Origin of the sequence: Brachyspira suanatina, assembly GCF_001049755.1 — a bacterium.
GTDB classification, from domain to species: domain Bacteria; phylum Spirochaetota; class Brachyspiria; order Brachyspirales; family Brachyspiraceae; genus Brachyspira; species Brachyspira suanatina.
Window position 1 is genome coordinate 57,672 of record NZ_CVLB01000001.1, and the last position, 57,671, is coordinate 115,342.

Sequence of the window (57,671 nt, forward strand, 5' to 3'; positions counted from 1 at the left end):
AAAAGTTGTAACAGTGGAATCTCCTCTTACTGGAAAGAATGTTGTAATAACAGGTTCAATAGAAGGCTTTACAAGGAATTCGGCAAAAGAAGCTGCTGAAAGATTAGGAGCAACTGTTCAATCTGCTGTATCAAAAAATACAAACATTTTGATTGTAGGTGAGAAAGCAGGAAGCAAACTTAAAAAAGCTCAGGATTTGGGTGTAGAGATAATGGAAGCTGATGAGTTTATAAAGCTTGCTAATAGCTAATACTTAAAATAAAAATAATAAATTGATTATTGACTTTTTTATCAATAGTGTTATAATTTACAGTAACTATGTGCAGGGCTTCAGTTGCAAGACAGCTTACTCTGCACTTATTATAAAACCATATAATAAACCTCCATTATCAATAGATGAACAATTATCCTTGCTCAAAAAAAGATGATTAATAATAGATAATTATGAATTTGCTAAAAATGTATTATCAAATTTAAATTATTATAGTTTGAGTGGATATTTATATGTATTCGAAAAACACTCTAATAATAGAACCCATATCTTTGAAAATGTTACATTTGAAGAAGTTATAAGATTTTTTAATACAGATGTAAAAATAATACAACTTATCCTGTCATGTGTTTCTTATGTAGAAGTATATATGAAAAATATTATAGCTAGAACTTTTGTTGAAACTTACAATGATCCATTTTATAATTACAAAACTAATATTTATGATAATATTAACCCAGAAATAAATTCTCTAGCTGAAAATTCTAAAGAAATTTTCATAAAGCATTATAAAAATGAATATTCAAATTTTCCATAACTTCCTATATGGATAAGTGTAGAAATTATGAGTTTAGGAACTTTATCTAAGTTTTATTCTTATTCTGAAAATATTTACAAGGAAAATATTGTAAGTAAAATGAATTTAAATCATCATGAGTATCTAAAAAAATTTATGCATTTTTTAATTCTTATAAGAAATAAATCTGCTCATCATTCAAGAATTTTATGCATAAATTTAGATAATAAGATTAAACTTCCAAAACAATTACTTTTAAATAGTAATTATGATATACGATTATTAAATTCCAATACACTTTTTAATTTTATAGTAAATTTGGAATATATAGTAAAAGTATCATAAATATTTCCATCTTCAACATTATATTTTATATGCAAAATATACGAGCAGTTATATAAACTAATAAATAATAAATCTATAAAAGTAAAATATTTATACATGAAAATATAGTAATTATTGATAATTGGAAAGGGACAATTTTTTTAATTATTAATTATAATTAAAAAAATATTTACAGTTTCTTTGTTTTATTATAATTCCCGCCCTTTATGCTTTATAATAAATTTAAAATTTTTTTATTCTAATTTTCTTTATAGTAAAAAATATAAAAAGCATACCCGCCCAAGTTGTTGTTAGATTTAGAATTTCTTTAACGCACGGTTAATGTATTTTTATTTATCATGAGAATTGTATTATTGATTGATTTATATTTTTTATTTTATTCAGCGTGCGGATAAGAATATAAATCGGGAGGAATTTTTAAAAAAAACCTCCCGCACGGTGTTAATAAAACTCTACTGAATTAATAGAATTAGCTATATTTTCCATTGAGGTGTATTCATTATGGGTAGGGAAAGTATAGCTAAGTACTAGATAATTTGAATCTTTTGTATCGAATATAGTATAAAATAAAATTGTATTTTCTAATTGTATTTTATACTGTATATTCTTTCTACCATTAATATAGAAATAGTTTTTTAATATATTGTTATCTCTTTCCATCTTGTTTATATAGTTTATAAGTTTTTCTAAAGAATTATTATTTTTTTTCATATAACCTACTAAACAAGTAGTCTGCGTTTTTTCTTCCCAAAATATACTTTCTATATGATATAGATCTTTAACATAACCTGTATTTTTTAATATGTGATTTTTATCTTCATCAGTTAGTCTTACAGAATTATTTAAAGGCATAAGTTTTACTTTAATATCTGATATATCGTATTTGTTTTGATATGATATATCATTATCTAAACTTAGCTTTTTAAAATTTATATCTCTATTAGAAAATATATCTTTGTACGAATTAGTTGTGCATGATATTAAAAATAGTGTTATTATAAAATATAGTGTTTTCATTTTTATTTTTTATTTTATTATTTTCTTACAGTTACAGTTCTGCTTGTAAAACCAATTATTCCTGTAAATAGATTAATGAAGAAATCTCCAGCATTGCTTCTAGTATATATTTCATAATTTTCACTTCCACCTGCTAGTCTTTCAACATCAACATCGTTTACAGGCACTAATCCCCATAAAGCATACCATTGCTTTCTTGTCAAAGTAACTCCGGTTTGAGGACCATCTCCAACCAAATGCCTATGCTGATAAGAGCATGAAAGGGCAAATATAGAAATGATTGAGAGTAAAATTATCACTTTTACCATAAAAACTCCTTAAAATTTGTTGAATTTTTCACATATAGTGAACAATGTTCAGTTTAACATAATAAAGCTGTTTGTCAATGAAAAAAGCTAAAATAAAAACATGAATACTAAATTGTTCATTTTGCTTATAAGAAATAGTTTTCAATAGCAAAACAATATCTTTAAATTATAATATTATATAGTGTATTTATATATTTTTGATTTAACTTAAATGAATAATTTTTGTTATAATATTAAAAATGAAACAAAATAAAAAAATATTCTTATTATCGTATTTAGTATTTATATCAGCAATAATTCTATTTATTGTAATTTTTTCTATTCTTGGAAGTATAGAGAGAGTAGGATATTTATCAAATTTCAATCATATATTGGAGAATAAATATTATTTCACATTAAAATTCAATAGCAGTATTTTCAAGAATAATAAAATATATAGAGTATATCCAAACACAAATGAAATGCCTGATAATGTTACAAATATAAGATGGAGCGGAAGCTATTATGGAAATTTAGTTTTAGGCGATTCAAGCATACAATTAAAAGAAAATGATAAAATAGAAAATATTAAATATACAGTTAAAATACAAAAAAATGTATTTTTATTTTTATTGTTTATTATAATAGTTTTTCCAGCAATTTATTTTTATGTAATACCTAATATATATTATCATCATAAACCATATATTTTCTTTTTTGTTCTTAATTCTTTTTTTTATTTGATAACATCAAATTTATTAATGCCTTTATTCTCTATGATGAAGCTTGATTTTAATATATATGATTTTTTATATACTTATCTATTTGTAATGACAGCTTATAATTTGCTTGTATACTATCCTTTTAATTTAGGCAATATAAAAAATATTAGGATAATATTAACGTCTTTATTTTGTGTAGTTTCAATATTCTCATTTTTTGCTATAGAGTCAATAAGTTTAACAGTACTTAATATGGTGATATTATTTTCAGATATGCCTAATCTTTATTCATCGCTTATTACAGTTCTTCCAATGCATTTAAAAATTATTACTATAACAGTGAGCATAATATACTTTACTTCTTTAGTAGCTTTTGTAATATTATTTATTTTTAATATATATAAAATATTTATAGAGAGAAGTAAAATAGCATCTTTAGTGATGACAGCTTTTATAATATTTAGCGTATTTTATTTATTTTTTAAGCCTAAGAATATAGATATATGGAGTATAGATTTTGTAAGAAATGCTAAAAGAAATGGTATAATAAATACACTTAATTATAGAATAAATTATGACAGATTAAATAATATAAAGCCAAGTAAAGAATTAGTATCAGATTCAATAAAATTATTAAAAGAATATGAATCAAAAAGAGATGTATCAAAACTTTATTTAAAATCCACAAAGAATATTTTAGATAATATAAAAAAATTAGAAGATGATATGCATTCTATATTGATTGAGGCTTCATCTAAAAACAGTAATTTTGTTTATAATAATGAAAATATAAATTATGAATATATAGAACAATTAAAAAACAATTATTATGATATATATACTAATATAGAAGCATCGATTACAAATGATTTATCAAAAATAGAGGAATTAAAAAAAGGTTTAAAAAGAGATGTATATTTAATATTCTTAGAATCTTTTTATGATTATTCACATTTTAGAAAATTATTTAATAAAGATCCTTTCCCTAAAGAGTACAGGAAATGGGCTGACTTATCAAGAAAAATAGCCCCTAATGTTAATAACGGAAGTTTTTATGCAAGGCTTTCAGGACTTACAGGATCATCTCCTCTTTATCCAAAAACTCAGTCAGAAAAGATAGAAAATACTTTACCGTATATTCTTTCGAAAAACGGATATAATACAATAGCCTTGGAAGAAGCATTGAATACTTATAATTTAAAAACTTTCTATCCTTCAATAGGTTTTAAATCTCAGGTGTTCGGATTAGGAACTACAAATATTAATACATATTTAGGCACAAATATTGATAATTTGGGAAGTCCTGTATTTGCTGCAGGCTTTACTATTTTAGGACATACTGATTCGCATTTATCTAATGATTTAAACTTTGCCGAAAACAATAAAAAGTTTTTAGATAATTTTGAAGGTAATGATAAACTTCATATAATAGAAACCATTGATAATTCTGCAATGACAGCAATAAATATTCTAGAGATAAGAGATACCATTTTAAAACATTCACCTAATGCAATTATAATATTTAAACATGATCATCTTTATCCTTATTTGAAAGCTATAATAGAACGTTCCAGCATAGATGAAAAAATAAAAACTAATTTTCTAAATGATTATAAGCCTTCTCCTATACTCATTTGGGACGGTACTAACGGAGCATATAAAGCAAATGAAAATTTCGCTCCTGAAAATATACCTTTATTTATAGCTGCTAATTTGAATGTTGATTATACAAATAGTGTTATATCTCTTTTATACAAAGAAGAAATTGATGATACTATCAGCACTTATAATAAATTTTATCATACAACAAATGATTCCATTATAGATAATAGCGAAGTTTCAAATATGATGATATTTAAATATGAGAATGCTCAAAGAACATTATCGCAGGATATTTTTCAGGGTAAAAAACATTATTATAATTTGATAAAAGAATTAACTAATAATTAGAATTATTTAAATTGTATTATTATTGCTTTAATTATCGAATCTAACTTTTATATTAATTCTACTATCTTTTATTATTGTTAAGTAATAAACTTGCTAAAATATAGCTTACAACTAAAGTTATCAGCTGCTCGTTTATTGCTTTAATTATCAAATCCAACTTTTATGTTAATTCTACTATCTTCTTCTTGAATATTTCTTTTTAATTCTGCTTTCTCCAATCTTTTATTGTTTCTATTTTTTAAAATTTCAAAAAATACTATGATAGCTCTTTCGCTTGGAGGATTATATTTATTTATTATTTTTCTAGTTTTTGATTCTTTACCATCTTTATCAGTTTTTATTTCTCTTATTATTTCTTTACTATAATATCCTAATGCTTTTTTTATCAATGCATTTTCTATTTTTATTTTAACGTCTTTCAAATATTCTTCTTTTGCCTTTCTTATTTTTTTTATCAAACTCTTTTTATATTTTTTGCTTGATTTATTTATATATTCTTTTAAATCATCATAGTTTATATTTAGTTTTTTGCTTATTTCTTCAAATGTAGGATTATATTTTTTTATGATTTCGTATATTTGTTTTTCTGTTTCTTTATTATATTTTGTATTCATAACAATATCCTTAAAAAAATTTATGCTATAAAATAATCAAAAAATATAAGTGATTATAATTTTAAAAAAGATGTTGCTATAAATAATAATTATTATATAATAATACATATTAATAGATTGGAGCTTATATTATGGTTAAGAAAATAGCATTATTCCATTTATTTTTATTAGTTTTGGTATCCTGCAATGCTAATAGTGACGGCACCACATCTGCTTCAGCTGCAGCAAAAGAACCTCCAAGAGAAAGTAAGGGCTTAACTAATTTTACAGGTATTTGGCAGGCAAAATTTCCAAATAATGAATCAAGCATTGTAATAGAGAACAGAGAAAACATACTATATAATGATTTTAAAGCTTCATCTATAGAAGATTTAGGAAATGATAGATATAAAATGAGTATATCGGGAGATAAAACTTTTTCTATTACATTGAAATTTAAATCAGATACTGAAGGAACAGTAGAAGATGATAATTTAGGAATAGGTACTTTAACAAAATCAAAATGATAAATATTCAAATGTCATAATGTCTCTAAAAAGCCCCATTTTAATATGGGGTTTTTTTATTATTAAATTATTCCTCTGTATTATTTTCATCGTTTTCTTCATCATCATCTTCTTGCATACTGCTTGATACATAATCTCTATTTAAGAAGAATAATGTTGTAATAATCTGAAAATATGTATTGAATATATATAGAACTATCATAGCAATGAAATATGATAATAATCCTTCTCTATTTTCTAAGGATGATGGAAAAAGAGTCATTGAAAACACTTGCTGAAATAAGAATATAAATCCTAATAAAAATAATGTTTTAAAGAATTTAGGTTTTACTAAATAAAAAGAATATTTTAAAGCATCTATTCCCCAAGTATGTCTTAAAGCACAAATATTTTTAATAAATACAAAAAATACAATAAATGCAATGCCAGGAACTATAAAGAAACTAGATCCTAAAAGCACTAATACAAAATACATAAAAGTTGTAAATATAGTAGGCAATAAAAATTTAAAGCTTCTTATTATTGCCCAAGTAGCACTTTTTACACTTCTATAAATTAATCTTTCTACTAATAATGATACTGATATGATAGAAATGGTGTCCAAAAATAAAGAAAGAAATATATTTATATAAAAGCCTATAGTAACATCATTTTTAAACCAATTAATAAGATCCTCATAAGTTTTTAATTTTTCAGGATCAAATGTACTCATAGGAAAGTAAATTCCTGTTAATATTAAAGGCAGACAGCATATTAAAGAGAGTATAATAAAATTAATAAAGTTTTGTTTAAACAAAGAAAAAGCAAGAGTAAATAAATCTAAAGTTTCAAGATCTCTTTTTCTTAATTCATTTCTTAATGAAAACATATATTTCCTTATAAAATTAAAAATGTACTTTTTATTATCGTATAATTATATATAAATTAAAATTTATAATAATTTTAACCTATAGTAGTTTAAATTACAAATATATTTTTGTATATAAAGTAATGATTAAAATTATGAATTTTATTAAATTAAATGTTTTTATTAGCCCGCCCGCCCCTAAACTTATTTAAAAAAACATGCAAATAAAAAGACTAGGCTTCATTTAGAAAACCTAGCCTTAATTAACTAATATTAAAAGCACTAAATATTATTATCTTAAAGGAGCCTCTGATATAAGAACTTTTATATCATCTAATTTATTTTTATCAGTATTTTTTTCATGTAAAATTTTTCTTATATATTCAGCAAGCGATTCATTATTTTCAACTTTAGAACCTATTATGATTTCTTTTATATAATTTGTGTTTTGATCAAAAAGTTTTAAATAATCTATATAAAGTTTATTATTGATTTTATTTGCTTTTATTTCTTTAGATTTATAATCAGAAGTTACAAGCATTCTTAATTCCTGTTCTTCAAAAAATGCTTCATGCTTTATTATGTATTTTATATTTTCAAATAAATAATTATATAGTTTAGGATCAATATTTTTCTCTTTAATTTTTCTAGTATATTCAAATATTTTTGAAAATGCATATTTAATCTTATCTTCAAGCGTATCGTCTTCTTTTAATTTTTTTCTATACTTCTTTATTTCGTTTAAATCTATAATATTACTTGAATATTTTAAATCTTCTTTATTGAAAACAAGTTTATTTAATTTTTCATTATAATAAAGCACCCAATATAAATTTCTTTTATTTACATCTTTTTCTTTTTTTATATTCGACTTATATTCAATATTTATGTTACTTACATTTGAATCATAAGATGAAGTATATGAATCAGTAAAATATCCATCATTTTTAATACTTATATTATTTACATTAAAATCATAATAAGAAAAAGGCGAAGTATATGAATAAGTAAAATATTCATTGTCCAAAACTAAACATATACCAGTAGCTTCTTTATCTTCTTTTTTACCATATAATCTAAACATAGTAAGAGAATCTTTATTTCTTGAATATGATGTTTGCAATGTTACAATTTTTTCATCGCTTCCTATTTTTATATCTATATTATTTCTATTGAAAATACTTTCTAAAATATTTCCTTCTTTAGGATCATTGGCAGTTGATATATTATTTATTCTTATATTCCCTACTTCATCTGAATTTTCATTTTTACACCCTAATAATATTAATAAAATATCCAATGATGTATAATGAGATATTTCTATATTTTCATCATCAGTATCGAAAGATAATATTTTAAGTAAAAAATATTCATATAAAATTAAATATTTAATATTTTTTATAAGTTCATCATCAAATTTTTTGCTCTCTTTAAAATGAAAAATTAAATTAGTAATTGGTTCATTTTTCCATAATTCTTTATTTTCAGCTATAATTAATAGCTTAAAAAATTTATCAATATCATTATACTTATCAAACTTTTGAAGAATTTTTATTATAGTGATATCAGAAGAATTATTATTTTTTGAAAATATTTTAAAGTCATTAATAGCTTGCTTATATTTTTTTAAATTTATTTTTAATATAGCTCTATTAAAATATGTTTCTTCATTTTTAGGATTTAATTTTATAGCTTTATTGAAATCTTTTATGGCTTCTTCATATCTTGTTAAAATTATTTTTAATAGAGCTCTATTAAGATATGCACTTTCATAATGTTTATTTAATTCTATTGTATTATTAAAATCTTCTATGGCTTCTTCATATCTTTCTAATTTTATTTTTGCAATTCCTCTATTAAAGTAAGTATTTTCATTTTTAGGATTTAATTTTATAGCTTTATTGAAATCTTCTATAGCTTCTTCATATCTTTCTAATTTTATCTTTGCAATTCCTCTATTAAAGTAAGCATTTTCGTTTTTAGGATTTAATTCTATAGCTTTATTAAAATCTTCTATATCTTTTACATATTTTTCTGATTCTATTTTTGCAATTCCTCTATTAAAGTAAGCATTTTCGTTTTTAGGATTTAATTCTATAGCTTTATTAAAATCTTCTATAGCTTCTTCATACTTTTCTAATTTCGCTTTTGAGATACCTCTGTTAAAATATGATATTTCATCATTTGGATCTAATTCTATAGCTTTATTGAAATCTTCTATGGCTTCTTCATATAAATTCAGATTTGATTTTACAAGTCCTCTTGCAAAATATGATTCTCTATTATTTGTATTTAATTCTATAGACTTATCAAAATCTTCTATAGCTTCTCCATATAACTTTAACTCCGTTTTTGAAAGTCCTCTGAAAAAATATGCCTCTCTATTCTTTGGATTTAATTCTATAGCTTTATTAAAATATTTTATAGATTCTTCGTATAACTTTAACTCTATTTTTTCAAGTCCTATATAAAAATATGAATATTTATCATCATTATCTTTTTTTATGTAATCATAGTCTAATTTTTCTATTTTATTTTTTAATTCATCTGTCATATAATAATCCAAATATTTTTTATAATTATAAACTTCAAACTTATTTTATCAAATAAAATAAATATTACTTTTAAAAATTTTTAGTATATACTGAAAATTTTTAAGTTTGTCAATTTTTTTATTCAACTTTTTCCCACCGCACGCCACAGGCGGACTTCGTCAAAGTTGCTGCCGACACCACAGGTGGACTTCGTCGGCACACTTCGCGAAAGTGCAAATATAAAATTAGTATTAAATCATGCTAAAATTGTTTTACATGTAAGATAAGTTATTAATTTAATCTAAAATATAGCCCTTCGCAAAGTGTATCCGAGCCTGTAGAGGATATAGTTTCTCGCCGTAGGTGGGCTTCGCCTGGGGCACCAAAAGAAGTGGGGTTGCCGTAGGCACGCACAGCGGGGCAAAGCCCAATATATTAAAAACAAAATATAACTTTATTTTTTGACAAAGTATAGTTGTTTAGGTGTATAATAATATTTTTGTTTATTGCAAATAAAAAGACTAGGCTTCATTTAGAAAACCTAGCCTTAATTAACTAATTATATTTTTAAAAATTATTTAGCATTGATAGCATCAATTATTTCAGCACATTTCATGTACATTCTAGGAATATGGAAAGGTCCTTTATACATATTGCCTTTTAAGTCAGTAGAGATTCTTCCGTCTCTGTGAAGATATCCGTACCATTCGCCGTATTCTGTGTCAATAAATTTTTTAGTATATTCTTTTACCATGTCATGCTTTTCTAAATATTTATCATCTTTAGTGAAATAGTAGCAGTATAAAGCAGCAATAGCAGCTTCAGTTTGAGGCCACCAGAATTTCATGTCATGGTGATATTCGCTTTTAGGCTTTCCAAGTACGTCCATATATTGAATGATTCCGCCGTACTCTTTGTCCCAGCCCCATTCCCACATCCAGTCAAATATTTTAACTCCTAGGGCTTTTAATGTTTCATCATGTCCTCTTTCTATAGATTCTCTTAATATGAACCAAGATGATTCTATAGCATGTCCTGGGTTTAATAATCTTCCTTCAAAGTGATCTTGTAAAGTACCGTCAGGATTGCATTGTTCAAGTACTGCTTTTTTATCTTCGTATAGGAAGAGCTGTATGTTTTTAAGAAGATTATCAATATATTTGTTGTAATAATCTTTATTTTCAGGATCGGCTTTTCTTAATTCCTGAACAGTAGCAAGCATAATCATAGGAGGTCCGAAAGCGATAGTAGGTCTATTGCCTGCATCAAATTTTGGTATAAGAAGTCCTTCTTTTTGATAGCGGTCTATATTATCAAGTATTTCTCTAGCCTTTTTAACATAGCTTTTATCTCCGCTGGCTCTTGAATATGCAGCCATAGCAACTAAGCAGAATGTTTCTGAAAAGTAGTATCTCAATCTTTTTATGATAGGCTTTCCGTCTTCAGTAACTCTGAAATACATTCTTCCGTCGCCTGCTTTATCAAAACAATATTTTTCTAAAAAGTCTATTCCAGATTTTGCAGCATCAAGATATTCCTGTTTTTTCTCGAAATCAGCATAAAGAGTTGATAATACCCAAGCAAATCTTCCCTGAAACCATACAGATTTATCGGTTTCTATAAGTCCGCCTTTTCTGTCTAAGGCAGTGTAGTATCCGCCATGCTTTTTATCAAGTCCGTTTTTTAGCCAAAATGGAATGATATTGTCTTTTAACATGTGAAGATACTCGTTTTTTACTTCGTTTAAATTACTCATATAAAATTCCTTAAAATCAAAATTAGATTTTATTTAACATAATATAATAATATTAACAGATTGATATCATAAAAGCAATAATAAAAAATATTTTTTTGTTTTATTTAAATATTATTGATAGTTATTTTTATACTTTCAATATAATAACAATATTTAATTGACTATTAATGTATATACTATATAATTTGAAAAGTTGGAGTTTATTATTTTATGGAAGAAAAAAGTATTTTATCATTTATAAAGATGGTATCCAATATGCCTCTTGTAAAAATAGATAAGCATAAATATTTAGTGAATACATTTGCATCAGAATATCCTTCACTTCTTCAAAATATTTTAGAGAAAGGCGCTTATGATGCAGGAGTACCATTAAATATAATAGATACAAAATCAAGAGAAGCTATTAATTATGAAATAGCCAAATCATCAGCTATATCATTTGTTTCAGGACTTCCCGGAGGCATTGTTGGTATAGGAGCAGTTCCGGCAGATACCGCTCAATTTTTTGCTCATGCTCTAAGAATAGCACAAAAACTATGCTATATATCCGGACTTCCTAGTTTTACTTTAGGCGATTCGATGACAGATGATGAGGCTTGTCTTGCTGCTGTATATATTGGAGTAATGTTTGAAGATAAGGAAGCTATATTTGCTTTAAATAGTATATGGAAAGCTATAGCTGAAAAAAGTGCAAGAATAGGTTTTAGAGTAAGTTCTGTAGTAGGGTATGCAGTTATTTCAAGCATATTAAAATCTATAGGTATAAAAATAGGTTCTAAGAGTTTTATGAAATCTGTTTCAAAGGCTGTTCCTCTAATCGGCGGTGCAGTATCGGCAGGTTTTACATACACTAGTTTGAATAAAATGTCTAACAGACTTTATAATAGAATTAAGGAAAGCAAGTATTCAATAAGCTGATATTTTACGGATAATTATATGGCAAATGATAAAAAGAACAAAGAAGATTATGTAGAGATAAATGAAGATGATATTGAAATATTAGGCGAAGACGGAATATATAGAAAGTACGAAGTATATAAAAGATATCAAAATAGAAATAAGATGAAATTAAGATATTGGCTGCCTTTTATCACAGCAGTTATTTATACTTTATCGCCTATAGACTTGATTCCGGATAGAATACCAATAGGAAAATTAGATGATATACTTCTTTTGGTTATATCATTTATGTATGGTATTAAAAAGGCTAATTTCTCTTATAATCCTATAATAAATGTAATAGTTAGAAATATTATATTATCAATCACTATTACAGGATTTGTTATGATGATTATAATATATATACTTGCTGTATTATTATAATAATTTTTTATATTAAGGAGGAGTATTTTATGAATAGAATATCATCAAGCAATATAACAAAATTAGAGGATAATGAAGTATTTGTATTTGGAAGCAATACTCAAGGAGCACATGGGGGAGGGGCGGCAAGATTTGCTATGAATTTCGGTGCTGTATATGGTCAGGCATTCGGACTTCAGGGTAAAACATTTGCTATACCTACAGTTGATTATACAAAAAGCGGAAAGATGGCAGTATCAGAAATAAAAAAATATGTTGATAAGTTTTTAGCTTTTACTTTAGAGCATAAAGATTTAAAATTCTTAGTAACAGAGATAGGATGCGGTATAGCTGGTTTTAAAGTTGAGGAAATGGCAGAACTTTTCAGAGAGGCGTTAAAAGATGAATATGATAATGTTTACTTGCCTCAAAGATTTGCCGATTATTTAAAAAGATAGTTTTTATAATTAATTTGTTTTATTTATTATCAAGTGAGGTATTAAAAAATGAAGACAAAAATATTTTTATTAGCTTTGTTATTATTGGTATTAGTTTTTTCTTGTGCTAAAAGCAATCCAGTTAGTGCTAATAATACTACAGACAATAATATTGGAAGTGGTATAGAGAGTAACGGAGAAAATGACAATAATGGAGATAATAACAATAACGGGGAAAGTGACAATAATGGAGATAATAATAATAACGGAGAAAATGAAAATAACGGAGAGAATAATAAAGAAGAGAATATACTTTTTCATCCGGAACTGATATACGGAGAATATAATTCAGAATCTTATGAGAATCATGTTGGAAATGATTTTTTTGATCCCAATGAAAGTCCTTTCACAATTGTTAATAAACCTATGACTCTAACAATTAGTGAGGATTCAGGATCAATTTACGGCTTCACTATTGTTTATAATTTTGATGGTAAAAATGTGTATTATTCTAATTTATTTAAAAATTATTATGAAAATGGTTTTCAAATTTTGAAAGGTAACGGAGTTACTTCAGCAGGTGGTCCAGGTGGAGGTTATTATACGATTCTAAAGTTTGATAGTAACTTTAATTTAGTAGAAGCTAGTTTTTACACTATAAACAAATCAGGTGAAATAGTTTGTCACACAGCTCATAATATGAAAAAGACTCCTATAAAGTAAAACTATTAAAACTAAAAAAGCCAACTGTATTTAAATAGTATAGCATTTTTTTATATTTTATTGAGTGTTTTATATATAAATATTAATTTTTAAATATTAAAATAAAGCCTATAATTCTATAGGCTTTATTTATCAACAATCTTATTTCTTTAGTCTTTATTTCCGCTTTCTTTACTGTTCATCAATGCTTCTTTAGTTTTTAGTATTCCTTGAGTTTTCAGATTATTAGTTTAACAGCATCTTTCATATATACAAAGTCATTATTAACTTCATTTTAATTATTTTTATAGCAATGAAACGAAATATGATAAATGTTTTATATTATGGAGTATAGTGTTATCCATAGCTAATAAATTGAGAAAGACTGCCTATTAATTTACATGAAAACAATTAGAAATAAAAAATATAATGCTATATATAATAATATTTTTTATTAATAGAAATATATACAAATTATTTAAAAATCTAATTTTTATTAAAAAAAAGTACATTTTTATAATTAATTTGTTTTATTTTAACATATACAAAACATAAGGATATAAAAATGAAAACAAAAATATTTCTATTATTTACTTTTTTGATATTAGCTGTTTCATGTGCTAAAGACAACCCTTTAAACTCATCAAATAACAATAATAACAACAATAATAATCAAATTACAATTGCAAACTATGAAGGTACATATACTGGAAAAGCCCAATATAGAGTTATACCAAATGGAAGTCCTACAGAAGAAGATATCACTATAATAATAGATAATAAGGGTTCAGTTACGATTAAAACTCAATCTCAGTCTAAAGTTTTTGACAGTATTAGTAAGATTTCAGACAAAGAATATTCTTATAATAATTCTCCTTATATACTTAGCATAATATTTGATGAAGCAGGAAATGTAAGCATTGATTATACAATACAAAATGAAAATGGTACATCTGAAAAATATACGGCTAATAAATTAACAAAGACAGTTTCTTAATATAGAAAAAACTTTTTTATTGTAATAACTTCTAAAAATAAAAAAGCCCCTGTTTAAATACAGGAGCTTTTTTTATATTTGACATAATTTTTAAAATATACAAAAATAAAGCCCATAGAATATATTAAATATAATTCCATAGGCTTTAATTTATCAACAATTTTATTTCTTTAAATATTTTATTTCTTAATAATTTTATTTCCGCTTTCTTTGCTATTCATTAATGCTTCTTCTGCTTTAAGCATTCCTTGAGTTTTCTCAATTTTATTAAGATTAGCATTATCAGTTTTTGAAACTTCGCTTTGAGTAGCAGAATTTATTTCAGCTTCAATAGCAGCTCTCATATCTCCAAACTCATTATTGATTCCTTCGCCGTTATTCTCATCGCCTGAAGGTCTTATAATCTGAGCCTTATCAATCAAAGAAGATTCAAATACTTTAGCAGCCTCATCTTCGCTTTGTGCTTCTCTAACCTGAGAAACTGCAGCAGCCTCAGAAGCCATTAAATCACCGCTGGAATGTACTATCATAACATCTTCAGGACGAACAGTTATAAGTCCGTTGTCAGTTCTGACAGCAAGTGCCACTCCTGTATCATTTTCCATAACCATTTCAACAGGGCCTAAGAATCTGTTTCCAGCCTCGTCCATAACCTCAACACTCTTTCCAAGCATAGAATAACCTGTTTGGCTTGAGTAGAAAGTTTTCATAGAGTCAAGATTTTTATTAACCTCTGTCATTTGTTCAACAGATGAGAATTGTGCTAATTGTGCAATCATATCTCTGTTATCCATTGGAGAAAGAGGATCCTGATGGCTCATTTGTACTGTAAGGAGTTTCAAGAAAGCATCTTTACCCAAAGAATTTTGTGTAGGATCTCTTTCAAAATTATGCTGTAAGTTGAAAGCTCCTACCTCTTGTTTTAATATTTTTATCTCTCTATCTGACATTCTTAAAGCATCTGCTGATATCATTTATACACTCCTTCAAAGTTATTTCTTCATAATTTATATTTATGAACCTATTAAATAAGTAAATTCAATTTTCTTTCAGGTACTATATATGCTTTTATATCGGCTTTTACTTCTTCTACATTATTATTATTTTCAGAAGCGAATCTGTTTCCTATAGTTTCTAATTCCTCGCCGAAGCCTCCGTCATTAGGCATATCCTGTCTAAGCATTACATCAAAACCTTCTATATTAATGCCTATCTCGCTTAATGAAGTTATAACAGTATCTAAATTCTTAGTGAAAATATCTTTAACATCTGCATTATCTACAAATATTTTACCTATTAAATTGTCTCCGTCCATGCTGATTTTTAATCTTACTTTACCAAGATATTCAGGATTAAGACTCATTAATACTTCGCTTTTTCCATTATTAACAGCAACTTGAGCTTTCTCTACCAATTTACCCATTAAGTCTTGGAATTTTATCATATTATCAGTAAGGTTTGTGCTGTTATGAGTTTTGGATACATTATTGTTATAATGATTATATCCTTTCAAATTAGCACCATCTGCAGAGTCTTTCATATTTATTATAGTAAGCTCTGCACCTTTATCATCTGATATAGTATTATTCACAGTACTGTTATTATTTTTCATTTCAGCAGCGTCTTTTTTATCTGCATATTTATTTTCTATATTCATATCAATATTAGCATCTGCCATAGCATTATTATCAAGCTGCATAGCATTATCTTCAATACTAATATCATTAATATCTTTTGTTTCTATATTTTTGTCATTATCTTTATTGGAAGCAACTTTTATTTCTTTAGCTTCTGAATTATCAATATCTTTTACTTCGATATTTTCTTCAGTATTTTCAGCTAAAACTTCTTTTTTATCTTCGCTGCCGTCATTTTCTATCATTGCTTTTAAAGCTTCTAAAGATTCAATTAAATCTTCTAATTCTTTCTTATCTTCTTCGCTTAATTCTTCAGCATTCAAAGATTCTATTTGTTTTTTTATTTTTTCTATTTCTTCAGTATTTTTTGTATTTTCTTTTTTATCAGCTTTAGCTAAAATGTTTTCTTTAGTATCAGCTGTATTAACTTCTTTTGCATCAGCTTTTTTATCATTAGAAGTATTTTGTAAAAGGAGTTTTGCTTTTTCTTTTGTTAGAGCCAATTTTTCTTTAGCAGATACATTTTCTTCTTTATTACCTGAAGCTAATTTTGCTGCTTTTTCTTCTATATTATTATCTTTATTAGATGAAGCATTTAATTCTTCTGATTTATTTTCTGCTTGTTCTTCAGTATTGCTTACAGATTTAGCTTCTTCAGCATTATCTGAAGTTTCATCTGTTTTTTTAGCAGTATTTTCGCTAGATGAAGAAACCTTTTCTTCTATAGTATTTTCTTCAGCATCATATTGATTATAATCGTTATAGTAATCATCATAACTATTATAATTATTTTCTGTTTGATTTTCTTCAGTATTTAAGTGTCTTTCTATTTTATTAGAAACACTTGAAGGAGCAGAATAATCTGTCTGAGTTTTATTTAACATATTAGCAAAAGAATCATCATAGCTGTAATTATTCAAATTATAAGGGCTATTATTAGATGAAACATTAGTATCAACAAAAGATAATAAGTTGCCTAATCCATTTACCATAATTTACTTCCTAATTATTAGTTTTATTACTATATTAATATTCGGAAGTATTCAAATTTCCTTTATAAAAAATAACATAATATTTGAAAAATTATTTTTATGTTTTATAATGATAATATGCTTAATATAAATAGTAAATATTTTAATCTCATAACTAATAAAAACAATGCTCAAATCAAAGACGGCGATGTGGTAAGATATTCCATAATGAGGAAATTGGATAATGATAAGGCATTAATAAATGTTATGGGCAACAAATTAATAGCATTATTTAAAAACGGAATGACAGATAAAGGCTTTGCTTTAGTTAGTAAGAAAAACGGAGAAGTAACTTTAACTATACTAAAAAATGCAGAAAGTTTGAAAGAAGCAAGAGAAGGCATACAAAATAAGAATAATGCGAATGTTTTACTTAACATAACTGAGAATAATTCAGAAGTTTCAACTATGCTGTCTCAGAAAGGTATAAAGCCTAGTTATGAAAATATAAGATATTTTGAAACTATACTTAAATACCTTCCGGATTTGGACAGCGATAAAAAAAAGTTCATATTAAATGCAATGTCTAACGGTGTATATTTAACGGTAGAAGAAATAAACTCTTTAGGAAATATTTTTAAACAATTTAACGACATAATCAGACATATAAAAAACTCTAACAAAAATACTGAAATAACCGAAATATTAGTAATGCTTGCTAATAGTGTTATTCAGGGGAATGATAATGACTCCAATAATACTATTGCAGAAAATTTAAATAACTATATAAATACAAATGCTAATTTTAATATATGGTTTATGCTCTTTGATATGCTTCATGGTGAGTTATCTTCTGATAATTCTAATATGATGATGCTTATGCTGAAAATTTTATCTGCAAATAGGAAAAACAGAAATTTTAATGAAACTGCATTTATGATTCCTATACCATTTGTTATAGACGGCGAAATTAAAGATGTATTATTATATATTAGTAAAGATGAAAATAATAAAAACATATTAACATTTGTAGTTTATGATAATGATAAAGATCTATGTAAAATAGATATTACTAAAGATGAATATGATAATAGATATTTGATTACAGTTAAATTATTTGATAAGAAGCTGTATAATAAATTAAACAGTGTGAAAGAAGATATAGATAAAGAATTAAGTATTTTTGAGAATATAAAAATAAATTATGAAGGCTAAGTGAATGAGCAGAAATAATAAGGATATAAAGAATGCTGCTGCTTTACTCTATAATAGAGAAGTGCATAATGCTCCTATAGTTATATCCAAAGGGAATAATTATTTAGCTAAAAGAATGGTTGATATTGCAAGAAAGCATAAAGTTCCTGTTATTTCTGATGAGAATACAGCTGAGCATTTGATGCAGTTAGAAATAGGTGAGGAGATACCTTATTCACTTTATGAGGCTGTTAGTATAATATTAAAATATATATATAAATTAAAGGCAGAATAAATAATGGCAAAATTAACTAAAATAAATATTCAAGATATAAAAACAAAAGCTGAAAAGAAAGATATATACTTGTACAATGATTTTCTTGCTTCTACAGGATATATAGATTTCAAAGAAGATGATATGCAAAGACTTCAGAAATGGGATATCAATGAAGTATTTATGGAGGATAATACTTCTTTAGATATGGAAGTATCTGCTGACTTTGATAAGTTTTTGAGAGAATATAAAGTATTTAAAAAAATATATTTAAATGTAATTAAAAAAGTTAGGAATAATTTAGGCGGATATAAAAATAATAATTTGGTTAATTTGAATGAACTTAATGAAATTTTAGATGAAGTATTAGATATAGTTAATAGAAATTTAAGCAGTGTGCTTCAGCTTTTTAATTTAACTGGTTTACCTAGGTCTGATGAATATTATGTAAGGTCTTTAAATGTTTCTTTAATATCTATGATTATTGGACGAGCCATGAAATTCTCTGAAAATAGAGTAAAAAAATTAGGAATAGGTGCTATACTTTATGATATAGGGCTTGTGAAAGTTCCTGATAAGATATTGGAGAAAATAGGAAAATTTACTCCTGAAGAATATGCTGAAATAAAAAAACATACAGTTTATGGATATAAAATTCTTAAAACTAGTTTTAGATTTGAAGAAGATTTGGCTATGATATCTCTTATGCATCATGAATATTATAATGGTAAAGGATATCCTAGAGGACTTTCCGGTAATCAGATAAATTTATATTCAAAAATAATTGCTATAGCTCATGCTGTTGAAAAGATGCTTAAACCTATAAGAATGGCATCTTCCAATTCTAAATTAAAAGATAATAAATCTACATTCAGTTTGATGCTTGAAAAAAGTAATGAAAATAAAAAGAAAGATGTATCATTATATTATGCTGTTAAAGAGATTATACATGGTGCCAATACAAAGTATGATCCTAATATATCAAAAACTTTTGTTAGTATATTTACAGTATATCCTATAGGTTCTATAGTTATTTTAAATGATAAAAGAAAGGGATTTGTTTTTGCTACTAATCCTAATTTCCCTATCAGACCTATAATAAAAATAGTTTCCAATGAGAATGGAGAATTTATCGATGATGGAGAAACTATCAATTTATTAGAAACTAATCAGCTGTTTATAGCAGGTGTTGATAAAGATAATAATTTCTTGGAGGAGGTAAGAACTAAAATATTAGACGTTGAAGAAGAAAAGTAATATTAAAAAATGGCTAACAAAAAAATCATAGGCAATCTAGGAGAGGATATTGCCTTAGAATATCTCGAAAAACTTGGATATACCTTAGTAGAAAGGAATTTTAAAGGTAAAAAGACAAGAGGAGAGATAGATTTAGTAATGACAAAAGGAGTTGTTATTGTGTTTATAGAAGTTAAATATCGAAGACAGGGAAGTTTTGGATATGCAGCTTGCTCAATATCAGATCGCAAAAAGAAAAAGCTATATGAGACAGCTGAAGAATACTTAATTGAAAAAGGATTAAGTTTTAATCAAAAATGTTCCTTTGGGGCAGTTCTAATAGACGATACCCTTTATAATCGTGAAATATCATTCATTGAAGATATATTTATTTAGGGGTATCAATATGAAAACAGCAGTAAAAATTAACCCTGAAAAAATAGATCTTTATAAGAAAAAATTAAAAGATGAGAAGTATATAGATAAAGCTATAGAGAGATTAGCTGGACACTTAATAAGTGCTGTAATAGATTAACAATTAATTAAGCGGATTTTGTATGGATATAATCGAACGAGGAAAAACTACTCTTTTACTTGAAAGCGAAAATCTCAAAATTTTATCAGATAAATTAGATATGAATTTTGAAAATGCAGTAAAAGAGTTATTTAATATTAGAGGCAGAGTTATAACTTCTGGAGTAGGAAAGAGCGGACATATAGCAAGAAAGGCAGCTGCTACTTTTGCATCCACTGGTACTCCAAGTTTTTTTGTTGATCCTAATGAATGTATGCATGGCGATTTTGGTATGATCACAAAAGAAGATTATTGTTTGCTATATTCTAAAGGTGGTGAATCTCGTGAGGTTATAGAACTTGTGAATTGGTTATGCAGGCAGAATATACCATACATTGCAATTACAAATGAGATAAATTCTACGCTTTCTAAGAATGCTAAAATTACATTGCTTACGCATGTCAAAGAAGAAGCTTGTCCTTTAAGATTAGCTCCTACTGTAAGCACTACAGCTTCTTTAGCTTTATCTGATGCTTTGGCTACTGCATTAATGGAATTGAGGGGATTCAGAGCAGAAGATTTTGCAGTTTTTCATCCTGGAGGAAGTTTAGGTAGACAGCTTGCAAAAGTTAAATCTATTATGCATACTGAAAATTTACCTATTATTTTCCCTGATACTTCATTGCAGGATGCCTTATTTAAAATCATAGAATGCAAGCTTGGAATAGCCATTGTTGTTGATGAGAAGAATATTTTAAAAGGAATAATAGTAGATGGAGATTTAAAAAGGCTTCTTATCAAAGATGATGATATAAAAAATATACTTTCTAAAGAAGTTAAATACATTATGAACACTTCTCCTAAAGTCATTTACGAAGATACTCTTATAGGAGAGGCTTTACATATCATGGAAGGAAAGATTACTAATTTAGTAGTGGTAAACAATAATAATAATCCTATTGGAATAGTACATATACATGATATTTTGAAAATAAAGGCTTTTTAAAAATGTTAAATCAAAACTTATATAAAATTTAAAATATATGATTATTTTTTATTATTAATTTAAAATGATGAATAGAAGTATATTATCGTACATTAAATAAATTTTAAATCTAAATTAATACTTATTATACTATCATTAAAAATCTATTATAAAAATATTTACTTGACTTTTTTCGGATATATATTATTGTTAAATGCATATCTAAAAATATTCTTATACAAATGAAAAAGATTATTATTTTTATACTATTTATCTTAATAACTTTTACTGCCTGTAGTAATTATTCCAATACGAATAACTCAGAAAATATTGCAGCTAATGAAGCATTAAAAGTAGGTATATATATCTATGATTATCCTATGCCGCATTCAAATAGTGATGATATAGGCGGTTTTGACTATGATTTAATGAATGAAATAGCTAAAGTATCAGATTTAAAAATTCAATTTGTTACAATGCAGTTTAATGATCTTATTCCAGCACTTAATAAAAAACGTATAGATATTATTATAGCTGCCATGACAATAACAGAAGAAAGAAAAGAACTTGTAAATTTTTCTGACAGCTATCTAACAGCTGGTCAAAGCATTGTAGTAAATAAAGGAAATACAAATATAATAACAACTAATAATTTGATAGGAAAAACTATAGGAGCTATAAAAAATACTGTTTCTGATATTACAGCATCAAAAATAGAAGGTGTTCATCAAGTAATAAGATTTGATATTGCTGGCAGTGCTTTTCTGTCTTTGAAAACGGGTAAAATAGATGCTATGGTAGTTGATAAGCTTACTTGTATTAATTATCTTCAATATGATAAAGATTTAGAAATAGTTGAAACTATAGAATTCCCAAAAATGGGATATGGTATAGCTGTAAGAAAAGAGGATACTATTTTACTTAATAAAATTAACAGCGGACTTAAAGAAATAATGGCTAATGGTACTTATCAAAAATTAGTAGATAAGTATTTATAATATTTAGCAATTTTATTACACTTACCCGCCCTTTAGGCTTTTAGTTAATTCTGATATTTTAAAATTATTATTCTTTAAAAAAACTCAACTGTTATTTTAGCTGCCCACCCAAGATTTTTTAATTTATAGTCTTTTCACCGAATATAGAGCAAAGCAAAAAATATAGAATTATTTGCAATTACAATTTTTATTATATTTATAAATTAGCTCACCGTGCGTTAAGTAGATTTCAAATTTAATTAACGCTTGGGCAGTATACTAGCCGTATCATCAAACCGAACGGTAATGTTTTTTCTTATGGAAAATACAATGTACGTTCGGGATAATGTTTTTTACTATTTTAATTCTTTATAATGAAGGTTTAAATTTATAGGGTGTATTAATAAAGTCTTAAAACATAATTTGTACAGAGAAGTATTAATATAGTACATTGAATTTATAAGAAATGTTTATATACTTAAACAATATATAATATTAATTTAAGGCATATATGATGAGATATTGGGTATTTAAACATACATATCCTAATGCTACAGAAGATGAACATTATGATTTAATAAATACATGCTTAAATAATAATTTCTGTTATTTTCATTATGAATATGGTCTAATAAAGAATACATCTAGAGTATGGAATGTTGTAAAAAATATAAAAATAGGAGATGTAATATTCTTATTTGATAATTATAATTTGTATGCTTATGGATATGCTAAATCACCTAGAAAACTAAAAAATTCAAATAAAATATTTTTAAATTGTAATTCTATAATTAATAATAAAAATCATGAAGTAAATGGTACTGTTTATAGGCATGATAAAATTAATGATATTTATGTATATTTTGAAGACTGTGAATGTTTTTATGAAAACTTGTATGACGATGATACAATACCATATGAATGGAAACAAAGAATAGATGTTAATTGGTAATATATTAATAAAGATAACAATGGAGATTTTTATGGAATTTGGAATGGTCCTATTTCTGGAGCTCAGGGTGTATTTATTCCAATAATAGAAATAAATAAAGAGTATGCTAAACAATTAGCAATAAAACTTACTCAAAATGAAAATTTTCAATTTAAGGAAGATACAATGGAAGACTATAAAAAATTATTAGAAAGTAATTATAATCTTATATTAACTGGGGCACCTGGAACAGGAAAAACCTATTTAGCTAAACAGATTGCAGCAAAAATTATTTTTAATGATGATAACAAAGAGTATACAGAAGAATTGGAAGAAAATGAGGATTTCAAAAATCAATGCCAGTTTGTGCAGTTTCACCCATCTTATGATTATACAGATTTTGTTGAGGGCTTAAGACCTATTAAAGATAGTGACGGAAAAATTGGTTTTGAAAGAAAGGACGGAGTTTTTAAAGAGTTTTGTAAAAAGGCACTCAAGAATTTAATTGATAGTAAAAAGGAAGTTTCAGAATTAAATAAAGATACTATTATAAAAAATAATTTGATTAGATTTATAGACGATGTTTCTAATATAATAAATGAAAAAGGATATTTTGAAATTGATGGCATTGATAGGAAAGCGGCACCATTAAAAGAAATAGAATTAGATAATGATTCAGTATATTTTGCTCCACAAATAAAATCTAGGCTTGATGTATTATTATCCTTAGATACTATTACAGATTTTTATAAAAAATTTATTAAAGTATTTAAATTAAAAAATAAATGGGAATATCAGGATTTTATTAATGAATTTGGATATAAAGGTAAGCATACATATATTCATGGCTTTTTAAAAGCATTCTATGAAAAATATAATTCTCAAATAGAAGAAGAATTAAAAAATAGTAAAAATACAGTAGAAAGAATTCAAAAGAAAAATTTTGTATTCATTATAGATGAGATTAACAGAGGAGATATTTCAAAGATTTTCGGAGAATTATTCTTTGCTGTTGATCCAGGATATAGAGGCGTTAAAGGAAAAGTACTTACTCAATATTCTAATTTAATAGATGAGGAAGCGGAAAAATATTTTTATATACCAGAGAATGTTTATATAATAGGCACAATGAATGATATTGATAGAAGCGTTGAGAGTATGGACTTTGCTATGCGTAGGAGATTCGCTTGGAAAGAGATTAAAGCGGAAGATACGCAAGATATGCTTGATAGTATGTTTGATGATAATACTGCAATAACAAATAAAGATGATATTATAAAAGAAGCTAAAGAAAGAATGGATAATTTAAATAAGGCAATAGAGCAAATAGAAAGTTTTAATTCATCTTATCATATAGGAGCTTCTTATTTCTTGAAGTTAAAAAATTATTATAATGGAGGCAATATTGAAGAAGCATTTAATGGCTTATGGGAGAATCATTTGAGAGGACTTTTGTATGAGTACTTGAGAGGAATGCCTGATGCTGAAAGTAAACTTGAAGAACTAAAAAATGCTTATGACTCAGGTTCTTCTGATAATACACAATCTGATAATAGTAATATATCACAAGATAATAATGCTGTACAAGATAGTAATAATTAAATGTAAATTAACAAAATGATATTAATTGATATTATGACAATTAATAATTTTGTAATAGATTTATTTTAATATAAAATAATAATAAACTATAGTATATGCACTTTTTGCAACTTTTTGCGGCGGGAAAAAGTTGAAGAAATTTATAATAACAAACTTAACACAAACAATAAAATATGATTAAATTAAAAGATAATAATAATGAATTTAATATATCTCAATTATCAAACGATATAGATAAAAAGAATATTCAATATATAGCTAGCCATTCTATTGAAAATATTTCAGATAATATTTTAATATTTCCAAATAGTTTTGATGAAAGCAAAGATATAAATAAACAAAGTACAATATTTAATTTACTTGATAATAAAATACATACCAATAATATAATGGGATTTATAAGCTATAATAATACGCAAATAAAAATCTCTTCAAGGTTCGCTGTAAATGATAATGAAGATTATTTTCTGCATTATATGCTTATGAAAGTGCTTTCTCTTAATATTGTTAATTTAGAGCATAGCAAAGATTATGACGATTCATTTGATTTTTTAATTTATATGTTTATTAGTTTCTTTAAAAAAGCATTAAGACAGGGACTTTTTAAACAATACAAGTTAATAAAACATAATGATACTAATGTCAAAGGCTCTATTGATATTAACAGATACATTAAAAATAATATTCCTTTCAATGGTAAAATTTCGTACAATACTAGAGAATATAGCTATGACAATAATATCATGCAATTAATAAGGCACACTATAGAATATATAAATACAAAAAACAGATATATTTTAAGTTATGACAGTGAAATAAAAAATTATGTTCAGCAGATATTTTATAGTACTTCTAGTTATTATAGAAATAAAAGAGAAAGTATTATAAATAAAAACTTAAAAAAATTATCGCACCCATACTATTATGAATATGAGCCTTTAAGAAAAATATGTATTCAAATATTAAAGCATGAAAAATTAAAATACGGCAGCAATGATAATACTGTATATGGTTTATTATTTGACGGTGCTTGTCTTTTTGAAGAATATTTGAATACTTTTTTAAGCAAAGAAAATTTTATTCATGCTGAAAATAGAAATTCAAAAAATGGTATTAAATTACTTGATAATGCTTGGAGGGTTTATCCGGACTTCTATAAATTATCAAATGAAAATAACAATAATATAGTTCTTGATGCCAAATACAAAAGATTAAATTATTATGATAATGAAAGCATAGACAGAAACGACAAGCATCAAATAATTTCTTATGCTTATACACTTAATGCTAAAAAGTCAGGTTTTATTTATCCATTGGAAGAAGATAATTATACCGATGCAAATAAAATTATAAAAATAGGCGTTTTAAATAATGCTTATAATGTATATGCTGATTGCGGTATATACAAATATGCTTTGAAAATTCCTTCAATAAAATCAAACGGAGAAGATTTTAAAAACATAAAAGAATTTGCTGAAGTTATGAGAAGTATTGAAAATGAATTAATGGAATATTTAAAGTAAATTTGTTTTTTACTTTATTAAACGCACGGTTAATGAAATTTTAAATTTAATAAAAGTGATAATTGTATTAAATCAATATTTATAATGTTGTTTAGCGTGCGGTGTATAGACCATAAATTTTTAAAAAAAATCTTGGGTGGGCAGCTAAAATAACTGTTTGAAACAAAAAAGAAAAATAATATAAAAATTGCATATTATGCTGAAAGCCTAGAGGGTGGGGCAAGTGTAATTTGATTTTTTGTATTAATTTAAATGCCTGCCCTTTTATATTTTATACCTGATCAAAAATTATGATTTAAATTTCTTTACGGCAAACTCAGAAAAAGCACACCCGCCCTAATGTGATTAGAATTTAGAATATATACACCGTATGTGTTATTTTTTGTATATTTATAGAGTTACTATTAATGTTATTTGTATTATATTTATGATTTATTTACCATACGTTTGGATGAATATATTATTTGTATATTTCGTAAATTAATAATCATTTTGATTTCATTTTCATTTTATTTTCATTGAAAAAAAAGCAATTTTATTATAAAGTATTATAAAATTAGTTTGAATATATTTTGAAAATAAAAAACGATAGGAGAATAAACGATATGGTAGTAGAGCCAAAAATATTAAATAATATATGTATAACAGCTCATCCATTAGGCTGTGCTAAAGAAGTAGAAAATCAAATTAATTATGTGAAATCACAGCCGAAAGTAAAATCTAATGTAAAAAATGCTCTTATATTAGGAGCTTCAGGTGGATACGGACTTGCAAGCAGAATAGCTATAGCCTACGGACTTGGTGCTAAAACTATGAGCGTATCATTTGAAAAAGAAGCTACAGCAAGAAGAACAGCTACTCCAGGCTGGTATAATAATGAGGCTTTTTCTGCTTTCGCTAAAAAAGATGGAATAGAGGATAAAAACTTAATATTAGATGCTTTTTTAAACGCTTCAAAAGAAGAAGTTATTAAAGAAGCTAAAACATTCTTTAACGGTGAAAAAATAGATTTACTTATATACAGTTTGGCAGCTCCAGTAAGAATGGACGAATCAACAGGAACACTTTACCGTTCATCTTTAAAACCTATAGGAAAAAAATATAATGGTATAGGTGTAGATTTCCTTACAGAGGAGTTATTAGAGGTATCCATTGATCCTGCTAATGAAGATGATATAAAATCTACTGTAAAAGTTATGGGAGGAGAAGATTGGAAATTATGGACAGATGCCTTACTTAATGCTGATTTATTAGCTGAAAATGCTATTAATGTAGCTTATTCTTATATAGGACCTGAAATGACAAAAGCTGTATATAGAGAAGGTACTATAGGAAAAGCTAAGGATCATTTAGAGGCAACAGCTCATGAATTGGATAAAGAAATGCATGAGAAAATCAAAGGACATGCCTATGTATCAGTAAACAAGGCGGTAGTAACTAGATCTTCAGCAGTTATCCCTACAGTTCCTCTTTATATAGGTATATTATTTAAAGTAATGAAAAATAAAGGCCTTCATGAGGGCTGTATAGAGCAAATGTACAGACTTTTAAATGAAAAACTTTATAATGGCGGAGAAGTACCAGTTGACAGCGAAAAGAGAATAAGATTAGATGACTGGGAATTAAGAGAAGATGTTCAAAAAGAAGTTTTGGATTCTTGGAATAAATTAACAAAAGATAATGTAAAAGAAATAGCAGATTTAGCATTATTCAGAAAAGATTATATGAATATGCATGGCTTTGATGAGGAAGGTATAGATTATAGTCAAGATGTTCAGATATGATAATTGATTATTAAAATAAGAATTAAAGCGGAGTTTTAATATTTTATTATACTTCGCTTTTTTGTTTTAAATTAGTCAATTAATATGGTTTGCATACTTTACATGCTGTATAGCCTTTTTGTTTGGCTTCTGACAATGAAATTTTATATGCTTCTCCTCTTATTGTTCGGCAGCTTTGAAGATGGTATTTTTTGCCTGTTTTTGTTATATATACAACATTTTGTGCTATTAAATTAGCTGATATCATTAATATTATTATAAATGTTATTACTTTTTTCATATTTTGCTTCTTTGTATGGTATAATTACATATAATATGTAAATTATGGCTTTTTATAAACAATTTATATATGGTTTTTATTTAATTTTTTAAATTATTTTAATTTTTTTAAAATAAGTTCTTGACAAAAAAATAAATAGGTATATAATACAAACCATTCGTTGACTAATTTGGAGTTGTAGCTCAGTTTGGTTAGAGCGCCTGCCTGTCACGCAGGAGGCCGCGGGTTCGAGCCCCGTCAACTCCGCTTTTTATTTTAACATGGAGAGCGATAATGCCTAATATAGCTTCAGCATCTAAAAGATTAAGACAAAATGAAGTTAGAAATCTTTATAATAGAAAAATTAAAAGTTTCTTAAATACTCAAAAAAAGAAAGTAATTAAAGCAGTAGATAGCAATGATAAAAATCTTGCTTCAGAAGAATTCAAAAAATATGCTAGTGCTTTAGATAAAGCTGCTAGAAAATCTGTTATTCATGCTAATAGAGCAGCTGCTAAAAAATCAGATATGATGAAAAAAATTAATGCTATGAATTAATTTTGATTGTTATTAAAAAATAATGAGGTCTATACATTAATGTATAGACCTTTTTTTATATTTTTTAATCATAAATGTCAATTTATTTTAATAAAAATAAACAAAAATTACATTTTTGTAAAAAAAATATATATTTTTTGTTTCCTAATAGAAAATTTTTGTTATTATTATAATATACAGTTTGAGTTTATTAAATGAATATATACAGATTTTATTATTAAGTTTATAAGCTTTGATGGTATATAAAGGTAAATTATTCTGTGTTGTTTTGATAATATTATCACAAAAAATATAATAATGGGGAGGATTGATTATGATTAAGAAATTCAAAAATAATAATTATAATGATTCTGTTATATTTAATGATGATGACTATAATTCTTTAATTGAAGAGTACAATGATATTATTAAAGATAATACATCTGATAAAGAAAATGAAAGCCTTTAATGATATTATGGGAATACCGGTTATAATTATATAGCCGGTATTTTACCCGCTAAAATAATTTGTGATATAAAAAATTCTAACATTATAATGATAAAATACGAAAATAAACATTATGAAATATTTAAAATTGATTTTGCTTATATTGATATTGAATGTAAATATATATTCTCAAACTATGACAGAAAATTCTCTGCCTTTGAGAGCGAAAAATTTTTTAAATATTAATTTTCCAGGAAATAATATAGAATCAGTTTCATTGTATCAAAATGGCGGCGGATATGAAGTGGATATAGACTTTGGATATAAATTTATTTTTTATAATACAGGTCTTTGGAAAAAAATATCTATCATTAATGATGAAACTAAAAATATTGGAATACCTAGAAGCTGCATACATAAATCTATGGTTAATGTTATAGATAATGAGTATCCGCATTCTAAAATCACTGATATAGAAAGAAGAGATAAGAATTTTATCATAAAATTAGATGATAAATATTTAATTGAAATAACAGGATATGGTATTATAATAAGTCAGGAAAATTTAGAAACTGCTCAAACCGCTTCAACTAATTAAGACATTATTTCCTTTGATTTATTAAAAGCTATTATAGATTTTTCTTTATCACCCATAGCATTATAAGTATTAGCAAGTAATATATAAACTTCTTTATTATTACTATCTAATTTAATACATTCTTCTAATACATTTCCGGCATTATTATAAAGTCCTGCTGAATAGTATGAAAGCCCTAAATAATAATAAGAAGATGAATGGCTATTGTTTATTTCTACAGATTTATTTAAATATGATATAGCATTTATATAATCTTTAGTTTCATATAGAGAAATACCAAGATAATAGTATAGTAAATAATCTTTATTATCTATATTTAAAGCACTATTAAAAGAAGATATAGCATTATCAAAGTCATCAATCATGAAGAAGCATAGTCCCATATTAAAATATGCAGAGTAATTATCTTTTTCTATTTCTATTACTTTTTTTAATATATATATAGCTTTTTTATATTCATATTTATCTTTATAAGCAATGGCAAGCATATATAGACTTGTATAATCGTATTTATTAAGCTCCATAGCTCTTTCAAAAGATTCTATGGCTTCATCTGTTTTTTTTAGGTTATATAAGGCTATACCCAAAGTACGCCAATTAATATATTCTTTAGGTGCTATCATAAAAGATCTATTCAATACATCTACAGCATCTTCATATCTTCCAACTTCCACATAGCATTTACCAAGCCAATTTAAACTTATATAATCATTATTTTCTATTTCATAAGCTTTTTCAAGATAATTAATAGCATTATAGTAATCGTTTATCTTTGAGTATGATATTCCTAAAAGTCTGCATATAGAATAATCATTATTATTTATTAACAATGCTTCTTTAAAAAGTTTTATTGCTTCTTTATGATTTCCTAATTGTGTATAAAATACTCCGAAATCTACTCTAGCTTTATGATTATAAGGTTCCCTATCACATATTTCTTTATAATGAGATATCATATGATCTACTTTATTTTGAAGACTATAATCTGATGAATTGTCCATAATTGATTTACTTTCCCTAAAAAATAATTACTTATATAATAGTATATCTTTAAGTTAATTTTTTTCAACTTTTAATTTCAATATGATTTTTTGATATTTGAATTAATTAATATAATATGATATAATATAAAAATATATAATAATTATTACTAATTAATATGGATTTTTATGGGATTGTCGGATTTTTTATATAATGTATTTATATACCCAATAGAATTTATTTTAGAAACATCTTTTTATTTTTTCAAAGTATATACAAAAAGTTCTTATGTTGTAAGTATATTTTTTATAAGTTTAGTTGTAAATTTTATTTCTTTGCCATTATATAATATAGCGGAAAGATGGCAGCAAAAAGAAAGAGATATTCAAAATAAAATGAAGCCCATGATTGATAATATAAAATCTGTGTTTAAAGGTGATCAAAGATATTTACTCATAAGAACTTGTCAAAGAATTCATGGATATAAAACAATTTATGCATTTAGAGGAACTTTAGGCATTCTTATACAAATACCATTTTTTATAGCAGCATATCATTTTATACATAATCTTGATGGGTTAGAATTTGGTCAATTAGGATATATTACTAATTTGTCTAAACCTGATGAACTTCTTAAAATTGGAAATATAAGCATCAATATTCTTCCTTTTATTATGACTATAATAAGTTTATTAGCTTCTTTAGTCTATTCTAAAAAACTTACTATAAAAGAACAGATGCCTTTATATATTACTAATTTAATTTTTTTACTTCTTTTATATAATTCGCCTGCAGGACTTCTATTTTATTGGACGGTAAATTGTACTTTTTCATTGGTTAAAAATATAGTTTTAGAAAATTATAGTTTTTTTAAAGCTAAAATAGATAAGATTTTTAAAAACAAAATAATCATGGCTATTATAAAAAGAGTTTCTTTTACTATATTTATAATTTTTACAATTTTTATATTTGTATATACATTGTTATATCTATATAGAGATACTATATTTGCAGTTTCATTAGAAAAACAATATTTAAAAATATTTAGAGTTGATGTCAAAACATATAAAGATGTATTAAGTATATGGGCCATATTGTTTGCAATAGTAATTTATAAAAAATATTTATATAAATTATTTAATATAAAACTTAATAATAATAATACTTTCAAACTTTTAGCTGCATCTTCTATTTCTATAACATTACTTGCTGGACTTTTTATTCCATCTACTTTAATAGCTTCTTCAGGACAGGAATTTAGTGAACCGTTTACATTGATATTGAATAATATATCTAAATACATAGGTTTTTTCTTTGTTTATTCATTATTTATATATTCTTTGTTTTCCAGCAAAATAAAAAATATATTATCGCTTCTTTTGATATATATATCAGTAGTGTTTTTTGTAGATACTTTTATTATCATTGGAAATTATGGTAATATATCAAGTAGTTTTGTATTTGATAATGCTCAGCTGCTTAATACAAATTTTATTCAAATAATATTAAATATTACTGTAGTATCATTATTTATATTAATTATTTATTTATTATTAAAAAAAGATAAAGTAAATATTTTAATTAATATATATGTTATAATATCTTTAGTATTATTTTCTATATCTATTTATGATATAATAAAAATTAATAAAGAGCAGCAAATATTATCAGACCTTAGAAAAGGGTTTGATTTAAATCTTACAGAAAATAATTATAACAATATTTTTAATTTATCTAAAACAGGCACAAATGTATTTGTAATAATATTAGACAGAGCGGCAAACAGTTATGTATTAGATTATTTAAATAGTAATGAAGAATTAAAAAAAGAATTTAATGGTTTTACATTATATACAAATGTTATATCGTATGCAGAAGTTACAATAGGTTCATTAACTAGCCTTATGGGCGGATATGAATATTTACCTTATAATATAAGTGAAGAATCTAAATATAATTTAAAAGATAAATTTAATGAATCATTATTACTTATGCCTAGAATGTTTGCTGATAATGGATATACAGCAAATATGTTTAATACTACTTTTGTGAATTTAAATTTCGGTTTTGATACTTCAATATTTTCAGGACTTTCCAATATAAATGCCTATGCCCAAAATGATAATTTTATTAAATTTTCTGTTAGTAATATATTAAATGATTATGAAGAATTAAATGATGTAAAAGAAGCATTTGATAATAAATTATATGATATTAATAATATTGATTTAAATATTAAAAGAGCATTTAGATTTTCTATTTTTAGAATTATACCATCTTTTTTAAGAAGTTTTTTTTATAGTAATTCAGATTGGTATATTTTTTCTATGGACTCATCTTATTATATTAACAAATCACTAAGAGAGTTTGCTGTTTTAAATTCTATAAAACATATTACTTCTATCAATGATAACGGTAATTATTTTAATTTTATTCACAGTGAATCAACACATGAACCTGAATATGTCAATAATGATTTGCTTCCGTCGATATGGAAATATTCAATACCAAGTGAAGATTATAAAAAATTCGGCAATGAATTTCAAGTGAGGAGCTATTATGCTAATTGTGCTGCTATAGATAATTTGATAACTTTTTTACACTTTATCAAAGATAATGACATCTATAATAATACAAAAATAATAATAGTTTCTGATCATGCATTTATTTTGGACACTGAATTTTTCAAAAAAAATTCTATAGAGTTCATGTCAATATATAATCCTCTTTTAATGTATAAAGATTTTAATTCTACTAATGATTTTAATATATCTTCAGAATTTATGACTGTGGCAGATATACCTTATTTATCTACTATACATTTAACAAACAGAGCTAATCCTTTTACAGGAAATATTCTATCAAATGATTCTAAAAATAAAGATGAATTAAAACTTTTAATATTTGATGAGTGGCAGCCTGAAAGACAATTAGAAAAAAGATTTAATTTTTCTAAATATTATACTGTTAAAGGAAATATTTTTGACAAAAATAATTGGAAATTAAATACATTCAAAAAATAAAATATCATTGTAATTTTGTAAATTTTTATTATATTACTTAAATAAACTATAAAAATTGACAAACCTATTATTTTTTAATATACTACATATAGGTATATAAAAAGGAGTTGAAAATGAAAAAAGTTATAATAATAGGAGGCGTTGCTGCAGGAATGAGTGCAGCTGCTAAAGCTAGAAGAATAGATAAAGAAGCTGTAATTACAGTTTATGAGAAAACAGATGTTGTATCTTGGGGAGCATGCGGCATGCCTTATTATGTAGGCGGTTTTTATGAAAGCCCTAATACTATGATAGCAAGAACTGCTGAAGCTACTATAAAATCTGGGATAGATTTAAAAGTTAAGCATGAAGTTTTAAAAATAGATGCTAAAAATAAAAAGGTATTAGTGAAAGATATTATCAATAATAAAGAATTTGAAGATAATTATGATTCTCTTCTCATAGCTACAGGAGCAAAATCAATAATACCTAATATACCAAATATTAATATAGGAAATGTATCAACTCTAAAAGATTTCAGCGACTCTATTAATATGAGAGAAAAAATGAAAGACTCTAATATAAAAAATGTTGTAATATTAGGTGCTGGATTTATAGCTATTGAAGCTGCTCATGCTTTAAAGCATATAGGGAAGAATGTTACTATTATACAGCGTTCAGACAGAGTATTTGGAAATAAATTCGATAAAGAATTTTCTGATATGGTAATAGAGCATATAAAAGAAAATGTTGACTTGCATCTCAATGAAAAAGTTCAATCACTAGAAGCTGATAACAATAATAATGTAAAAGCAGTTATCACAGACAAAGGAAAATATGATGCTGATTATGTTGTTGTTGCTATAGGAGTTACACCTAATAATGATTTGGCAAAAGAGGCTGGCATCAAATTAATGGATAATGGTGCTATATTAGTTGATAGAGAAGGAAAAACAAGCATTGATTCTATATATGCTGCAGGAGATTGTGCTAGCATATATGATAAAGTATTAGATGATCAGACTTATGCTGCTCTTGCTACAGGGGCTAACAAATTAGGAAGAATGGTTGCAAGTAATTTAGTAGGAGGGCATGAAAAGTTTATAGGCAGTTTAACTAGTGCCTGCATACTTACTTTTGAACTTGAAGCTGCAAGAACAGGAATCACAGAGGAAGAAGCTAAAAAAAGAAATATCAATTACAAAACTGTTACTGTAAAAGATTTAGATCATACGCATTATTATCCTGGTTATGAGGATTTACATATAAAACTTATATATTTAGCTGACAACAGAAAGATAATAGGTGGTCAGATATTAGGAAAAAGAGGTGCTGTATTGAGGGCTGATGTTATAGCTGCTTGTATACATGCTGGGCTTACTGTAGATGAATTAGGAATGCTTGATTTATGTTATGCTCCTCCTTTTGCAAGGACTTGGGATTCTTTGAATGTGGCAGGAAATGCGGCTAAATAAACAATATTAATTCTAAACCATGCTGTTATTAATTACAGCATGGTTTTTTACTTTATTCTAATTCCCACCCTCTATATTTTTTGATTTTATTTGTCATTTATAGATCATAATTCTTTTTTATTTAAATAGAAAATGAAGCACCCACCCAAGTTTTTTTGTGCATTATAACGTATTAAGCGCACGCAGAGTAAAGCTATAAATATTAACTAATTTATAATAACAAGTTAATTATATAGATAGATTTAGTTCACCATGCGTTGATAATTTTTTAAAATTTAAATAACACTTGGGCGGGGATACTTTTTCTTTGTAGGCAATAAATATATATATATAATAAAAATTTTTATGAAAACATTTAAAGAAAAGGGGGATGGTATGTAAATAAAATTTTTTAATACCCTATCGCAAGTAATCCTATTATTTATTATATGATAGTAAAAATTACAATAGGATATTAAATATGATATTGGTTATTATTTTTTTATTTTATGCTTACATACAGGACATATACTAGGATTTTTATTTTCAGAATCTATATATCCGCATATATCACATTGCCAGCTTGGTATATCTGCTTTACTATCCCTAAGTAAACTTTGGAATTGTTTTTTATGTCCGTCTTCAATCCTTGCCACATTCATAAAAGCCATAGCCAATTCATCAAAGCCTTCTTCTTGGGCAGTTTTAGCATAAGAAAGATACATATCTATAGATTCATAATTTTCATTTATTATAGACTCTTTTAAATTTTCTTCTGTAGTAGGTATGCCATGAAAACTTTCAAACCATATTTTAGCATGCTCCTGTTCATTTCTAGCAAATTTTTCATAAGCAGCAGCAACATCTTCTTTTCCTTCCTCACGGGCCTTTTCAGCATAATACATATATCTGCATCTAGCCATAGCCTCACCTATAAAAGCATTTCTCAAATTCACCTCAGTTTTAGATCCTTTTAAATTCATAAGATAAGCTCCTTATTAGTAAAAAATTCTAATAAATAATATATTAAATTCGTAAAAAAATACATAGTTATTAAACAAAAATGTTATTATTAAATATAACAAATAATACAAATAAGGATAATAAAAAAACAAGGAACTTAAAAAAATAATTTAAGCCCTTGTTTCAAAGATTTAATATTATTATTAAATCTTTTTTATTTATAATACATTAGCAGCAAGTTCTGCAAGCTGTGAACGCTCTCCTTTTTCAAGTGTTACAGTACCACTTAAAACTTCTCCTTTTGTACGGTCTATTAGATAAGTAAGCCCATTGTTTCTTTCGTCCAAATAAGGAGTATCTATCTGGTGAATATCTCCTGTGAAAACTATTTTTGTTCCTTCGCCTGCTCTTGTTATAATAGTTTTTATTTCATGAGGTGTGAGGTTCTGTGCTTCATCTACTATGAAATAAATCTTGTTCAAACTTCTTCCTCTAATGTAGGCAAGAGGAGAAATTACTATTTTTTCATTTTCAAGCATTTTTTTGATATTCTTACTTTCATCGCTGTCATCAGAATGAATATGCTGTATTACTGAAAGGTTATCAAATAAAGGCTGCATATAAGGATCCAATTTACTGTTTACATCACCTGGTAAGAAACCTAAATCTTTATTAGAAAGTGCCACTACAGGACGGGCTAAAAGTATTTGTCTGTACTCTCTTCTCTTTGCCAAAGCAGCAGCTAATGCTAAAAGAGTTTTACCAGTTCCAGCTTTACCCATTATAGTAACTAAAGGGATATTATTATCGAGTAAAACATCTAAAGCCATAGCCTGTTCTTCATTTCTTGGCTTTATACCATAAGCATTTATATCAGTATCAACATGAACTATTGTTTTTGTGTCATCTTTATATTTTCCTATCACTGCCTCATCATCTTCTTTTACTCTATAGCAGAAATATGTATTAGGATAAATAGAATGCTCGCCTTTAACTTCTATTTCTTTATTTTCGCTAAGCTCTTTTATATAAATGCGTGCATTATCTCCTGAAATGCTTTCTATACCTGTAAATAATGAAGATAATTTTTCTATCTTGTCAGTATTATAGTCCTGAGTATCTATCCCTAAACTTCTAGCCTTCATTCTCATATTAATATCTTTAGTTATAAGAATGACTCTGTGATTTTCACATTTTATATTATAGGCACAAGATAGTATTTTATGATCAGGTATATTTCCTGCAAATATCTTTTTGAATTCTTCTCTCTCTTCATTATTAACATCTATAAATACTTTACTTTTATTATCAAGCAAAGCACCTTTTTTGAATATATCCTTTACTCCTTGAAGTTCCTCATTTTTTTCTACAATTACATCAAGTTCTCGTATAAACTCTCTGGCATTGAAATTGATTGTATCGCTTCCTTTTTTAAATTTATCAACTTCTTCCAAAACTGTAATAGGTATAACTATATTAGTTTCTTCAAAAGAAAATATTGACTTAAAATCATGAAGTATAACATTTGTATCAAATACGAACACTTTCTTATTAGGTATAAAATTTTCTGTCATCGCAAATCCTTAAAATGATTTTTTAGCATAAATAAATGCTATATAATAAGTATTGTACAAAAGAAAGAAAAAATCAAATTCATTAAAGTTGTTTCATATTATAAATATACAATTTTGTTATTAGAATATGCCATATTGTTACTTTATACAACATAATAAAATCATATAAACATTATTACATATAAATAACAATAAAGTAGATCTATCAAACTTCAAATATCATAACTATACTTTTTAAGCATAAAACTATATAACACATAAATATTTGATATAATTTATTTTTTCTGTAAAATACAAATAAATTAAAATAAAGGAATAAATCAAATGAATATAGAAGAGTTTATAAAACATTGTAAAGAAGGCAATCCAATATCAAGCGAGGATAAAGAACTTGCACCGCTTTTATATGAATGCTCACAAAATGCAATAAAAATAACAATGCAAATCAATAATAGCTATCATACTACAGATGAGGTGAGAAAATTATTTGAACAATTAACAGGTGAAAAAATAGATGAAAGTTTCACATGCTTTCCTCCATTTTATACAGACTTTGGAAGAAATATAAAAATAGGAAAGAATGTATTTTTTAATACAGGCTGTTCATTTCAGGACAGAGGCGGGATCACAATAGGAGACAATGTATTTATTGGTATGAATGTAATTATTTCTACACTTAATCATGGAATAGAGATACAAAACAGAAGTACAACATATCCGTCAAAAGTAACAATAGGCAATAATGTTTGGATAGGTTCTGGTGCTAATATACTACCCGGCATTACAATAGGGGATAACTCAATAATAGCTGCCGGTACTTTGGTAAATAAAGATGTTCCTTCTAATGTTATAGTTGGCGGAGTGCCTGCTAAAATAATAAGAAATTTATAATAAAAATTTAAATATAATTAATGATAAGGAGATTTCTATGAAAAAAATAATATTATCAGCAACTTTAATACTAACTTTTTTAATATCTTGTAACAACACACAAAATAATCAATCTAAAGGAGGAGATAATATGGATACAAGAGTTTTTAAAATTTATACAAATATAGAAATGAAAAAAGTAAGATTCAAAAACCGTTACGGTATAGAAATAGCAGGGGATTTATATTTACCAGAAAATTATACTAATCAAAAAAATCCTGCCATAGTTGTATCCGGCCCATTCGGAGCGGTTAAAGAACAAGCTTCAGGATTATATGCACAAGAGATGGCTACTTATGGTTTTGTTGCTTTAGCATTCGATCCTTCTTTTACTGGTGAAAGCGGCGGAGATGTAAGAAACACTTCTTCACCTGATATATTTACTGAAGATTACAGTGCTGCTGTAGATTATTTGGGTTTGCTTGATTATGTAGACAGAAACCGTATCGGTGCAATAGGTATTTGCGGACTTTCTGGTATGGCTATCACTGCTGCTGGAACTGACACTAGAATAAAAGCTGTAGCAACTCTTTCAATGTATGATATGTCAAGAGATATGAGTAAAGGACATCAAGACTATTATACTCCTGAACAAAGAAGAAAAATAAGAGAATATTTAAGCGAGCAGCGTTGGAAAGATGCTGAAAGCAAAACTTATGCTTTAGGTAATCATGAACCTTATTTTGATGAGAACAATAATTTAATGGCTTCTGCAATGGTTGTACCTGAAGAGCTTCCAGAAAATGCTGATCCTGTATTTGCTGCTTTCTACAACTATTATGCTAAAAGAGCTTATCATCCTAGAGCTATAAACTTTGTTACTTCTTGGACTGCCACAATGCCTGTATCATTTTGGAATTTCCCTTTGATGGCTAATATTAAAGATGTTTCTCCTACTCCTATACTTTTAGTAGCAGGCGACAGAGCACATTCAAGATACTATTCTGAAGATGTTTATAAAGAAGCATTAGAACCAAAAGAACTTTTAATAATAGAAGATGCTGATCATGTTGATTTATATGACAATATGGAAAAAATTCCTTTTGATAAATTATCCCAGTTCTTCAAAGATAATTTAAAATAACCTATTATATTTTTTATTAATGTTTTCTTTAATCCAAGTGTTATTTTTATAATGCTTGGATTTTTTATTTGTAATTATCATCAAATAACGCACGGTAAGCAAATCCTTAATTATTATATAAATTAACAATTATTAATTAATCTAGTTTTTATAATTTTACTCATTGTGCGGTATGTTAATAATAAATTTAAATAAATCTTGGGCGGGCTTTATATTTTCAGTATAAACTATAAAGAAATAAAGATAAAAATAACTAATAAAATTAAAAAGCATAAAGGGCGGGCAGATGTAATTAAATTTTAAAACTTATTTTCACTCCCCACCCTCAAGATTTTATAATTTTATTTTGCATTAAAACTTATTTTATATTTTTTATTTTAATTAGATTTTATTAGCCCCCACCCAAGTGTTTTTTAAATTTGTTATGCACTTACCGCACGATTAAATATTTTTTTAATTTATAGAAATATTATAAAAAGAAATATATTTATATTTGATAATTTGTTTACCGTGCGTTATGAATCAAATTTTATTATTAAATTCATTTGTAAGCCTATCTAAAAATATTTTGGAAGCCCTTGAAAACTCCTGATTCTTCTTCCAAACTATATTAAGACCAGATTCTAATTTAGGCTTTAAAGGTATAAAACAAATATTTTCATTATGCATGTTGTCTATCAATTTATCCAAACTTAAAGCATACCCCATTCCTTCCTTAACCATAATCAATGCATTGTAAAGTAAGTTATATGTAGCTGCTATATTAAGTTTATCAAAACTATCACCAAACCATCTTATAAAATCATTGTCATTTAATTTATTTTCTATAGCCTGCCTAGACATAATTAAAGGTAAATCTAATAAATCAGTTTTGGTTATATACTTCTTTTTTGCAAGTTCTGAATCTTTTCTCATAATTACACCCCAAGTATCTTTAGCATGTATTTTTAAATAATCATACTTTGACAAATCTGCCGGATCTATTAATACACCAAAATCTAATAATCCTTTATCAAGTTTTTCTGTGATATCATTAAAATTTCCGCTGTAAATATTGTATCTTATATGAGGATAAACACTTTGCATCTCTTTCATAACAGAAGCAAGCAAACTCATAGCCCAAGTTTCACCTGCCCCAATGAATATATCACCTGCTATTAATTCATCTGTAAAATTAAACTCTGCTCTAGTTTTATCTATCATATCTATTATTTCTTCGGCTCTTTTTTTTAATAAAATGCCTTCAGGAGTGAGAATTATATTATTATGCTTTCTTTCAAATAGTTTATGCCCTATATCTCTTTCAAGTATATTTATCTGTCTGGATAGATTTGGCTGAGTGAGATTAAGATATTTTGCAGCCTTTGTAATATTGCCTTCTCTTACAGTTGTTAAAAAATATTTTAAAGCCCTGATTTCCATATACTCTCCGAAATACATAAACTTTTTATATTCTATAATAATGAAATAATAATGCAAATAATTAGTTAATGAATATTAATTTGATTATTATTTGTTATATTTAATTCATACCTAAACAACTATATTTTGTCAAAATAATTTTTTTAATTTAAAATATTGGCAGGGCTTTGCCCCGCACCCCAGTTCTTTTATTGGTATAAAAGAACCAAAAGAACTGCATTTTTAAGCTAAATTTAGGTTATATCCTATATTTAATAAGTATATATTTAATATAAAGTTCTAGTAATTGCACTTTTTGCAACTTTTTGCGGCGGGAAAAAGTTGAATAAAAAAAATGACAAAGTTAAAAATTTTCAGTATATATAAAAAACTAAAATTGACAATTTCAATTATTTAATTATAATGTAAAACTTACTGGAGTTTTTTACTATGAAAAAATTATATAAAAATCTATATGTAGGTAATGACAGAGATTGTGCTGAGTTTAAAGGGGCTATAGTTCATGCTTGCCAAAGCTGTTTTGTTAGAGGTGTAAGAGGAAATATAGGCGATAAAAAAGTATATCAAAATAATAATGATTTATATTTGAATTTACTTGATATAAGCAGTTTATCTTTTGAATATGCCTTTCCTATGATAAAAAGAGCTATGGAGTTTATAGATGAACATATAAATGATATGGAGGTATTGGTTCATTGTAATTTCGGCATGTCAAGATCTCCATCTATAGCACTTCTTTATATGGCAAGAAAAGGCTATATAAGTAATACTTCATTCAAAGATGCTTTAAGAGATTTTCATGAAATATACACTTACTATTCACCTGGAATGGGAATGTATAGATACTTCGATAATTATTGGTACGAAATAATGAGTTTTTAGCATTATAGCGAAATACTTGACAATATAAAATATTTGTATTATACTATTACATATAAATCTTCGGGGCTAGGTGAAATTCCATACCGGCGGTAAAGTCCGCGAGCCTTTTTGATGTTCCTTATTCAAAAACGGCAGATTTGGTGCGATTCCAAAACCGACAGTTAAAGTCTGGATGGTAGAAGATAAAATTAATGTAAACTACTACATAAAATAATGGCTCTAATTGTTATTTTTTAACATTTAGAGTTTTTTTGTTTACAAGTCAAAAAATCCGCCAATTAAAAACCTCAAAGATTAATAAAAAATATTTTTTTAAGAGTATTAGCATTATGCAGAACAATATGCATGAAAAGTACATGAAAATGGCTATAGAAGAAGCTAAAAAAGGAGAAGGTTTTACAAGTCCTAATCCTTTGGTTGGTGCTGTTATAGTGAAAGATGGAAAAGTTATAGGCATTGGATACCATAAAAAATGCGGTGAAAATCATGCAGAGATTAATGCTTTCTTAGATGCCAAAGAAAAAGGCGAAAATGTTGAAGATGCTGATATATATGTAACTTTAGAGCCTTGTTCTCATTATGGAAAAACTCCTCCTTGTGCTGATGCTATTATAAAAAATAAGTTAAAAAGAGTGATTATAGGATGTGTTGATTCTAATCCTAAAGTAGCAGGAAACGGAATAAAAAAATTAAAAGATGCTGGTATTGAAGTTGTAGTAAATGTGCTTGAAGAAGAATGCAGAAAATTAAATGAGGTTTTCTTCTATTATATAGCTAATAAAAGACCATTTATTGTTATGAAATATGCTATGACTATGGATGGCAAAATAGCTACTGTAAGTGGAAAATCAAAATGGATAACTTCAGAAAAAACTAGAGAGCATTCTCATAGATTTAGAAATAAATACTCTGCTATAATGGTTGGAATAAATACTATAATAGAAGATAATCCTACACTTAATTGCAGACTTCCAAATACTAGAAATCCTATAAGAATAATTTTGGATAGTTCATTAAAAATAGATTTGAATTCTAATATTTGTAAAACAGCAAAAGAAATAAAAACTTTTATAGCTACTATTAGAGATGATGATAAAAAAATAAAAGAACTTGAAAGTGTAGGTATAGAGATAATAAAAACAGAAAATGATAATGGCAAAGTAAGTTTAAAAGATTTGATGAGAATACTTGGAGAAGAAAAAGATATTGACAGTGTGTATGTTGAAGGCGGTGCTGCTTTACATGCTAGTTTATTAAAAGAAAAGTTAGTAAATAAGGCTTTGATTTATATAGCACCAAAAATATTCGGAGGTATTGAAGCAAAAAGCCCTATAGGAGGCGAAGGAATAGATGATCCTGATAATGCTGTTAAACTTACGGAAGGCAGCATAACAAAAATAGAAAACGATTTGTTTTTGGAGTATTATTTAAAATATTAATTTGTAAATAAAATATATTAATATTATACGAAACTAATTTTATACTTACACTTTTTGGTACTTTTTGCGGCGGGAAAAAGTACAGAAATTATTTAAGAGAGAAAATATTAATAATGTTTACTGGTATAGTTGAAGAAATAGGAACTGTTAAATCTGTACAAAGCAAAGTTATAACAATAGAAGCTAGCAAAATATTTGATGATTTGCATTTAGGTGATAGTGTTGCTGTTAATGGTACTTGTTTAACTGTATCTAGTTTTGATAATAAAATATTTAATGCTGATGTTACTCAAGAAACTTTGAACCGCACTAATTTAGGAAGTTTAAAAAATGGAAGTAAAGTTAATCTTGAAAGAGCTATGACTTTAAGCGGAAGATTCGGCGGTCATATAGTAAGCGGACATATTGACGGAGTGGGAAGCATTAAGTCTATGAAGAAAGATGACAATGCTATAATACTCACTATTGAAGTGCCTAAACACTTAATGAAATATATAGTAGAAAAAGGTTCCGTTGCTGTTGACGGCATAAGTTTGACAGTGGCAAGTTTAACCGATAATACTTTTTCTATAGCAGTTATTCCTCATACATTAAAGGAAACTGTACTTTATTATAAAAAAGAAGGTGATAAGGTTAATGTAGAAAATGATGTTATAGGCAAATATGTTGAAAGGCTTTTAACATTTAAAGAAGATAATGATGATAGTAAAAAATCCAATATAACAATGGAATTTTTACTTAAAAATGGTTTTTAATAATTATGCACTTTTTACAGCTTTTTACAGCTAATAAATATTAGGAAAAAGTTGAATAAAAAATAAAAATGGAGCATTAAAAATGGAAAATGTTTACAGCACTATTGATGAAGCTTTAGAGGATTTAAGAAACGGAAAAATTATAGTTGTTTCTGATGATGAAGATAGAGAAAATGAAGGCGATTTAATCTGTGCGGCAGAATTTGCTACTACAGAAAATATCAACTTTATGGCTACTTATGCTAAGGGTTTGATATGTATGCCTATGAGTAAAGAAATTACTAATAAATTAAATTTAAATCAAATGGTTACAAAAAATACTGATAATCATGAAACAGCTTTTACAGTATCTATTGACCATGTTGAAACTACAACAGGTATATCAGCAGTTGAAAGATCAATTACTGCTTTAAAAGTTATTGATGAGAATTCTAAACCAGAAGATTTTAGACGTCCCGGTCATATGTTCCCATTACTTGCAAAAGAAGGCGGAGTATTAGTAAGAATGGGACATACTGAGGCTACTGTTGATTTGATGAGATTAGCAGGTTTAAAAGAATGCGGTTTATGCTGCGAGATTATGAGAGATGATGGTGATATGATGAGAAGAGATGATTTGATTGATTTCGCTAAAAAACATAATCTAAAGATGATCACTGTTTCTGATTTGATTGACTATAGAAAAAAGAATGAAGATTTAATGGAGCTTTATGCTAAGGCTAAAATGCCTACTAAATATGGTGAGTTTGAAATACTTACTTTCGTAAATAAAATCACAAAAGAACATCATGTTGTTTTAACTATGGGAGATATTTCAAGCGGAGAAGATGTACTTTGCAGAGTTCATTCTGAATGTTTAACAGGCGATGCATTAGGTTCAAAAAGATGCGATTGCGGTGAACAATATGATTATGCTATGAGAAAAATTGCTGAGGAAGGCAGGGGCATAATGGTTTATATGCGTCAGGAAGGAAGAGGAATAGGACTTGTTAATAAATTAAGAGCTTATGAACTTCAGGACAGCGGACTTGATACAGTTGATGCTAATATAGCTTTGGGATTTAGAGATGATATGCGTGAATATTATGAGGCTTATCAAATGCTTAAAAATTTGGGAGTTAAGAGCATAAAAATAATGACTAATAACCCAGATAAAATAAAGTATTTGAATAATTACGGCTTAGAGATAAAAGACAGAGTACCTATACAGATAGAAGCTTCAGAGTACGATGCATTTTATCTAAAGACTAAAAAAGAGCGTATGGGTCATATTTTAGATTAAATATAAAAAATAAAAAATTACTAGCTGACAAAGGAAGTTGCTAGAACTTATTGCTATAGACATACAAAGCAAGCTAGTAATTTTTTATGATATAGACTAGCATTTTGACATTTATATTAATTTTATTATAATGTTTGTATTATGGATAATGTAAAATATTTTAATACATTGAATGATTATTTTGTAAGATATCTTTTATCTGATAGAGGAAGTGAAGCAATATTGTTGGATTTTATTAATTCAATAATGCTTGACTCCAATATGAAGACATTTAGAAGTGTTGAAATACTAACTCCATTTAATTATAAAGAAAATTATGAAGATAAAGAAACAATTACAGATGTAAAATGTATAACTCAAAATGGTTCAGTTGTTATAATAGAGATTCAGCTTCAAGGAAATTCAAGGTTTCCAGAGAGAATACTTTATTATTGGGCTTCTAATTACAGCAAGCTTTTAAAGCAGGGTGAAAAATACGATGCACTAACTCCTGTAATTAGTATTAATCTTCTTAATTTTAATTTAGATGATTCAGAAAATATTCATTCCTGCTATATGATTTATGATACAGGTAATCAAAGATTATTAACTGATCATTTACAAATACACATAATTGAAGTAAAAAAATTTAAATACAATTTATTAAAACCTGATTTAAATTGCTGGCTTAAATTTTTTACTATAAAGGAAGGTGATAATAAGGAGGTTATAATGTCAGAATTAGTAAAAGAAAAGCCTATAATGGAAGAAGTACAAAGAAGATATAATAACTTCATTAAAGATAGATTGATGATGAATGAATATGATAAGAGGCAGGCATATTTATATGGTAATCAAATAATGCTTGAAGAGGAGAGAAGATTAGGTATTGAAGAAGGTAAAAAAGAACAGCAAATATTTATAGCTAGAAACTTTAAAAAATCTGGTATAGATATAAAAATAATTAGTGAAAATACAGGTTTGAGTATAGAAGAAATAGAAAACTTGTGAGTATCTGATATTCATAAGGATGTTAGAGCTTATTAATAAACAAGTTTTTTATATATAATAAAAGAATGGAGCATATATTAGATTGAATTTAAAAATAAAAAATTGAGAGCCTCTGGAAACTAATAAAGAAAGTTGCTAGAACTTTTTCCATAGGCATTAAAGCGAGCCAACCAAGTAGGTACCTTTGGTAAGCAGCCAGTAACTTTAGTTGCTGGCTTATAATAGCGATGGCGAGCATAGCAATAATAATAAAATTTAAAAAGGATAGTTAAGATGAAAACTTTTGAAGGAAAACTCGTTAGTGAAAAACCAATTAAAATTGGTATAGTGTGTGCTAGATTCAATGAATTCATTGTCTCTAAACTTTTGGGCGGTGCTTTAGATGCTTTATCTCGTCATAACATAAAAGACGATGATATCAGTGTTGCTTGGGTGCCTGGTGCTTTTGAGATACCTCTTATTGCTTCTAAAATGGCTAAATCTAAAAAGTATGATGCTGTTGTTTGTTTGGGTGCTGTTATAAGAGGCTCTACTACTCATTATGATTATGTTTGTGCTGAAGTATCAAAAGGTATTGCTAATGTTTCTCTTAATTCTGATATACCTGTAATGTTCGGTGTGCTTACTACTGAAAATATTGAACAGGCTATTGAAAGAGCTGGAACTAAAGCTGGAAACAAGGGATTTGATTCTGCTATGGCTGCTATTGAAATGGTTAATTTAATCAGAGAAATAGAAAAATAAAATATCTATTAATAATATTATTTGTCATTTAGTTTTATTAAAGCATAAAGAGCATGATATAAAATGTTCTTTATGCTTTTTTAGTTTAAGTAAAAAATATAGTTTGTGCTTAAAATAGTTATTTTTATAGTAGTTTTATTTACTATTTATTATAATTAAAAACTTTATAAATATAGTCTAAATTATATAATTGCAATCAAAAATAATTTGGAAATATTATGTCAGAGAATATTTGTTAGAAACATAGATTTAAGAATTTTGAAAAAGCATTTAATTTACTAAAAAGTGTATTTGAGAAAGAGAAATAAATGAATTATCTTTATTAGAGCAAGAAGGTGTTATTCAAAGATTCGAATATACTTATGAATTGGCTTGGAAAACTTTGAAAGATTATTTAGAATATAATGGAAGTTTAAACAATATAGATATATCCCCAGGAAATATTTTTAAAGAAGAATATTCAGCAAATATTATCAAAAATAAAGATGATTTTATTGATATGATGTTAAGCTGTAATTTACTTTCACATACTTATGATTTTATTAAATTCAAAGAAATTATTATCAAGATAAAAAATAATTCTTTGAAAATACTTAATGAATTATATAATTTCTTTTTGGAAAAAATAAATGATTAAAGGATAAATATTAATGCTTGATGAAAAGATAAAATAAGGTATAAAAAATATATGCAGTTCTTATTATAATATAGAAAAAGTTATACTGTTTGGTTCTAGGGCATTGGATAGAGAAAAATATAATTAGGATATAGATTTAGCTGTAATTGGAAAGTTTGATTTACTATTTTGCTAAAGACTAAAAGAAGAATTATCAGAGATTCCTACTCTTTTAAAATTCGATGTTATTTCTTATAATGATATAGAAAATCAAGAATTAATAAATGATATAAAAAATCATGGAAAAATTATTTATAAAAAATAGTATTAATGATATTTGATGAATAATGTATCATTATAGCAGGGAAATATTTCCTCATTAATATATTCTATAATCAATTTTTTTTATATATACTGAAACGATTTCATTTTGCCGACTACTACACATTATGTAATTATTATCAACTTTTTTACCGCACAAAAAAGTTGCAAAAAACGCAATTGTTAGAACTTTATATTAAAAATATATGTATTAAATGTATTGTATAACCTAAATTTAGACTAAAAATGCAGTTTTTCGCGAAGCGTATCCGAGCCTGTCGAGGATATAGGTTCTCACCGAAGGCGGGCTGTGCCTTATACCAATAAAAGAACTGGGGTATGGGGCAAAGCCACAGATATTAAAAACAAAATATAACTTTATTTTTTGACAAAGTATAGTTGTTTAGGTATATATTAAAAAGTATTAATTATATTTTTCTAGAAGCTCAACTATATCCTTATAATCTTCTGATTTTGCAAGATCAAGTGCAGTCCTGCCATATTCATCAGTTATAGAAGTATCTGCATTATTTTCTAAAAGTACTTTTGCAGCTTCAAATTGATTAAAACTTGCTGCATACATTAAAGCAGTCATTCCATAATCAGTGGTATAATTAATATCAGCACCATTTTCTAATAACATATTTATTATATTAGTATTCCCTCTATAAGCAGCATTCATTAAAGGAGTAGGCGATATATCAATATGTTCATTTTCTATTTCGCATACTGTATTGGCGTCAGCTCCTTTCTCAAGTAAAAATTTTACCATCTCTTCATTATTATAAGTTGAGGCATAAACTAAAGCATTAATGTCGTCATTATCTCTTGCTTCAATGTCCGCACCTTTTTCAATTAAAAGCTCTGTTATAGCAATATTATGAAGACTAGCCATAAGAGGAGTAAAGCCTGTAAGTTCAGCAGGTAAATTTACATCAGCTCCTAAATCTATAAGTTTACGAACAAGTTCTTCATCATACATAGCTTCTGTTAATGGAGTAGAATATCCTAAAGTTAAATTAACATCTGCATTGTTTTCTAATAGATAATTTATAATATCAGTTTGTTTATATTTTATAGCTTGTATTAAAGGTGTTGACTTGGAATATTCATCTATCTCTAAGTTATAATTAACATCTAAACTTTTTGATTCAATTAATTTTTTGATTGTTTGAAAATCTCCTGATTCTATAAAAGATATAATTTCTTTATCTGTGTATGAATAATATTCTGTTTCTTCCGTTTCTTCTGTATTTATTGATGAATTATTTGATTTATTATCTTTATCGTCTGTATTTGATTGTTCTGTTATATTATTATCTGTACTGTCATCTAAATTTATAGTTACTTTATCTGTATTATTATTTTGTTCTTTATTATTATCGTTAGAGCAAGAAAATATTATGGTAGATAGAAAAATAATTAACAAATATTTCATAATAATATATCCTATAGTCAAGTTTTTATTTATTATATTATAAAAATGTATTTTTTCAAGTTTTATATTAAATCCCTATAGGGTATATTTGTTATTTAAAAATATTTTGTAATAATGTATTATGTAACTATTAAATATTTTAGGAAATAAGATTATGGATGATAAAAATATTGATGTTTATACTAATAAAGGAAACACACTTTTAAAATTACATATGTATGAAGAAGCTTTAGAATGCTATAATAAAGCATTAGAATTAGATGATAAGAATATAACTAGTTATACCAATAAAGGAACAGTTTTATCATATTTAGGAAGATATGAAGAAGCCATAAAATGTTATAATAAAGTATTAGAATTGGATAATAAAAATATTAATGCTTACACCAATAAAGGAAATACCTTATATTATTTAGGCAAATATGAAGAAGCTATAAAATGTTTTGATAAAGTATTAAAATTAGATGATAAAAACATTTATACTTATAATATTAAAGGAAATGCTTTATCTTTGTTAGGCAAATATAAAGAAGCTATAAAATATTATGATAAAGCATTAGAATTAGATAATAAAAATATTGATACTTATATTGGTAAAGGAAATGTTTTATTAAAATTATATATGTATGAAGAAGCTATAGAATGTTATAATAGAGCATTAGAATTAGATGATAAAAATATTAATGTCTATAATCTTAAAGGGGAAGCCTTATTAGGTTTAAAAAGATATGAAGAAGCTATAGAATGTTATAATAAAGTACTAGAATTAGATGATAAAAATATTAATGTCTATAATCTTAAAGGGGAAGCCTTATTAGGTTTAAAAAGATATGAAGAAGCTATAGAATGTTATAATAAAGTACTAGAATTAGATGATAAAAATATTAGCGCTTATATTGGTAGAGGAATAATATTAGCAGTTTTAGAAAAACATGAAGAAACTTTAGAATGTTATAATAAAGTATTAGAATTAGATAATAAAAATATTTATGCTTATAATGTTAAAGGAACTACTTTATTATGTTTAGACAGATATGAAGAGGCTATAGAATGTTTTGATAAAGCATTAGAATTAGATGATAAATACATTAATGCTTATAATAATAAAGGAACTGCTTTATCAGATTTAGGCAGATATGAGGAAGCTATAGTATGTTATAATAAAGCATTAGAATTAGATGATAAATACATTAATGCTTATAATAATAAAGGAGCTTCTTTATCAAAATTAGACAGAAACGAAGAAGCTATAGAATGTTTTGATAAAGCGTTAAAATTGGATAATAAAAATATTGATTCATTAAAAAATAAATTGGAATGTTTAGAAAAATTAAATGATTATAAAAATATTATAAGCTGTATTGATGATATATTAAAAATACATGATTTATTTGATAGTGATTATATAGAAGAATTGAAATTAAAAAAGTCTGATTATCTTTTTTCTTTAGAAGATTATAAAAGAGCATTGAAATCTTACGAAGAATTAAAAACTGATGATTTTAAAATAAAAGAGAAAATAATTATTTGTTTTATGAAGTTAAATAATTATCAGAAGGCTCAAAAATATATTTCTAAATTAATAGCGAATAATAAAAACAATGAACTTTATTATTACAGAGGCATTTGTCTATTTAATACTAATAAATATCAGGAATGTATAAAAGATTTTGATACAGTTATAGATTATGAAGATTCAAAATTTTATAAAGGATTGTCTTTGCATTATCTTGGAAATGATTCTGAGGCTTCATTATTAATTACAGAATATAAAAATATAAATGAAGAAGACTATAGTAAAAAATATAATAAATTTAAAGAAGTGATAGATAAAATACTTATTCAAGATGATAAATCCGATTCAGAAGAAAAAACAGATAATTGATTGAGTGTTAAAAATTTATTTTAAAACCCCGCCCTTTATGTTTATTGTTTTATACTTGAATATTAACTTTATTTGTTTTTTAGTTTATACTTAAAATTTTGAAGTTTGTCAATTTTTATGTTGTTCTTTTTCCAGCCGCACGCTACAGCGGCAATACCATACCTACACTTACAGTGGATTTCGTCAGGTACTCCTTTCAGTCGCAGCACTTCCTTTGGTCGCAAAAGAAGTGGGGGTGTTACGAAGTACGCAGAGCGGCACGTCTGTGTGCCATAACAAATAATAAAATTTAAAAAACTAGAATTGACAAAATATATTTGTTTAGGTATATATTAAAAAGTATTAATTATATTTTTCAAGAAGCTCAACTATATCCTTATTATATTTCTTATTATCTTTTGATTTTGCCATATCAAGTGCAGTCCTACCATCTTCATCAGTTATAGAAGTATCAGCATTATTTTCTAAAAGTATTTTTACTGCTTCAAATTGATTATAACTTGCTGCATACATTGAATTTGCTGCATACATTAAAGCAGTCATTCCATAATCATTGGTATAATTAATATCAGCACCATTTTCTAATAACATATTTATTATATTAGTGTTTCCGTTATTAGCAGCATGCATTAAAGCAGTATCACCATCTTCATCAGTTATAGAAATATCAGCATTATTTTCTAAAAGTATTTTTGCTGATTCAAATTGATTATAACTTGCTGCATACATTAAAGCAGTCAGTCCATAATAATTGGTATAATTAATATCAACACCATTTTCTAATAACGTATTTATTATATTAGTGTTTCCTTTATAAGCAGCATAAATTAAAGGAGTCATTTCATCAGTGGTATAATTAATATCAGCACCATTTTCCAATAACATATTTATTATATTAGTGTTTCCGTTATAAACAGCATTCATTAAAGGAGTAGGCGATATATCATCAATATGTTCATTTTCTATTTCGCATACTGTATTGGCGTCAGCTCCATTTTCAAGTAAAAATTTTACCATCTCTTCATCATTTAAAGAAACCGCATAAACTAAAGGATTAATTCCGTCAACATTCCTTGCTTCAATGTCAGCACCTTTTTCAATTAAAAGCTCTGTTATAGTAATATCATGGAAGCTTGCCATAAGAGGAGTAAAGCCTGTAAGTTCTTCTTTTAAATTAATATCCGCATTATTTTCTAATAAATAATTTATGATATCAGTTTGCTTATATTTTATAGCTTGTATTAAAGGGGTTGACTTAGAATATTTATCCCCTAAGTTATAATTAACATCTAAACTTTTTGATTCGATTAATTTTTTGATTGTTTCTAAATCTCCTGATTCTATAAAAGATATAATTTCTTCATCTGTGTATGAATAATATGTTGTTTCTTCTGTTTCATTTGTATTTATTGATGAATTATTTGATTTATTATCTTTATCGTCTGTATTTGATTGTTCTGTTTTATTTATATTATTATCTGTACTTTCATCTAAATTTATAGCTGCTTTATCTGCATTATCATTATCTATACTGTTATCTAAATTTATAGTTGCTTTATCTGTATTATTATTGTTTGATTCTTTGGTATTACAAGAAAATATAATTATAGAAAGTAAAAAAATTAATAAATATTTCATAAACAATATATCCTATAGTCAAGTTTTTGATTAGTATATTATAAAAATATTTTTTTTCAAGTTTTTATATTAAATCCCTATAGGGTATGTTTTTTTATTAAAATTCAATCTTAAAAATTTATTTTAAAACCCCGCCCTTTATATTTATTGTTTTATACTGGAATATTAACTTTATTTGTTTTTCAGTTTAAATCAGAAATTAAAGCACCCGCCCAAGTTATTATTAGATTTATAATCTCTTTAACGCACGGTTAATCAATTTTATAATATTGTATAATTTGAATTTAAAATAGATCTATATTTTTAGACTCATTCACCGTGCGGTTATGGGGCTATAAGTTTAAATAACACTTTGGGTGGGCAGCTAAAATAACTGTTTAAGTTTTTAAAGAAAATAATACAAAACTGCCAGAAGATATAAAAAGGATATAGGGTGGGCTTTGTAATTATTGCATTATGCTGTTTTTATAGTAAAATACTTTTCATTGTTAAGGATTTTTAATAATGAAAAAAGCAGATAAAACAAATAAAAATAGTATAAAAGATAATAACAACTTTGATGAGTGTTTTGAAGAAAGCATAAAGAATAATGTAATATTCTTTCCTATAAGACACCATTCGCCTGCATGCTCATATCATTTGAAGAAAATTTTTGAGAGTTTTAAACCTGACGCTGTACTTATAGAAGGGCCAAGCGACTGTAATGATTTGATGAAGTATATGGTAGAAGAAGATACTAAAGCACCATTTTGTATTTATTCAAGCTATGTTGATGGTAATAATGAGAAATACAGATGTTATTATCCTTTTTTGTATTATTCGCCGGAGTTTACCGCTATAAGAGAATCATTAAAAAATAATATTCACTGCCGTTTCATAGATATGAATTATGCTTTTATGATAGAAAATGCCAAATATGATTCAGATCCTGAAAAAGAAAATAATAATGAAGAAAATTCAGAAGATATAGATAGTAATAAAGAAAATGATAATGAAAAGAAAAAAAAGAAATTAATATCGATTTATGATAATGATGATAATAAATTCAATGTTAATGCTTACACAGTAGAGCTTACAAAAAAAGCAGGACTTAGAACTTTTGCCGAACTTTGGGAGAGAGATTTCGAGATAAATGGAATACTTAAAGAAAGCAAAGATTTTATAAGAAGCGTTTATGCATTAGGCTATTATATGCGTTTGATAGAAGATGAAGATTTTGAAACTAGAAACAGAGAATATGTAATGGCTTTGAATGTTAAAAATGCATTAGAAAAATATAATAGAGTTTTGGTAGTTACAGGAAGTTTTCACACTAAAGGCATAATAGATAAATTAAAAGAAGATGAAAAAGATAATAAAAAATTAAATAAAGAATATAAAAAATTAAAAAAATATATAATTTCAAATACAGCCAACTATTTAATACCATATTCATTTGAAGATGCTGATGCAAGAAGAGGATACAGAGCAGGAATAGAGTTTCCGGCATTTTATAATTTAGTTTATAAAGAACTTGAAAATTACAGCAGTAAAAATAATACTGATGATATTGGCAATATGTATTTAAATGTTGTGATGTCATTTATAATAAAAGCCTCAAATATAGACAGGCATAATCATAATGTAAGTATTCCTGACTGTATTAATGCTTATTATATGGCAGTTAATCTTGCAAAATTAAGGGGCAAGCATTCTGCAGGAGTTTATGAGCTTATAGATGCTGCTAAAAGTGCATTTGTCAAAGGCGATATATCTTTGGAGAATACAAGCAATCTTGATTTGATGATGAAGCTTCTTTCAGGTATGTCAAATGGTACTGTATCATCAAAAAGTATAGTTCCTCCTGTTGTTATAGATTTTAGAAATAAATGCAAAGAATATAAAATAAAAACTGATAAAACAGAAGAAAAAGAATCTATATTAGACATAGTAAAAAATGAAAGTCATTTTGAAAAGAGTAAATTTTTTCATAAGATGAGATTTTTAGATGCAGGCTTTTGTAAATTAGAAAAAGGTCCTGACTATGTAAATAAAGTTAATAAGAATCTAGCAAGAGAAATTTGGAAATATGAATATAAAACATCTGTAGAATCTGCTTTAATAGATAAATCTGTTTATGGTGTAACAATAGAAGAATTAGCATCAAATTTAATAGTTGAAAGACTTAATAACCGTATAGAAGCCAGAGAAGTGTCAAAACTTTTAATAGAAGCTAATGTTATGGGCATTTATAGCTTTTTTACTGATAACTATAATAAAATAGAAGAAACTATACTCAGTGATAATAATTTTGTAAGTCTTTGCTCTTGCCTTAATAATTTATCATATTTGGCTAATATGGAAGCTATCAATAATAATTTTTCAAAAGAGCGAGAATCTTTATTTGATAATTATGACATAATGGCAGTTATAGAATCTTTAGCCAAACAGACATTTATGCTTGCTGTTGTCAATATGGATTCTATGAAGAATTTAAATGAAGAAGAAGCATTAAAAAATTCTCATTATATAAAAAATCTATATTCATTTACATTAGAAAATCCTAATTGGTGTGATATAGATGCATTTAATGATAAGATAGATTTAATGCTTGATAATACATTCGGAAGTTCTCATATATATGCAGTTTGCTTAGCTTTAAAATACAAATCAGGAAGATTGATGGCTGATGAATTTTCTAATATAGTATCATCTTTTATGGAATCTTCAGATATAGAAGCCGCATCATATTTTTTGAATGGTATACTTTTAGCGGCAAGAGATATATTATTTATTAATGAAAATATAATCAGCAGTATAGATTCAGCAATAAAAAAATTGGATGATGATAAATTTCTAGAAGTACTTCCTAATTTCAGATATGCATTTTCAAATTTAAGTCCTGTAGAAATAGAGCGTTTTTCAGGTATTATAGCTGATAGATATAATATCAGTAAAAACAAAATATTAATTGATGTTAATTTATCTATAGAAGAAATTCAATTAGCTTCCAAAATAGATAATGAAGTTTTTGATTTAATTAGCAAAACTTTATGAAAAAATCATAAAATGAACATATTAATATCAAATTTGTATTATATGTATCAATTGATTTATGATTTCATTATTATTTATTTATATTTCTTATTTATTGATAAAAAATATAAATAAAAGCATTGTAAATATAGTTTACAATATTATAATTTATTTATTATAAATTTATAAAGATATCAGGAACTATTTTTAAATTTATTCGTCTAATAATACAAAGTTTATATATAATATGCTATATAGTAACTTGATATTTTTTATTCTAAGTTTATAATATAAAAATTTATAATTATAAAACTTCATAATATGATGAATTTATATTGGGAGCTGGCTGTGAAATTTTATGTTACTCTGGTTTTTACTTTAATATTGACTCTGTCTTTATATTCACAGGATACAAATTTAACTGACAATATTACAAATGATACTATGGCATCAAATGAGGCTCCAGAAATAAAAAAAATCTCTATAACTTTGGAAGATGCTTTGATGATGGCTTTTGATGCTAGTAAAACATTAAAACAAGCAGAATATGATGTAAGGATAGCACAGGTTCAAAAAGATGCTTCTTTTTCTGATTTATTTATGCCTTCTTTGAGTGTAAGCGGCGGATTAAATTTGGCAGAATCCAAAGAATATTCTATTAATGAGGTGAATACAGGTATTTATTCTAGCCCTGATACTTGGTCTGCTTCTGCTACTTTATCCAAAACTCTATTTACAGGATTTAGAAATTGGAATACAGACAGAGCAAGAGATGTTAATTTAAAAATGAAAAAAGATACATATTATGATGAAAGACTTAATGTAGATCTTAATACAAAATTAAATTTTTATAATACATTTGTGGCTCAGGAAAATTACAGAGTATATTTACAGCAGCAGCTTAATTATAGTAATAGAATGAGAGAATCATATATCAAATATAGAAACGGACAAGTTTCAGAATATGAATATTTGAACGCCA

Annotated in this window: 51 protein-coding genes, 1 tRNA gene, 1 pseudogene and 1 riboswitch (2 of these 54 cut by a window edge); of the genes and pseudogenes, 38 read left to right on the top strand and 15 right to left on the bottom strand. The window is 25.9% G+C overall.

Going from position 1 to position 57,671, the window contains the following annotated elements:
* Together ligA and BRSU_RS14695 are read left to right on the top strand one after the other, a co-directional pair.
* Positions 1-250: the 3' end of an NAD-dependent DNA ligase LigA gene (gene ligA / locus BRSU_RS00245; protein ID WP_048593256.1), read on the top strand. 1,742 nt of this gene lie to the left of the window's left edge; the window shows 250 of its 1,992 coding nt (coding positions 1,743-1,992); its start codon lies beyond the left edge, outside the window; the stop codon is at positions 248-250.
* Between the two features lie 184 nt (positions 251-434).
* A pseudogene (locus tag BRSU_RS14695) lies at positions 435-1,133 on the top strand (Abi family protein).
* A gap of 441 nt (positions 1,134-1,574) precedes the next feature.
* Here the strand turns inward: BRSU_RS14695 and BRSU_RS00255 are convergent.
* Complete coding sequence (locus BRSU_RS00255; RefSeq protein ID WP_048593258.1) at positions 1,575-2,150, bottom strand: hypothetical protein; 576 nt, start codon at positions 2,148-2,150, stop codon at positions 1,575-1,577.
* A gap of 17 nt (positions 2,151-2,167) precedes the next feature.
* Positions 2,168-2,458 carry a Bor/Iss family lipoprotein gene (locus BRSU_RS00260; protein ID WP_048593259.1) on the bottom strand — a complete coding sequence of 97 codons (291 nt, stop codon included), beginning with the start codon at positions 2,456-2,458 and terminating at the stop codon, positions 2,168-2,170.
* 239 nt (positions 2,459-2,697) lie between these two features.
* Here BRSU_RS00260 and BRSU_RS00265 point away from each other — a divergent pair, with 239 nt between their 5' ends.
* Positions 2,698-5,109: an alkaline phosphatase family protein gene (locus BRSU_RS00265; RefSeq protein WP_048593260.1), complete on the top strand. Its 2,412-nt coding sequence runs from the start codon at positions 2,698-2,700 to the stop codon at positions 5,107-5,109.
* 140 nt (positions 5,110-5,249) lie between these two features.
* Here BRSU_RS00265 and BRSU_RS00270 read toward each other — a convergent pair whose 3' ends face one another.
* A complete protein-coding gene (locus BRSU_RS00270) occupies positions 5,250-5,723 on the bottom strand; it encodes a hypothetical protein (RefSeq protein ID WP_048593261.1) in 474 nt (157 codons plus the stop codon).
* Positions 5,724-5,854: 131 nt separating this feature from the next.
* On the opposite strand from BRSU_RS00270, the gene BRSU_RS00275 reads away from it, so the two are divergent.
* On the top strand, positions 5,855-6,229 hold the full coding sequence (locus tag BRSU_RS00275; protein WP_048593262.1) for a hypothetical protein: 375 nt from the start codon (positions 5,855-5,857) through the stop codon (positions 6,227-6,229).
* A 67-nt stretch (positions 6,230-6,296) separates the two neighbouring features.
* Here the strand turns inward: BRSU_RS00275 and BRSU_RS00280 are convergent, their stop codons facing one another.
* The 3 genes from BRSU_RS00280 to BRSU_RS00290 all read right to left on the bottom strand — a co-directional run bounded on the left by BRSU_RS00280 (position 6,297) and on the right by BRSU_RS00290 (position 11,366).
* Positions 6,297-7,097: a hypothetical protein gene (locus BRSU_RS00280; RefSeq protein WP_048593263.1), complete on the bottom strand. Its 801-nt coding sequence runs from the start codon at positions 7,095-7,097 to the stop codon at positions 6,297-6,299.
* A 271-nt stretch (positions 7,098-7,368) separates the two neighbouring features.
* A complete protein-coding gene (locus tag BRSU_RS00285; protein ID WP_048593264.1) occupies positions 7,369-9,630 on the bottom strand; it encodes a tetratricopeptide repeat protein in 2,262 nt (753 codons plus the stop codon).
* Positions 9,631-10,184: 554 nt separating this feature from the next.
* Complete coding sequence (locus tag BRSU_RS00290; protein WP_048593265.1) at positions 10,185-11,366, bottom strand: AGE family epimerase/isomerase; 1,182 nt, start codon at positions 11,364-11,366, stop codon at positions 10,185-10,187.
* Positions 11,367-11,576: 210 nt separating this feature from the next.
* On the opposite strand from BRSU_RS00290, the gene BRSU_RS00295 reads away from it, so the two are divergent.
* From BRSU_RS00295 to BRSU_RS00315, 5 genes are all read left to right on the top strand, one after another.
* Complete coding sequence (locus tag BRSU_RS00295) at positions 11,577-12,284, top strand: EcsC family protein (protein ID WP_048593266.1); 708 nt, start codon at positions 11,577-11,579, stop codon at positions 12,282-12,284.
* 18 nt (positions 12,285-12,302) lie between these two features.
* Positions 12,303-12,689 carry a DUF1232 domain-containing protein gene (locus BRSU_RS00300; RefSeq protein WP_048593267.1) on the top strand — a complete coding sequence of 129 codons (387 nt, stop codon included), beginning with the start codon at positions 12,303-12,305 and terminating at the stop codon, positions 12,687-12,689.
* Positions 12,690-12,718: 29 nt separating this feature from the next.
* The gene (locus tag BRSU_RS00305; protein WP_048593268.1) at positions 12,719-13,126 is read left to right on the top strand and encodes an A1S_2505 family phage non-structural protein; all 408 of its coding nucleotides are present in this window, start codon (positions 12,719-12,721) and stop codon (positions 13,124-13,126) included.
* 48 nt (positions 13,127-13,174) lie between these two features.
* Positions 13,175-13,828, top strand: a complete 654-nt coding sequence (locus BRSU_RS00310; RefSeq protein WP_048593269.1) for a hypothetical protein — start codon at positions 13,175-13,177, stop codon at positions 13,826-13,828.
* A gap of 544 nt (positions 13,829-14,372) precedes the next feature.
* Positions 14,373-14,804, top strand: coding sequence for a hypothetical protein (locus tag BRSU_RS00315; RefSeq protein ID WP_048593270.1), 432 nt, complete (start codon positions 14,373-14,375; stop codon positions 14,802-14,804).
* Positions 14,805-14,983: 179 nt separating this feature from the next.
* Here the strand turns inward: BRSU_RS00315 and BRSU_RS00320 are convergent, their stop codons facing one another.
* Positions 14,984-15,778 carry a flagellar hook assembly protein FlgD gene (locus tag BRSU_RS00320; protein ID WP_048593271.1) on the bottom strand — a complete coding sequence of 265 codons (795 nt, stop codon included), beginning with the start codon at positions 15,776-15,778 and terminating at the stop codon, positions 14,984-14,986.
* A 50-nt stretch (positions 15,779-15,828) separates the two neighbouring features.
* Positions 15,829-17,433: a flagellar hook-length control protein FliK gene (locus BRSU_RS00325; protein ID WP_048593272.1), complete on the bottom strand. Its 1,605-nt coding sequence runs from the start codon at positions 17,431-17,433 to the stop codon at positions 15,829-15,831.
* A gap of 99 nt (positions 17,434-17,532) precedes the next feature.
* Between BRSU_RS00325 and BRSU_RS00330 the strand changes: the two genes are divergently transcribed.
* The 11 genes from BRSU_RS00330 (at position 17,533) to fabV (ending at position 28,432) form a co-directional block, all read left to right on the top strand.
* Positions 17,533-18,627, top strand: a complete 1,095-nt coding sequence (locus BRSU_RS00330) for a hypothetical protein (protein ID WP_083997847.1) — start codon at positions 17,533-17,535, stop codon at positions 18,625-18,627.
* Positions 18,628-18,631: 4 nt separating this feature from the next.
* Positions 18,632-18,901: an EscU/YscU/HrcU family type III secretion system export apparatus switch protein gene (locus BRSU_RS00335; RefSeq protein ID WP_048593273.1), complete on the top strand. Its 270-nt coding sequence runs from the start codon at positions 18,632-18,634 to the stop codon at positions 18,899-18,901.
* Between the two features lie 3 nt (positions 18,902-18,904).
* Positions 18,905-20,137, top strand: coding sequence for an HD-GYP domain-containing protein (locus BRSU_RS00340; RefSeq protein ID WP_048593274.1), 1,233 nt, complete (start codon positions 18,905-18,907; stop codon positions 20,135-20,137).
* A 9-nt stretch (positions 20,138-20,146) separates the two neighbouring features.
* Positions 20,147-20,512, top strand: coding sequence for a YraN family protein (locus tag BRSU_RS00345; protein WP_048593275.1), 366 nt, complete (start codon positions 20,147-20,149; stop codon positions 20,510-20,512).
* Positions 20,513-20,522: 10 nt separating this feature from the next.
* Complete coding sequence (locus tag BRSU_RS14970) at positions 20,523-20,651, top strand: hypothetical protein (RefSeq protein ID WP_012671505.1); 129 nt, start codon at positions 20,523-20,525, stop codon at positions 20,649-20,651.
* A gap of 22 nt (positions 20,652-20,673) precedes the next feature.
* Positions 20,674-21,636 carry a KpsF/GutQ family sugar-phosphate isomerase gene (locus BRSU_RS00350; RefSeq protein WP_048593276.1) on the top strand — a complete coding sequence of 321 codons (963 nt, stop codon included), beginning with the start codon at positions 20,674-20,676 and terminating at the stop codon, positions 21,634-21,636.
* A gap of 221 nt (positions 21,637-21,857) precedes the next feature.
* On the top strand, positions 21,858-22,613 hold the full coding sequence (locus BRSU_RS00355) for a transporter substrate-binding domain-containing protein (protein WP_048593277.1): 756 nt from the start codon (positions 21,858-21,860) through the stop codon (positions 22,611-22,613).
* A 493-nt stretch (positions 22,614-23,106) separates the two neighbouring features.
* Positions 23,107-23,544, top strand: a complete 438-nt coding sequence (locus BRSU_RS00360; protein WP_048593278.1) for a hypothetical protein — start codon at positions 23,107-23,109, stop codon at positions 23,542-23,544.
* 165 nt (positions 23,545-23,709) lie between these two features.
* Entirely contained in the window at positions 23,710-25,125 is a 1,416-nt protein-coding gene (locus BRSU_RS00365; protein WP_048593279.1) for an McrB family protein, read from the top strand.
* Between the two features lie 173 nt (positions 25,126-25,298).
* Positions 25,299-26,648, top strand: a complete 1,350-nt coding sequence (locus BRSU_RS00370) for an McrC family protein (protein ID WP_157031434.1) — start codon at positions 25,299-25,301, stop codon at positions 26,646-26,648.
* Positions 26,649-27,253: 605 nt separating this feature from the next.
* Positions 27,254-28,432: an enoyl-ACP reductase FabV gene (gene fabV / locus BRSU_RS00375; RefSeq protein WP_048593280.1), complete on the top strand. Its 1,179-nt coding sequence runs from the start codon at positions 27,254-27,256 to the stop codon at positions 28,430-28,432.
* Between the two features lie 79 nt (positions 28,433-28,511).
* Here fabV and BRSU_RS00380 read toward each other — a convergent pair whose 3' ends face one another.
* Positions 28,512-28,712 (bottom strand): hypothetical protein, encoded by a 201-nt coding sequence (locus BRSU_RS00380; protein ID WP_048593281.1) that lies wholly within the window; start codon positions 28,710-28,712, stop codon positions 28,512-28,514.
* A gap of 171 nt (positions 28,713-28,883) precedes the next feature.
* Between BRSU_RS00380 and BRSU_RS00385 the strand changes: the two genes are divergently transcribed.
* The 4 genes from BRSU_RS00385 to BRSU_RS00395 all read left to right on the top strand — a co-directional run bounded on the left by BRSU_RS00385 (position 28,884) and on the right by BRSU_RS00395 (position 30,274).
* A tRNA-Asp gene (locus BRSU_RS00385) sits at positions 28,884-28,958 on the top strand.
* Positions 28,959-28,985: 27 nt separating this feature from the next.
* Positions 28,986-29,249 carry a 30S ribosomal protein S20 gene (gene rpsT / locus BRSU_RS00390; protein ID WP_012671512.1) on the top strand — a complete coding sequence of 88 codons (264 nt, stop codon included), beginning with the start codon at positions 28,986-28,988 and terminating at the stop codon, positions 29,247-29,249.
* A 313-nt stretch (positions 29,250-29,562) separates the two neighbouring features.
* Positions 29,563-29,697 carry a hypothetical protein gene (locus tag BRSU_RS14975; protein WP_280642022.1) on the top strand — a complete coding sequence of 45 codons (135 nt, stop codon included), beginning with the start codon at positions 29,563-29,565 and terminating at the stop codon, positions 29,695-29,697.
* 112 nt (positions 29,698-29,809) lie between these two features.
* A complete protein-coding gene (locus BRSU_RS00395; protein ID WP_048593282.1) occupies positions 29,810-30,274 on the top strand; it encodes a PepSY-like domain-containing protein in 465 nt (154 codons plus the stop codon).
* Here BRSU_RS00395 and BRSU_RS00400 read toward each other — a convergent pair.
* On the bottom strand, positions 30,271-31,275 hold the full coding sequence (locus BRSU_RS00400; RefSeq protein ID WP_048593283.1) for a tetratricopeptide repeat protein: 1,005 nt from the start codon (positions 31,273-31,275) through the stop codon (positions 30,271-30,273). The two genes, BRSU_RS00395 and BRSU_RS00400, sit on opposite strands and share 4 nt — an antisense overlap.
* A 168-nt stretch (positions 31,276-31,443) precedes the next feature.
* Between BRSU_RS00400 and BRSU_RS00405 the strand changes: the two genes are divergently transcribed.
* Both BRSU_RS00405 and BRSU_RS00410 read left to right on the top strand, forming a co-directional pair.
* Positions 31,444-34,278 (top strand): YidC/Oxa1 family membrane protein insertase, encoded by a 2,835-nt coding sequence (locus BRSU_RS00405; RefSeq protein ID WP_048593284.1) that lies wholly within the window; start codon positions 31,444-31,446, stop codon positions 34,276-34,278.
* Between the two features lie 113 nt (positions 34,279-34,391).
* The gene (locus BRSU_RS00410) at positions 34,392-35,732 is read left to right on the top strand and encodes a CoA-disulfide reductase (RefSeq protein ID WP_048593285.1); all 1,341 of its coding nucleotides are present in this window, start codon (positions 34,392-34,394) and stop codon (positions 35,730-35,732) included.
* A 473-nt stretch (positions 35,733-36,205) separates the two neighbouring features.
* Here BRSU_RS00410 and BRSU_RS00415 read toward each other — a convergent pair whose 3' ends face one another.
* On the bottom strand, positions 36,206-36,694 hold the full coding sequence (locus BRSU_RS00415) for a rubrerythrin family protein (protein WP_048593286.1): 489 nt from the start codon (positions 36,692-36,694) through the stop codon (positions 36,206-36,208).
* Positions 36,695-36,892: 198 nt separating this feature from the next.
* Positions 36,893-38,248, bottom strand: coding sequence for a PhoH family protein (locus BRSU_RS00420; RefSeq protein WP_048593287.1), 1,356 nt, complete (start codon positions 38,246-38,248; stop codon positions 36,893-36,895).
* 324 nt (positions 38,249-38,572) lie between these two features.
* Between BRSU_RS00420 and BRSU_RS00425 the strand changes: the two genes are divergently transcribed.
* Positions 38,573-39,139 (top strand): DapH/DapD/GlmU-related protein, encoded by a 567-nt coding sequence (locus BRSU_RS00425; RefSeq protein WP_048593288.1) that lies wholly within the window; start codon positions 38,573-38,575, stop codon positions 39,137-39,139.
* Between the two features lie 37 nt (positions 39,140-39,176).
* Entirely contained in the window at positions 39,177-40,262 is a 1,086-nt protein-coding gene (locus BRSU_RS00430; RefSeq protein ID WP_048593289.1) for an alpha/beta hydrolase, read from the top strand.
* Positions 40,263-40,784: 522 nt separating this feature from the next.
* Here BRSU_RS00430 and BRSU_RS00435 read toward each other — a convergent pair.
* Positions 40,785-41,684, bottom strand: coding sequence for a LysR family transcriptional regulator (locus tag BRSU_RS00435; RefSeq protein ID WP_048593290.1), 900 nt, complete (start codon positions 41,682-41,684; stop codon positions 40,785-40,787).
* Positions 41,685-42,113: 429 nt separating this feature from the next.
* On the opposite strand from BRSU_RS00435, the gene BRSU_RS00440 reads away from it, so the two are divergent.
* The 7 genes from BRSU_RS00440 to BRSU_RS14700 all read left to right on the top strand — a co-directional run bounded on the left by BRSU_RS00440 (position 42,114) and on the right by BRSU_RS14700 (position 48,413).
* Positions 42,114-42,566, top strand: a complete 453-nt coding sequence (locus BRSU_RS00440) for a dual specificity protein phosphatase family protein (RefSeq protein ID WP_048593291.1) — start codon at positions 42,114-42,116, stop codon at positions 42,564-42,566.
* Between the two features lie 52 nt (positions 42,567-42,618).
* Positions 42,619-42,754: riboswitch (FMN riboswitch) on the top strand.
* 141 nt (positions 42,755-42,895) lie between these two features.
* Complete coding sequence (gene ribD, locus BRSU_RS00445; protein ID WP_083997848.1) at positions 42,896-44,005, top strand: bifunctional diaminohydroxyphosphoribosylaminopyrimidine deaminase/5-amino-6-(5-phosphoribosylamino)uracil reductase RibD; 1,110 nt, start codon at positions 42,896-42,898, stop codon at positions 44,003-44,005.
* A gap of 113 nt (positions 44,006-44,118) precedes the next feature.
* Positions 44,119-44,760, top strand: coding sequence for a riboflavin synthase (locus tag BRSU_RS00450; RefSeq protein WP_048593292.1), 642 nt, complete (start codon positions 44,119-44,121; stop codon positions 44,758-44,760).
* Between the two features lie 82 nt (positions 44,761-44,842).
* A complete protein-coding gene (locus tag BRSU_RS00455) occupies positions 44,843-46,042 on the top strand; it encodes a bifunctional 3,4-dihydroxy-2-butanone-4-phosphate synthase/GTP cyclohydrolase II (protein ID WP_048593293.1) in 1,200 nt (399 codons plus the stop codon).
* A gap of 141 nt (positions 46,043-46,183) precedes the next feature.
* The gene (locus BRSU_RS00460; protein ID WP_048593294.1) at positions 46,184-47,032 is read left to right on the top strand and encodes an Rpn family recombination-promoting nuclease/putative transposase; all 849 of its coding nucleotides are present in this window, start codon (positions 46,184-46,186) and stop codon (positions 47,030-47,032) included.
* 273 nt (positions 47,033-47,305) lie between these two features.
* On the top strand, positions 47,306-47,776 hold the full coding sequence (gene ribH / locus BRSU_RS00465; protein WP_048593295.1) for a 6,7-dimethyl-8-ribityllumazine synthase: 471 nt from the start codon (positions 47,306-47,308) through the stop codon (positions 47,774-47,776).
* A gap of 367 nt (positions 47,777-48,143) precedes the next feature.
* Complete coding sequence (locus tag BRSU_RS14700; RefSeq protein WP_245158016.1) at positions 48,144-48,413, top strand: nucleotidyltransferase substrate binding protein; 270 nt, start codon at positions 48,144-48,146, stop codon at positions 48,411-48,413.
* A gap of 724 nt (positions 48,414-49,137) precedes the next feature.
* Here the strand turns inward: BRSU_RS14700 and BRSU_RS00475 are convergent.
* The gene (locus tag BRSU_RS00475; protein ID WP_048593296.1) at positions 49,138-50,151 is read right to left on the bottom strand and encodes an ankyrin repeat domain-containing protein; all 1,014 of its coding nucleotides are present in this window, start codon (positions 50,149-50,151) and stop codon (positions 49,138-49,140) included.
* Positions 50,152-50,305: 154 nt separating this feature from the next.
* Here BRSU_RS00475 and BRSU_RS00480 point away from each other — a divergent pair, with 154 nt between their 5' ends.
* Positions 50,306-52,036: a tetratricopeptide repeat protein gene (locus BRSU_RS00480; protein WP_048593297.1), complete on the top strand. Its 1,731-nt coding sequence runs from the start codon at positions 50,306-50,308 to the stop codon at positions 52,034-52,036.
* 342 nt (positions 52,037-52,378) lie between these two features.
* Here BRSU_RS00480 and BRSU_RS00485 read toward each other — a convergent pair whose 3' ends face one another.
* Entirely contained in the window at positions 52,379-53,674 is a 1,296-nt protein-coding gene (locus BRSU_RS00485; protein WP_048593298.1) for an ankyrin repeat domain-containing protein, read from the bottom strand.
* A gap of 504 nt (positions 53,675-54,178) precedes the next feature.
* Between BRSU_RS00485 and BRSU_RS00490 the strand changes: the two genes are divergently transcribed.
* Both BRSU_RS00490 and BRSU_RS00495 read left to right on the top strand, forming a co-directional pair.
* On the top strand, positions 54,179-56,710 hold the full coding sequence (locus BRSU_RS00490) for a DUF5682 family protein (RefSeq protein WP_048593299.1): 2,532 nt from the start codon (positions 54,179-54,181) through the stop codon (positions 56,708-56,710).
* Positions 56,711-57,037: 327 nt separating this feature from the next.
* A protein-coding gene (locus BRSU_RS00495) for a TolC family protein (protein ID WP_048593300.1) crosses the window boundary here: on the top strand, positions 57,038-57,671 show its 5' end (the start). It continues 764 nt past the right edge of the window; the window shows 634 of its 1,398 coding nt (coding positions 1-634); its start codon is at positions 57,038-57,040; the stop codon falls past the right edge of the window.

Bases quoted from the DNA above. Each gene is read 5' to 3' on its own strand.
- BRSU_RS00265 (WP_048593260.1), top strand. From the start codon at position 2,698: ATGAAACAAAATAAAAAAATATTCTTATTATCGTATTTAGTATTTATA.
- BRSU_RS00435 (WP_048593290.1), bottom strand. From the start codon at position 41,684: ATGGAAATCAGGGCTTTAAAATATTTTTTAACAACTGTAAGAGAAGGC.
- BRSU_RS00285 (WP_048593264.1), bottom strand. From the start codon at position 9,630: ATGACAGATGAATTAAAAAATAAAATAGAAAAATTAGACTATGATTAC.
- BRSU_RS00360 (WP_048593278.1), top strand. From the start codon at position 23,107: ATGAGATATTGGGTATTTAAACATACATATCCTAATGCTACAGAAGAT.
- BRSU_RS00300 (WP_048593267.1), top strand. From the start codon at position 12,303: ATGGCAAATGATAAAAAGAACAAAGAAGATTATGTAGAGATAAATGAA.
- BRSU_RS00260 (WP_048593259.1), bottom strand. From the start codon at position 2,458: ATGGTAAAAGTGATAATTTTACTCTCAATCATTTCTATATTTGCCCTT.
- BRSU_RS00490 (WP_048593299.1), top strand. From the start codon at position 54,179: ATGAAAAAAGCAGATAAAACAAATAAAAATAGTATAAAAGATAATAAC.
- BRSU_RS00425 (WP_048593288.1), top strand. From the start codon at position 38,573: ATGAATATAGAAGAGTTTATAAAACATTGTAAAGAAGGCAATCCAATA.
- rpsT (WP_012671512.1), top strand. From the start codon at position 28,986: ATGCCTAATATAGCTTCAGCATCTAAAAGATTAAGACAAAATGAAGTT.
- BRSU_RS00475 (WP_048593296.1), bottom strand. From the start codon at position 50,151: ATGAAATATTTGTTAATTATTTTTCTATCTACCATAATATTTTCTTGC.
- BRSU_RS00440 (WP_048593291.1), top strand. From the start codon at position 42,114: ATGAAAAAATTATATAAAAATCTATATGTAGGTAATGACAGAGATTGT.
- BRSU_RS00325 (WP_048593272.1), bottom strand. From the start codon at position 17,433: ATGGTAAATGGATTAGGCAACTTATTATCTTTTGTTGATACTAATGTT.
- BRSU_RS14970 (WP_012671505.1), top strand. From the start codon at position 20,523: ATGAAAACAGCAGTAAAAATTAACCCTGAAAAAATAGATCTTTATAAG.
- fabV (WP_048593280.1), top strand. From the start codon at position 27,254: ATGGTAGTAGAGCCAAAAATATTAAATAATATATGTATAACAGCTCAT.
- BRSU_RS00330 (WP_083997847.1), top strand. From the start codon at position 17,533: ATGTTTTATAATGATAATATGCTTAATATAAATAGTAAATATTTTAAT.
- ribD (WP_083997848.1), top strand. From the start codon at position 42,896: ATGCAGAACAATATGCATGAAAAGTACATGAAAATGGCTATAGAAGAA.
- BRSU_RS00335 (WP_048593273.1), top strand. From the start codon at position 18,632: ATGAGCAGAAATAATAAGGATATAAAGAATGCTGCTGCTTTACTCTAT.
- BRSU_RS00295 (WP_048593266.1), top strand. From the start codon at position 11,577: ATGGAAGAAAAAAGTATTTTATCATTTATAAAGATGGTATCCAATATG.
- BRSU_RS00270 (WP_048593261.1), bottom strand. From the start codon at position 5,723: ATGAATACAAAATATAATAAAGAAACAGAAAAACAAATATACGAAATC.
- BRSU_RS00340 (WP_048593274.1), top strand. From the start codon at position 18,905: ATGGCAAAATTAACTAAAATAAATATTCAAGATATAAAAACAAAAGCT.
- BRSU_RS00350 (WP_048593276.1), top strand. From the start codon at position 20,674: ATGGATATAATCGAACGAGGAAAAACTACTCTTTTACTTGAAAGCGAA.
- BRSU_RS00310 (WP_048593269.1), top strand. From the start codon at position 13,175: ATGAAGACAAAAATATTTTTATTAGCTTTGTTATTATTGGTATTAGTT.
- BRSU_RS00410 (WP_048593285.1), top strand. From the start codon at position 34,392: ATGAAAAAAGTTATAATAATAGGAGGCGTTGCTGCAGGAATGAGTGCA.
- BRSU_RS00345 (WP_048593275.1), top strand. From the start codon at position 20,147: ATGGCTAACAAAAAAATCATAGGCAATCTAGGAGAGGATATTGCCTTA.
- BRSU_RS00255 (WP_048593258.1), bottom strand. From the start codon at position 2,150: ATGAAAACACTATATTTTATAATAACACTATTTTTAATATCATGCACA.
- BRSU_RS00355 (WP_048593277.1), top strand. From the start codon at position 21,858: ATGAAAAAGATTATTATTTTTATACTATTTATCTTAATAACTTTTACT.
- ribH (WP_048593295.1), top strand. From the start codon at position 47,306: ATGAAAACTTTTGAAGGAAAACTCGTTAGTGAAAAACCAATTAAAATT.
- BRSU_RS00380 (WP_048593281.1), bottom strand. From the start codon at position 28,712: ATGAAAAAAGTAATAACATTTATAATAATATTAATGATATCAGCTAAT.
- BRSU_RS00420 (WP_048593287.1), bottom strand. From the start codon at position 38,248: ATGACAGAAAATTTTATACCTAATAAGAAAGTGTTCGTATTTGATACA.
- BRSU_RS00450 (WP_048593292.1), top strand. From the start codon at position 44,119: ATGTTTACTGGTATAGTTGAAGAAATAGGAACTGTTAAATCTGTACAA.
- BRSU_RS00315 (WP_048593270.1), top strand. From the start codon at position 14,373: ATGAAAACAAAAATATTTCTATTATTTACTTTTTTGATATTAGCTGTT.
- BRSU_RS00290 (WP_048593265.1), bottom strand. From the start codon at position 11,366: ATGAGTAATTTAAACGAAGTAAAAAACGAGTATCTTCACATGTTAAAA.
- BRSU_RS00280 (WP_048593263.1), bottom strand. From the start codon at position 7,097: ATGTTTTCATTAAGAAATGAATTAAGAAAAAGAGATCTTGAAACTTTA.
- BRSU_RS00405 (WP_048593284.1), top strand. From the start codon at position 31,444: ATGGGATTGTCGGATTTTTTATATAATGTATTTATATACCCAATAGAA.
- BRSU_RS00455 (WP_048593293.1), top strand. From the start codon at position 44,843: ATGGAAAATGTTTACAGCACTATTGATGAAGCTTTAGAGGATTTAAGA.
- BRSU_RS00460 (WP_048593294.1), top strand. From the start codon at position 46,184: ATGGATAATGTAAAATATTTTAATACATTGAATGATTATTTTGTAAGA.
- BRSU_RS00365 (WP_048593279.1), top strand. From the start codon at position 23,710: ATGGAAGACTATAAAAAATTATTAGAAAGTAATTATAATCTTATATTA.
- BRSU_RS00415 (WP_048593286.1), bottom strand. From the start codon at position 36,694: ATGAATTTAAAAGGATCTAAAACTGAGGTGAATTTGAGAAATGCTTTT.
- BRSU_RS00400 (WP_048593283.1), bottom strand. From the start codon at position 31,275: ATGGACAATTCATCAGATTATAGTCTTCAAAATAAAGTAGATCATATG.
- BRSU_RS00395 (WP_048593282.1), top strand. From the start codon at position 29,810: ATGAAATATTTAAAATTGATTTTGCTTATATTGATATTGAATGTAAAT.
- BRSU_RS00430 (WP_048593289.1), top strand. From the start codon at position 39,177: ATGAAAAAAATAATATTATCAGCAACTTTAATACTAACTTTTTTAATA.
- BRSU_RS00275 (WP_048593262.1), top strand. From the start codon at position 5,855: ATGGTTAAGAAAATAGCATTATTCCATTTATTTTTATTAGTTTTGGTA.
- BRSU_RS00370 (WP_157031434.1), top strand. From the start codon at position 25,299: ATGATTAAATTAAAAGATAATAATAATGAATTTAATATATCTCAATTA.
- BRSU_RS00485 (WP_048593298.1), bottom strand. From the start codon at position 53,674: ATGAAATATTTATTAATTTTTTTACTTTCTATAATTATATTTTCTTGT.
- BRSU_RS00480 (WP_048593297.1), top strand. From the start codon at position 50,306: ATGGATGATAAAAATATTGATGTTTATACTAATAAAGGAAACACACTT.
- BRSU_RS00320 (WP_048593271.1), bottom strand. From the start codon at position 15,778: ATGATATCAGCAGATGCTTTAAGAATGTCAGATAGAGAGATAAAAATA.
- BRSU_RS14975 (WP_280642022.1), top strand. From the start codon at position 29,563: ATGATTAAGAAATTCAAAAATAATAATTATAATGATTCTGTTATATTT.
- BRSU_RS00305 (WP_048593268.1), top strand. From the start codon at position 12,719: ATGAATAGAATATCATCAAGCAATATAACAAAATTAGAGGATAATGAA.